At 70.2% G+C, this 53,693-nt stretch carries 74 protein-coding genes, 1 tRNA gene and 1 pseudogene (2 of these 76 running past the window's edge); 66 read left to right on the forward strand and 10 right to left on the reverse strand.

Translation table 11 applies throughout. The annotated features are described in order from the left end of the window. The 3 genes from NLX86_RS06390 to NLX86_RS06400 all read left to right on the forward strand — a co-directional run. Positions 1-899, forward strand: partial view of a protein phosphatase 2C domain-containing protein gene (locus NLX86_RS06390; RefSeq protein ID WP_254370596.1) — the 3' portion only. Its footprint begins 466 nt before the window's first position; only the last 899 of its 1,365 coding nucleotides appear in the window; its start codon lies off the left edge, out of view; it ends in the stop codon at positions 897-899. Positions 900-1,004: 105 nt separating this feature from the next. After that, positions 1,005-2,366 (forward strand): VWA domain-containing protein, encoded by a 1,362-nt coding sequence (locus tag NLX86_RS06395; RefSeq protein WP_254370597.1) that lies wholly within the window; start codon positions 1,005-1,007, stop codon positions 2,364-2,366. A 48-nt stretch (positions 2,367-2,414) separates the two neighbouring features. Continuing rightward, a complete protein-coding gene (locus NLX86_RS06400) occupies positions 2,415-3,449 on the forward strand; it encodes an FHA domain-containing protein (RefSeq protein WP_254370598.1) in 1,035 nt (344 codons plus the stop codon). On the opposite strand, the gene NLX86_RS06405 is transcribed toward NLX86_RS06400, so the two are convergent. Further along, complete coding sequence (locus NLX86_RS06405) at positions 3,430-4,434, reverse strand: methyltransferase domain-containing protein (protein WP_254370599.1); 1,005 nt, start codon at positions 4,432-4,434, stop codon at positions 3,430-3,432. The genes NLX86_RS06400 and NLX86_RS06405 overlap by 20 nt on opposite strands. Before the next feature lie 149 nt (positions 4,435-4,583). Between NLX86_RS06405 and NLX86_RS06410 the strand changes: the two genes are divergently transcribed. Next, positions 4,584-4,988 carry a globin gene (locus NLX86_RS06410; protein WP_254370600.1) on the forward strand — a complete coding sequence of 135 codons (405 nt, stop codon included), beginning with the start codon at positions 4,584-4,586 and terminating at the stop codon, positions 4,986-4,988. A 28-nt stretch (positions 4,989-5,016) separates the two neighbouring features. On the opposite strand, the gene NLX86_RS06415 is transcribed toward NLX86_RS06410, so the two are convergent. From NLX86_RS06415 to NLX86_RS06445, 7 genes are all read right to left on the reverse strand, one after another. Next, on the reverse strand, positions 5,017-5,745 hold the full coding sequence (locus NLX86_RS06415; protein WP_254370601.1) for a hypothetical protein: 729 nt from the start codon (positions 5,743-5,745) through the stop codon (positions 5,017-5,019). Beyond that, positions 5,742-6,176, reverse strand: coding sequence for a thioesterase family protein (locus NLX86_RS06420; RefSeq protein WP_254370602.1), 435 nt, complete (start codon positions 6,174-6,176; stop codon positions 5,742-5,744). Before NLX86_RS06420 ends, NLX86_RS06415 begins: the two co-directional genes overlap by 4 nt. Position 6,177: 1 nt before the next feature. Next, a complete protein-coding gene (ettA, locus tag NLX86_RS06425) occupies positions 6,178-7,842 on the reverse strand; it encodes an energy-dependent translational throttle protein EttA (protein WP_254370603.1) in 1,665 nt (554 codons plus the stop codon). A gap of 163 nt (positions 7,843-8,005) precedes the next feature. Further along, positions 8,006-9,220, reverse strand: a complete 1,215-nt coding sequence (locus NLX86_RS06430) for a Cys-Gln thioester bond-forming surface protein (RefSeq protein WP_374213840.1) — start codon at positions 9,218-9,220, stop codon at positions 8,006-8,008. 462 nt (positions 9,221-9,682) lie between these two features. After that, positions 9,683-10,087: a single-stranded DNA-binding protein gene (locus NLX86_RS06435; RefSeq protein ID WP_254370605.1), complete on the reverse strand. Its 405-nt coding sequence runs from the start codon at positions 10,085-10,087 to the stop codon at positions 9,683-9,685. 100 nt (positions 10,088-10,187) lie between these two features. Continuing rightward, entirely contained in the window at positions 10,188-11,975 is a 1,788-nt protein-coding gene (locus NLX86_RS06440; RefSeq protein WP_308409548.1) for a GTP-binding protein, read from the reverse strand. A 5-nt stretch (positions 11,976-11,980) separates the two neighbouring features. Beyond that, the gene (locus tag NLX86_RS06445) at positions 11,981-13,546 is read right to left on the reverse strand and encodes a dynamin family protein (protein ID WP_254370606.1); all 1,566 of its coding nucleotides are present in this window, start codon (positions 13,544-13,546) and stop codon (positions 11,981-11,983) included. A gap of 320 nt (positions 13,547-13,866) precedes the next feature. Here NLX86_RS06445 and NLX86_RS06450 point away from each other — a divergent pair. Beyond that, a tRNA-Arg gene (locus NLX86_RS06450) sits at positions 13,867-13,939 on the forward strand. A gap of 113 nt (positions 13,940-14,052) precedes the next feature. Next, complete coding sequence (locus tag NLX86_RS06455; protein ID WP_254370607.1) at positions 14,053-15,018, forward strand: tyrosine-type recombinase/integrase; 966 nt, start codon at positions 14,053-14,055, stop codon at positions 15,016-15,018. Positions 15,019-15,035: 17 nt separating this feature from the next. On the opposite strand, the gene NLX86_RS06460 is transcribed toward NLX86_RS06455, so the two are convergent. Next, a complete protein-coding gene (locus NLX86_RS06460) occupies positions 15,036-15,209 on the reverse strand; it encodes a hypothetical protein (RefSeq protein WP_254370608.1) in 174 nt (57 codons plus the stop codon). Between the two features lie 200 nt (positions 15,210-15,409). After that, the gene (locus NLX86_RS06465; protein ID WP_254370609.1) at positions 15,410-15,784 is read right to left on the reverse strand and encodes a hypothetical protein; all 375 of its coding nucleotides are present in this window, start codon (positions 15,782-15,784) and stop codon (positions 15,410-15,412) included. Positions 15,785-16,085: 301 nt separating this feature from the next. Between NLX86_RS06465 and NLX86_RS34980 the strand changes: the two genes are divergently transcribed. The 60 genes and pseudogenes from NLX86_RS34980 to NLX86_RS06750 form a co-directional block, all read left to right on the forward strand. Further along, the gene (locus NLX86_RS34980; protein WP_374213843.1) at positions 16,086-16,418 is read left to right on the forward strand and encodes a helix-turn-helix domain-containing protein; all 333 of its coding nucleotides are present in this window, start codon (positions 16,086-16,088) and stop codon (positions 16,416-16,418) included. Continuing rightward, the gene (locus NLX86_RS06470) at positions 16,315-16,650 is read left to right on the forward strand and encodes a hypothetical protein (RefSeq protein WP_254370610.1); all 336 of its coding nucleotides are present in this window, start codon (positions 16,315-16,317) and stop codon (positions 16,648-16,650) included. The genes NLX86_RS34980 and NLX86_RS06470 overlap by 104 nt, the downstream gene beginning before the upstream one ends. Positions 16,651-16,741: 91 nt before the next feature. Then, positions 16,742-17,155, forward strand: a complete 414-nt coding sequence (locus tag NLX86_RS06475) for a hypothetical protein (RefSeq protein WP_254370611.1) — start codon at positions 16,742-16,744, stop codon at positions 17,153-17,155. Then, positions 17,152-17,583 (forward strand): hypothetical protein, encoded by a 432-nt coding sequence (locus NLX86_RS06480; protein ID WP_254370612.1) that lies wholly within the window; start codon positions 17,152-17,154, stop codon positions 17,581-17,583. The genes NLX86_RS06475 and NLX86_RS06480 overlap by 4 nt, the downstream gene beginning before the upstream one ends. Beyond that, complete coding sequence (locus tag NLX86_RS06485; RefSeq protein ID WP_254370613.1) at positions 17,580-17,732, forward strand: hypothetical protein; 153 nt, start codon at positions 17,580-17,582, stop codon at positions 17,730-17,732. The genes NLX86_RS06480 and NLX86_RS06485 overlap by 4 nt, the downstream gene beginning before the upstream one ends. Next, positions 17,729-18,346, forward strand: a complete 618-nt coding sequence (locus NLX86_RS06490) for a phiSA1p31-related protein (protein ID WP_254370614.1) — start codon at positions 17,729-17,731, stop codon at positions 18,344-18,346. The genes NLX86_RS06485 and NLX86_RS06490 overlap by 4 nt, the downstream gene beginning before the upstream one ends. Further along, on the forward strand, positions 18,339-18,464 hold the full coding sequence (locus NLX86_RS34340) for a hypothetical protein (protein WP_302060995.1): 126 nt from the start codon (positions 18,339-18,341) through the stop codon (positions 18,462-18,464). Before NLX86_RS06490 ends, NLX86_RS34340 begins: the two co-directional genes overlap by 8 nt. Beyond that, positions 18,461-18,649 carry a hypothetical protein gene (locus NLX86_RS06495; protein ID WP_254370615.1) on the forward strand — a complete coding sequence of 63 codons (189 nt, stop codon included), beginning with the start codon at positions 18,461-18,463 and terminating at the stop codon, positions 18,647-18,649. Before NLX86_RS34340 ends, NLX86_RS06495 begins: the two co-directional genes overlap by 4 nt. Beyond that, complete coding sequence (locus NLX86_RS06500; RefSeq protein WP_254370616.1) at positions 18,642-18,902, forward strand: hypothetical protein; 261 nt, start codon at positions 18,642-18,644, stop codon at positions 18,900-18,902. The genes NLX86_RS06495 and NLX86_RS06500 overlap by 8 nt, the downstream gene beginning before the upstream one ends. After that, positions 18,899-19,810 carry a hypothetical protein gene (locus tag NLX86_RS06505; RefSeq protein WP_254370617.1) on the forward strand — a complete coding sequence of 304 codons (912 nt, stop codon included), beginning with the start codon at positions 18,899-18,901 and terminating at the stop codon, positions 19,808-19,810. The genes NLX86_RS06500 and NLX86_RS06505 overlap by 4 nt, the downstream gene beginning before the upstream one ends. Further along, entirely contained in the window at positions 19,810-20,937 is a 1,128-nt protein-coding gene (locus tag NLX86_RS06510; protein WP_254370618.1) for a hypothetical protein, read from the forward strand. Before NLX86_RS06505 ends, NLX86_RS06510 begins: the two co-directional genes overlap by 1 nt. After that, the gene (locus tag NLX86_RS06515; protein ID WP_254370619.1) at positions 20,934-21,653 is read left to right on the forward strand and encodes an exonuclease domain-containing protein; all 720 of its coding nucleotides are present in this window, start codon (positions 20,934-20,936) and stop codon (positions 21,651-21,653) included. Before NLX86_RS06510 ends, NLX86_RS06515 begins: the two co-directional genes overlap by 4 nt. Then, entirely contained in the window at positions 21,653-22,000 is a 348-nt protein-coding gene (locus tag NLX86_RS06520; protein ID WP_254370620.1) for a hypothetical protein, read from the forward strand. The genes NLX86_RS06515 and NLX86_RS06520 overlap by 1 nt, the downstream gene beginning before the upstream one ends. Beyond that, the gene (locus NLX86_RS06525; protein WP_254370621.1) at positions 21,997-22,221 is read left to right on the forward strand and encodes a hypothetical protein; all 225 of its coding nucleotides are present in this window, start codon (positions 21,997-21,999) and stop codon (positions 22,219-22,221) included. Before NLX86_RS06520 ends, NLX86_RS06525 begins: the two co-directional genes overlap by 4 nt. Next, positions 22,218-22,841, forward strand: coding sequence for a hypothetical protein (locus NLX86_RS06530; RefSeq protein ID WP_254370622.1), 624 nt, complete (start codon positions 22,218-22,220; stop codon positions 22,839-22,841). Before NLX86_RS06525 ends, NLX86_RS06530 begins: the two co-directional genes overlap by 4 nt. Continuing rightward, positions 22,838-23,278: a helix-turn-helix domain-containing protein gene (locus tag NLX86_RS06535; protein WP_254370623.1), complete on the forward strand. Its 441-nt coding sequence runs from the start codon at positions 22,838-22,840 to the stop codon at positions 23,276-23,278. The genes NLX86_RS06530 and NLX86_RS06535 overlap by 4 nt, the downstream gene beginning before the upstream one ends. Beyond that, the gene (locus NLX86_RS06540; RefSeq protein ID WP_254370624.1) at positions 23,275-23,856 is read left to right on the forward strand and encodes a WhiB family transcriptional regulator; all 582 of its coding nucleotides are present in this window, start codon (positions 23,275-23,277) and stop codon (positions 23,854-23,856) included. The genes NLX86_RS06535 and NLX86_RS06540 overlap by 4 nt, the downstream gene beginning before the upstream one ends. Beyond that, on the forward strand, positions 23,853-24,080 hold the full coding sequence (locus NLX86_RS06545) for a hypothetical protein (protein ID WP_254370625.1): 228 nt from the start codon (positions 23,853-23,855) through the stop codon (positions 24,078-24,080). The genes NLX86_RS06540 and NLX86_RS06545 overlap by 4 nt, the downstream gene beginning before the upstream one ends. Beyond that, positions 24,077-24,523: a hypothetical protein gene (locus NLX86_RS06550; RefSeq protein ID WP_254370626.1), complete on the forward strand. Its 447-nt coding sequence runs from the start codon at positions 24,077-24,079 to the stop codon at positions 24,521-24,523. The genes NLX86_RS06545 and NLX86_RS06550 overlap by 4 nt, the downstream gene beginning before the upstream one ends. A 38-nt stretch (positions 24,524-24,561) precedes the next feature. Continuing rightward, positions 24,562-24,933: a hypothetical protein gene (locus tag NLX86_RS06555; RefSeq protein ID WP_254370627.1), complete on the forward strand. Its 372-nt coding sequence runs from the start codon at positions 24,562-24,564 to the stop codon at positions 24,931-24,933. Further along, positions 24,933-25,181, forward strand: coding sequence for a hypothetical protein (locus tag NLX86_RS06560; protein WP_254370628.1), 249 nt, complete (start codon positions 24,933-24,935; stop codon positions 25,179-25,181). Before NLX86_RS06555 ends, NLX86_RS06560 begins: the two co-directional genes overlap by 1 nt. Further along, a complete protein-coding gene (locus NLX86_RS06565; protein WP_254370629.1) occupies positions 25,181-25,489 on the forward strand; it encodes a hypothetical protein in 309 nt (102 codons plus the stop codon). Before NLX86_RS06560 ends, NLX86_RS06565 begins: the two co-directional genes overlap by 1 nt. Positions 25,490-25,498: 9 nt before the next feature. Then, a complete protein-coding gene (locus NLX86_RS06570; RefSeq protein ID WP_254370630.1) occupies positions 25,499-27,262 on the forward strand; it encodes an AAA family ATPase in 1,764 nt (587 codons plus the stop codon). 47 nt (positions 27,263-27,309) lie between these two features. Continuing rightward, complete coding sequence (locus NLX86_RS06575) at positions 27,310-27,615, forward strand: hypothetical protein (RefSeq protein WP_254370631.1); 306 nt, start codon at positions 27,310-27,312, stop codon at positions 27,613-27,615. Positions 27,616-27,700: 85 nt separating this feature from the next. Beyond that, complete coding sequence (locus tag NLX86_RS06580; protein ID WP_254370632.1) at positions 27,701-27,919, forward strand: hypothetical protein; 219 nt, start codon at positions 27,701-27,703, stop codon at positions 27,917-27,919. Continuing rightward, positions 27,916-28,248, forward strand: coding sequence for a hypothetical protein (locus NLX86_RS06585; protein WP_254370633.1), 333 nt, complete (start codon positions 27,916-27,918; stop codon positions 28,246-28,248). Before NLX86_RS06580 ends, NLX86_RS06585 begins: the two co-directional genes overlap by 4 nt. A 103-nt stretch (positions 28,249-28,351) precedes the next feature. Further along, a complete protein-coding gene (locus NLX86_RS06590; RefSeq protein WP_254370634.1) occupies positions 28,352-28,717 on the forward strand; it encodes a hypothetical protein in 366 nt (121 codons plus the stop codon). A gap of 96 nt (positions 28,718-28,813) precedes the next feature. Continuing rightward, on the forward strand, positions 28,814-29,194 hold the full coding sequence (locus tag NLX86_RS06595; RefSeq protein ID WP_254370635.1) for a hypothetical protein: 381 nt from the start codon (positions 28,814-28,816) through the stop codon (positions 29,192-29,194). A gap of 95 nt (positions 29,195-29,289) precedes the next feature. Further along, complete coding sequence (locus NLX86_RS06600; RefSeq protein WP_254370636.1) at positions 29,290-30,015, forward strand: hypothetical protein; 726 nt, start codon at positions 29,290-29,292, stop codon at positions 30,013-30,015. A gap of 179 nt (positions 30,016-30,194) precedes the next feature. After that, on the forward strand, positions 30,195-30,962 hold the full coding sequence (locus tag NLX86_RS06605) for a hypothetical protein (protein ID WP_254370637.1): 768 nt from the start codon (positions 30,195-30,197) through the stop codon (positions 30,960-30,962). A gap of 20 nt (positions 30,963-30,982) precedes the next feature. Further along, complete coding sequence (locus NLX86_RS06610) at positions 30,983-31,132, forward strand: hypothetical protein (RefSeq protein ID WP_254370638.1); 150 nt, start codon at positions 30,983-30,985, stop codon at positions 31,130-31,132. A gap of 8 nt (positions 31,133-31,140) precedes the next feature. Further along, on the forward strand, positions 31,141-31,629 hold the full coding sequence (locus tag NLX86_RS06615; protein WP_254370639.1) for a hypothetical protein: 489 nt from the start codon (positions 31,141-31,143) through the stop codon (positions 31,627-31,629). After that, the gene (locus tag NLX86_RS06620) at positions 31,626-32,018 is read left to right on the forward strand and encodes a hypothetical protein (RefSeq protein WP_254370640.1); all 393 of its coding nucleotides are present in this window, start codon (positions 31,626-31,628) and stop codon (positions 32,016-32,018) included. Before NLX86_RS06615 ends, NLX86_RS06620 begins: the two co-directional genes overlap by 4 nt. Positions 32,019-32,109: 91 nt before the next feature. Next, a complete protein-coding gene (locus NLX86_RS06625) occupies positions 32,110-32,247 on the forward strand; it encodes a hypothetical protein (protein WP_254370641.1) in 138 nt (45 codons plus the stop codon). A gap of 393 nt (positions 32,248-32,640) precedes the next feature. Continuing rightward, on the forward strand, positions 32,641-32,928 hold the full coding sequence (locus NLX86_RS06630) for an HNH endonuclease (RefSeq protein ID WP_254370642.1): 288 nt from the start codon (positions 32,641-32,643) through the stop codon (positions 32,926-32,928). Between the two features lie 110 nt (positions 32,929-33,038). Beyond that, positions 33,039-33,284: a hypothetical protein gene (locus NLX86_RS06635; RefSeq protein ID WP_254370643.1), complete on the forward strand. Its 246-nt coding sequence runs from the start codon at positions 33,039-33,041 to the stop codon at positions 33,282-33,284. Further along, positions 33,241-34,791, forward strand: coding sequence for a terminase (locus NLX86_RS06640; RefSeq protein WP_254370644.1), 1,551 nt, complete (start codon positions 33,241-33,243; stop codon positions 34,789-34,791). The genes NLX86_RS06635 and NLX86_RS06640 overlap by 44 nt, the downstream gene beginning before the upstream one ends. A gap of 70 nt (positions 34,792-34,861) precedes the next feature. After that, positions 34,862-35,332, forward strand: a complete 471-nt coding sequence (locus NLX86_RS34985; RefSeq protein WP_374213841.1) for an HNH endonuclease signature motif containing protein — start codon at positions 34,862-34,864, stop codon at positions 35,330-35,332. A 119-nt stretch (positions 35,333-35,451) separates the two neighbouring features. Beyond that, positions 35,452-36,609, forward strand: a complete 1,158-nt coding sequence (locus tag NLX86_RS06645) for a phage portal protein (protein ID WP_254370645.1) — start codon at positions 35,452-35,454, stop codon at positions 36,607-36,609. Between the two features lie 11 nt (positions 36,610-36,620). Continuing rightward, positions 36,621-37,280, forward strand: a complete 660-nt coding sequence (locus NLX86_RS06650) for an HK97 family phage prohead protease (protein WP_254370646.1) — start codon at positions 36,621-36,623, stop codon at positions 37,278-37,280. A gap of 128 nt (positions 37,281-37,408) precedes the next feature. Then, positions 37,409-38,632 carry a phage major capsid protein gene (locus NLX86_RS06655; protein ID WP_254370647.1) on the forward strand — a complete coding sequence of 408 codons (1,224 nt, stop codon included), beginning with the start codon at positions 37,409-37,411 and terminating at the stop codon, positions 38,630-38,632. A 63-nt stretch (positions 38,633-38,695) separates the two neighbouring features. Beyond that, positions 38,696-38,872 (forward strand): hypothetical protein, encoded by a 177-nt coding sequence (locus tag NLX86_RS06660; protein WP_254370648.1) that lies wholly within the window; start codon positions 38,696-38,698, stop codon positions 38,870-38,872. A gap of 13 nt (positions 38,873-38,885) precedes the next feature. After that, a complete protein-coding gene (locus NLX86_RS06665; RefSeq protein WP_254370649.1) occupies positions 38,886-39,140 on the forward strand; it encodes a hypothetical protein in 255 nt (84 codons plus the stop codon). A 6-nt stretch (positions 39,141-39,146) separates the two neighbouring features. After that, positions 39,147-39,743 carry a phage gp6-like head-tail connector protein gene (locus NLX86_RS06670; protein WP_254370650.1) on the forward strand — a complete coding sequence of 199 codons (597 nt, stop codon included), beginning with the start codon at positions 39,147-39,149 and terminating at the stop codon, positions 39,741-39,743. Between the two features lie 8 nt (positions 39,744-39,751). Continuing rightward, positions 39,752-40,201 carry a hypothetical protein gene (locus NLX86_RS06675; protein ID WP_254370651.1) on the forward strand — a complete coding sequence of 150 codons (450 nt, stop codon included), beginning with the start codon at positions 39,752-39,754 and terminating at the stop codon, positions 40,199-40,201. A gap of 1 nt (position 40,202) precedes the next feature. After that, positions 40,203-40,937, forward strand: coding sequence for a hypothetical protein (locus NLX86_RS06680; protein WP_254370652.1), 735 nt, complete (start codon positions 40,203-40,205; stop codon positions 40,935-40,937). 76 nt (positions 40,938-41,013) lie between these two features. Beyond that, positions 41,014-41,424, forward strand: a complete 411-nt coding sequence (locus tag NLX86_RS06685) for a hypothetical protein (RefSeq protein WP_254370653.1) — start codon at positions 41,014-41,016, stop codon at positions 41,422-41,424. Further along, positions 41,424-41,930, forward strand: coding sequence for a hypothetical protein (locus tag NLX86_RS06690; protein WP_254370654.1), 507 nt, complete (start codon positions 41,424-41,426; stop codon positions 41,928-41,930). The genes NLX86_RS06685 and NLX86_RS06690 overlap by 1 nt, the downstream gene beginning before the upstream one ends. 8 nt (positions 41,931-41,938) lie before the next feature. Then, positions 41,939-42,346 (forward strand): hypothetical protein, encoded by a 408-nt coding sequence (locus NLX86_RS06695; RefSeq protein ID WP_254370655.1) that lies wholly within the window; start codon positions 41,939-41,941, stop codon positions 42,344-42,346. Positions 42,347-42,747: 401 nt separating this feature from the next. Next, a complete protein-coding gene (locus tag NLX86_RS06700) occupies positions 42,748-44,712 on the forward strand; it encodes a hypothetical protein (RefSeq protein ID WP_254370656.1) in 1,965 nt (654 codons plus the stop codon). Between the two features lie 13 nt (positions 44,713-44,725). Continuing rightward, on the forward strand, positions 44,726-48,100 hold the full coding sequence (locus NLX86_RS06705) for a hypothetical protein (protein ID WP_254370657.1): 3,375 nt from the start codon (positions 44,726-44,728) through the stop codon (positions 48,098-48,100). A gap of 12 nt (positions 48,101-48,112) precedes the next feature. Then, positions 48,113-48,574 carry a hypothetical protein gene (locus NLX86_RS06710; RefSeq protein WP_254370658.1) on the forward strand — a complete coding sequence of 154 codons (462 nt, stop codon included), beginning with the start codon at positions 48,113-48,115 and terminating at the stop codon, positions 48,572-48,574. Then, positions 48,571-49,086, forward strand: a complete 516-nt coding sequence (locus tag NLX86_RS06715; RefSeq protein ID WP_254370659.1) for a hypothetical protein — start codon at positions 48,571-48,573, stop codon at positions 49,084-49,086. Before NLX86_RS06710 ends, NLX86_RS06715 begins: the two co-directional genes overlap by 4 nt. Positions 49,087-49,139: 53 nt before the next feature. Then, a pseudogene (locus tag NLX86_RS06720) lies at positions 49,140-49,868 on the forward strand (N-acetylmuramoyl-L-alanine amidase); the annotation flags it as partial. Next, positions 49,868-50,098 carry a holin gene (locus tag NLX86_RS06725; RefSeq protein WP_254370661.1) on the forward strand — a complete coding sequence of 77 codons (231 nt, stop codon included), beginning with the start codon at positions 49,868-49,870 and terminating at the stop codon, positions 50,096-50,098. The pseudogene NLX86_RS06720 and the gene NLX86_RS06725, both read left to right, overlap by 1 nt. Next, positions 50,095-50,379: a hypothetical protein gene (locus NLX86_RS06730; RefSeq protein WP_254370662.1), complete on the forward strand. Its 285-nt coding sequence runs from the start codon at positions 50,095-50,097 to the stop codon at positions 50,377-50,379. Before NLX86_RS06725 ends, NLX86_RS06730 begins: the two co-directional genes overlap by 4 nt. A gap of 12 nt (positions 50,380-50,391) precedes the next feature. Then, positions 50,392-51,213 (forward strand): hypothetical protein, encoded by an 822-nt coding sequence (locus tag NLX86_RS06735; RefSeq protein WP_254370663.1) that lies wholly within the window; start codon positions 50,392-50,394, stop codon positions 51,211-51,213. 123 nt (positions 51,214-51,336) lie between these two features. Then, positions 51,337-52,572 (forward strand): helix-turn-helix transcriptional regulator, encoded by a 1,236-nt coding sequence (locus NLX86_RS06740; protein WP_254370664.1) that lies wholly within the window; start codon positions 51,337-51,339, stop codon positions 52,570-52,572. A gap of 178 nt (positions 52,573-52,750) precedes the next feature. Then, positions 52,751-52,891 (forward strand): hypothetical protein, encoded by a 141-nt coding sequence (locus NLX86_RS06745; protein ID WP_254370665.1) that lies wholly within the window; start codon positions 52,751-52,753, stop codon positions 52,889-52,891. Positions 52,892-53,308: 417 nt separating this feature from the next. Beyond that, on the forward strand, positions 53,309-53,693 hold the 5' portion of the coding sequence (locus tag NLX86_RS06750; protein WP_254370666.1) for a hypothetical protein. Its footprint extends 101 nt past the window's final position; 385 of the gene's 486 nt are visible here — the first part of the coding sequence; the start codon lies at positions 53,309-53,311; its stop codon lies beyond the right edge, outside the window.

Genomic DNA, 53,693 nt, shown 5'->3' on the forward strand with positions numbered 1-53,693 from the left:
GCGCGGGCCGCGTCGACGACGACGGGTACTGCGAGAACTGCGGGCACGCCCAGCCGCGCGAGCGCGACCACATGGAGCAGGAGCTCGGCGCGGTCGCGGCGGTCAGCGACCGCGGCCTGCGCCACCACCGCAACGAGGATTCCTTCGCGGTGTCCGCCACCGCGCTGCCGGACGGCTCCCCTGCCGTCGTGGCGATCGTCTGCGACGGTGTGTCGTCGGCAAGCCGTCCCGACGAGGCCTCGGCCGCCGCGGCGAGCGCGGCGAACGAGTCCCTGCTGGCCGCGCTGCCGCGCGGTACGCACCCGCAGCAGGCCATGCACGAGGCGATCGTCGCCGCCTCGGAATCGGTCAACTCCCTTGCCCAGGCGCAGTCCGACGCGCTGGAGCACGACCCGCACCGCCACCAGAACGCCCCGGCCTGCACGCTCGTCGGCGCCATCGTGGCCGGCGGCCTGCTGATCGTCGGCTGGGTCGGCGACAGCCGCGTGTACTGGGTGCCCGTCGACCGTACGACCCCGCCGGCCCGGCTCACGGAGGACGACTCGTGGGCCGCGCAAATGGTCGCGGCGGGCCTGATGAACGAGGCCGAGGCGTACGCCGACGAGCGCGCCCACGCCATCACCGGCTGGCTGGGCGCCGACGCGTACGAACTGGAGCCGCACACCGCGTCCTTCAAGCCGGACCGGCCGGGTGTGGTGGTGGTGTGCACGGATGGCCTGTGGAACTACGCGGAGGCGGCCGAGGAGATGGCGCGGGTGCTGCCCGCCGATTCCCACCACAGGCCGCTGCACAGCGCGCAGGTGCTGGTCGGCCACGCCCTGGACGGCGGCGGCCACGACAACGTAACAGTGGCCGTGCTGCCGTTCCCCGTGCCGCCGCAAGGGGCAGGATCGGCCTGAACGAACCGTCCCCCGCCGGACGGTGACCCGTCGCCGAACGTCACAGTTCCCGGGATCCATTTGTCTACTTGTCACTAGCCTGCGGAGCCTCAAGGAGTCGATTCGATGGCCAACTTCTCCAAGTCCCACGTGCCGCAGTTCTCCGTCGAGGTGTACCAGAACGAATACCTGCCGGAGGGCGGCCGCGAGGTCAACGCGATCGTCACCGTCACGTCCACCGGCGGCGGCACCAGCGGTGGCGTGCCGCTGACCGGCGTCGGGGCGTCGCCGTCGTCCATACCGGGGCAGGCACCCGGCGCGGCCGTGGTGATCATGGTGGACTGTTCCGGTTCGATGGACTACCCGCCGACCAAGATGCGCAACGCCCGCGATGCGACGGCCGCGGCGATCGACACCCTGCGTGACGGCGTCGCCTTCGCCGTCGTCGGCGGCACGCATGTGGCCAAGGAGGTCTACCCCGGCAACGGGCGGCCGGCCTCGGCCGACGACCAGACCCGCGCCCAGGCCAAGGAGGCGCTGCGCAAGCTCAGCGCGGGCGGCGGCACCGCCATCGGGACCTGGCTGCGGCTGGCCGACCGGCTGCTCGGGTCGGCCGATGTCGCGATACGGCACGGCATCCTGCTCACCGACGGCCGTAACGAGCACGAGTCCCCCGAGGACCTGCGGGCCGCCCTCGACGCCTGCGCGGGCCGCTTCACCTGCGACGCACGCGGTGTCGGCACGGACTGGGAGGTCAAAGAGGTCACCGGCATCGCCTCGGCGCTGCTGGGCACGGCAGACATCGTCGCCGACCCGTCGGGCCTGGCCGCGGACTTCACGCAGATGATGGAGAACGCGATGGGCAAGGAGGTCGCCGATGTCGCACTGCGGCTGTGGACCCCGGTGGACACGGAGATCAAGTTCGTCAAGCAGGTGGCGCCCACGGTCGAGGAGTTGACCGACCGCCGTACGGAGGTGGGCCCACGGGCCGGCGACTACCCGACGGGCTCGTGGGGCGACGAGTCCCGCGATTACCACGTGTGCGTGCAGGTGCCCGAGGCCGGGATCGGCCGGGAGATGCTCGCCGCCCGCGTCTCGCTCGTGCTGCCCGATCCGTCCGGTGGCGCGCCGCAGACCTTGTCGCAGGGTCTCGTACGGGCCGTGTGGACCGACGACATGGCGGCCTCCACCTCCATCAACCCGCAGGTCGCCCACTACACAGGTCAGGCCGAACTGGCGCAGGTCATCCAACAGGGCCTGGATGCCCGCAAGTCGGGCGACTTCGACGGCGCGACGGCCAAACTCGGCCGGGCCGTGCAGCTCGCCGGCGCCTCCGGGAACGAGGACACCGCGAAGTTGCTGGCGAAGGTGGTGGACGTCGTCGATGCGGCGACAGGTACTGTGCGGCTGAAGGCGAAGGTCGCGGACGCGGACGAGATGACCCTCGAAACGCGCTCCACCAAGACAGTTCGCGTGAAGAAGTCCTGATTTGCGGTCCCGGTGAGGGGCCGGACATGGAGAGGGGGAAGTGCCGACATGCCGACCTGCCCGAACGGACACCAGTCGGGTTCCGACGACTGGTGCGAGGTCTGCGGCCATCGCATGGCCGGTGCGGGCGCGCCCCCCGGCGCCATGCCGCCCCCGCCGCCCCCGCCGCCCGCTCCCGGATACGACGGCTACGGCTTCCCGCCGGCCGGCGGCGAGCCCACCGCCCAGGCGGAGCTGTGCCCGCAGTGCCGCACCCCGCGCGAGGCCATGGCCCCGTACTGCGAGGAGTGCCGGTACAACTTCCTGACGCACACGGCGACCTCCTACACCCCGGTCGCGCCGCCGCAGGCGCCCAGCCTCAACCTGCCCCCGGGCTTCCAGTCCCAGCCGCAGCAGCCGCCGCGTCCGCAGGACCCGTACGAGTACCAGAGCTCGCGTCCCTCACAGATGAACCGCCCGGCCGAACCGCTGGCGCCGGAGCACCCGGCGCCGTACCAGCCCATGCCGGGCCCCCCGCCGCCGCCCGGGTACCAGCAGCAGCCACCGCCGCAGCAGCACCAGCACCAGCACCAGCACCAGCACCAGCCGCAGAACGGCGGCGACGACTGGATGCTGCCGCCGCCGGTGCAGCAGACGCCCCAGCCTCAGCCTCCGCAGCAGCAGCAGTACCAGACGCCCGCGGGCTGGACGGCGACGATAGCGCCGGACCGCGAGTACTTCATGGCGATGATGCAGCGCAGCGGACCCGACGCGGCCGGCCTCAACCTGCCCGCCTACTCTCCGGAACAGCACCTTCCGCTGTCCGGCAACCAGATCACCATCGGCCGCCGCCGGCACTCCACGGGCGAGTCCCCCGACATCGACCTGTCCGTGCCGCCGGAGGACCCGGGCGTCTCCCACCAGCACGCCGTCCTGGTCCAGCAGCCGGACGGCACCTGGGCCGTGGTCGACCAGAACTCCACCAACGGCACCACGATCAACGGCGCCGAGGACTCGATCCAGCCCTATGTCCCGGTCGCGCTGAAGGACGGCGACCGGGTACACGTGGGCGCCTGGACGACGATCACGGTCCGCCGGGGCTGACCCCCACACTCCCCGGGTCAGCCCGCCGGGGGCCCAGCGGCCAGGCGTACGGGCCCTGCGGGTCGTCCAGCCAGGCCCACTGGCTGGTCGCCGTCACGGTCACCCCGAACCGTTCCCGCCCGGGGCGGTTCTCGCGTCGCCAGAGCGAGAGCGCCTCGTGCGGGTCCAGCGTGCCCGCGGTCAGCGTGAGCAGGAAGCGGAACAGCTCGTTCTCCAGCGCCTGCCGCGGCAGCCCGCCCACGTACGGCGGCACCAGCCCGGCCGCGCCCCCGCGCAACGGGACGAAGTACGCCGAGGTGCGCAGGAAGCACCCCTCCGCAGAAGTCGCGTCGCGGACCCGGAGTGCGATCAGGCCGGTGGACAGCGGCGCCAGGATGCGCGCTCCGGGCCGGCACTGGCCGAGCCAGGCGTGCGGTACGGCGGGCAGCGTGCAGGTCGCGACGATGCGGTCGAAGGGGGCGCGCGACGGACAGCCACGGGCGCCGTCGCCGGTGACCACCTTCGGGTGGTAGCCCGCAGCGGCGAGGTGACGACGAGCCGACTCCGTGATCTCCGGGTCGAGGTCGACCGTGGTGACCAGCGAGTCCCCGAGCCGGTGGCAGAGCAGCGCCGCGTTGTATCCGGTGCCGGCGCCGATCTCCAGTACCGCGTCCCCGTCCCGTACTTCCAGCGCCGCGAGCATCCGGGCCATCAGCGACGGCTGGCTGCTGGACGAGACCATCTCGCCGTCCCGGACCAGGGTGGCGATGGGGCTGTCCGCGTACGCCCCCGTCAGCCAGCGGGCCCGCTGCTCCGGGTCGGGGTCCTCGGCCCACAGCCGCTCGTAGCCGCCGGGCCGGCCGACGTAGTAGTACGGGACGAACAGATGCCGCGGCACCGCCGCGAACGCCGCCCGCCAGGCGGGGTCCGACAAGGCCCCGGTGGCGTCGATCTCCCGTACCAGCGCGGCATGCGCCGCTTCCTGCGCGTCCAGGTGTGCACCCATGCCTCCACTTTCCTGCGCGGGGGGCGGCGGGGCGAGTACCTGGGCGAGTAGTCCTAGGGGGTGTCCGGCGGATCTTGGCCGGGGCCGAGATCCGCCGGACACCCCCTAGGGCCGGAGTCCTCGGCCGAAGCGTCTGAGACGATGGAGGCGTGAAAGAGATTCCGCGCGGCACGCTTCAGGAGCAGACCTTCTACGAGCAGGTCGGCGGCGAGGAGACCTTCCGGCGCCTGGTACACCACTTCTACCAGGGAGTCGCGTCTGACCCGCTGCTCCGGCCCATGTACCCGGAGGAGGATCTGGGCCCGGCCGAGGAGCGGCTCGTCCTCTTCCTGATCCAGTACTGGGGCGGCCCCCGCACGTACAGCGACAACCGGGGCCACCCCCGCCTGCGTATGCGGCATGCGCCGTTCACCGTGGACAAGGCGGCGCACGACGCGTGGCTGAGGCACATGCGTGCGGCGGTCGACGAGCTGGGCCTGTCCGCGGACCACGAGCGGCAGCTGTGGGACTACCTCACCTACGCGGCCGCCTCGATGGTGAACGCCGACGGCTGACGGGCCGCGATGCTTCCTTCCGCGCCGCTCAGGCCGGAGTGACCGTCAGGGGGCCGAGGCCGGTCCGCCGACGGGTGGCGATGGAACCGTACGGCGTCCGCAGCCGTAGCCAGCTGCCCGCCGCCAGCAGGGCGACCGGCTCCGCGGCCGGGCCCGTGGCGGGCTGCTGAGGCACCGCGGTCCGTATCAGACGCAGGAAGCCCAGCGACTGCGCTGCGTGCACCGCGCGCAGCGGCAGTTCGGTGTCGCCGAGCGTCCGGGACCAGATCTCGCTGCCGATCCGGTCGCGCTCGGACCGGGTCCGGTGCTGCGGCGGCAGGGCCTCGTCCCGGGCCCGGAACTCGGCGACGGCCGCGCCCACGGCGGCCCGCATGGCGTCCAGTCCTGGCAGACCGGGCACCTGGCGCCAGCCGCTGCGCGGTGGCAGCACACCCGCCCACGGCGGACCGGTGACGGCGGTCGGCACCACCGCGGTGCCCGCCGGCTCGTCGAGGGACTCGAGCAGCTCACCCGCGGAGACGGTGACGTCGAGGACTCCGGAGACGAGGAGGCCACTGGGGGCGGCGAGACGCGCCGTACGGATGGCCAGTACGTCGAACGACGGCGGCCGCCCGAAGACGGCCAGAGCGTCGCCGCCGGCCTGCAACCGCACCGCGGCGGCGCGGTCGTAGTGCACCAGACGGCCCAGGAAGGCGGCGAGGTCCGCCGCCTCCCCGGAGTCCGCGAAGTGGAGCAGCTGGGGCCGAGGTGCCGTCATGCGGCGACGGCCTCGTCCTGCCGGCCGTCGTCCAGGTACTCCTCGAGGAAGGCCTTCTCCTCGGGCGTGATGCGACGGGGCCGCGACTCGGCGAGGTTGAACGGGACGACGACCGTCGAGGCCCGCACATACACCGTGTCCTGGTCCTTGATCTCGTACGCGATCGTCAGCGACGCCGCGCCGATCTTCGTCACCCAGGACTCGACGGTCACCGGTTCGTGCCGGTGGACCAGCGGCCGCACGTAGTCGATCTCGTGCCGGGCCACGACGGACCCGCCGGTGAACGAGGCGCTGCCCTCCCCCGGCGCCAGCCGGAACATGAAGTCGATCCGCGCCTCTTCCAGGTACCGCAGGAAGACGACGTTGTTGACGTGCCCGAAGGCATCCATGTCCGACCAGCGCAGGGGGCAGGGGTAGATATGCCGGGTCACATCAGCCCCGGGTCAGCTTCTTGTACGTGGCGCGGTGCGGACGGGCCGCGTCCGGGCCGAGCCGCTCGATCTTGTTCTTCTCGTACGACTCGAAGTTGCCCTCGAACCAGTACCACTTCGACTCGCCCTCGTACGCGAGGATGTGCGTCGCGACGCGGTCCAGGAACCAGCGGTCGTGGGAGATGACCACGGCCGCACCGGGGAACTCCAGCAGCGCGTTCTCGAGCGAGGACAGCGTCTCGACGTCGAGGTCGTTGGTCGGCTCGTCGAGGAGCAGCAGGTTGCCGCCCTCCTTGAGGGTCAGCGCCAGGTTCAGGCGGTTGCGCTCTCCACCGGAGAGCACCCCGGCCGGCTTCTGCTGGTCCGGGCCCTTGAAGCCGAAGGCGGAGACGTACGCCCGCGAGGGCATCTCGACGTGGCCGACGTTGATGTAGTCCAGCTCGTCCGACACGACCGCCCAGAGGGTCTTCTTGGGGTCGATGTTGGCGCGGCTCTGGTCGACGTAGCTGATCTTGACGGTGTCGCCGACCTTGATCGCGCCGGAGTCCGCGGTCTCCAGCCCCTGGATCATCTTGAACAGCGTGGTCTTGCCGGCGCCGTTCGGGCCGATGACACCGACGATGCCGTTACGCGGCAGCGTGAACGACAGGTCGTCGATCAGGACCTTGTCGCCGAAGGCCTTCGAGAGGTTGTTGACCTCGACGACGATGGAACCGAGGCGCGGGCCCGGCGGGATCTGGATCTCCTCGAAGTCCAGCTTCCGCATCTTGTCCGCCTCGGCGGCCATCTCCTCGTACCGGGCGAGACGCGCCTTCGACTTGGTCTGGCGGCCCTTGGCGTTGGAGCGGACCCACTCCAGCTCTTCCTTGAGCCGCTTCTGACGCTTCTCGTCCTTGCGGCCCTCGACCTTGAGGCGGGCCTGCTTCTTCTCCAGGTACGTGGAGTAGTTGCCCTCGTACGGGTGCGCGCGGCCGCGGTCGAGCTCGAGGATCCACTCCGCGACGTTGTTGAGGAAGTACCGGTCGTGCGTGACGGCGACGACGGCGCCCGCGTACTTCGAGAGGTGCTGCTCCAGCCAGTTCACCGACTCGGCGTCGAGGTGGTTGGTGGGCTCGTCGAGGAGCAGCAGGTCGGGCGCCTCGATGAGCAGCTTGCAGAGCGCGACACGGCGCTTCTCGCCACCGGAAAGGTTGGTGACAGGCCAGTCGCCGGGCGGGCAGCCCAGCGCGTCCATGGCCTGCTCGAGCTGCGCGTCGAGGTCCCAGGCGTTGGCGTGGTCGAGGTCCTCCTGGAGCTTGCCCATCTCATCCAGCAGCGCGTCGGAGTAGTCGGTCGCCATGAGCTCGGCGACCTCGTTGAAGCGAGCCAGCTTGCCCATGATCTCGGCGGCGCCGTCCTGGACGTTCTCCAGGACCGTCTTGGACTCGTCGAGCTTCGGCTCCTGCATGAGGATGCCGACGGTGTACCCGGGCGAGATGAACGCATCGCCGTTTGAGGGCTGCTCCAGACCAGCCATGATCTTGAGAACGGTGGACTTGCCGGCACCGTTCGGGCCGACCACACCGATCTTCGCGCCGGGCAGGAAGTTCAAGGTGACGTCGTCAAGGATCACCTTGTCGCCGTGCGCCTTGCGCGTCTTGCGCATGGTGTAGATGAACTCAGCCAAGAGAAACCGTCCGGCAGGTCGAGAAGGGCCAATGTGCGGCTCCGCCGCGTGAGGGCAGATACACCCCATCTTGCCTGACGTCCACCCCCGCGTGGAAACGGGCTCCTCCCCGGCCCGGGCCCGGCCGTACGGGACGACCGCCCGGGCCCCTGTCCTCCTCTGGCTACTCGTCGGTACCGGTCGGCTTCTTCTTGCGGAACAGGAAGACCGCGACGCCGCCGACCAGCACCAGGATCAGTGCGATGCCCGCGATCACCGGGGTGGCCTCGGAGCTGCCGGTTTCGGCGAGATCGAGGCCGTCGTCGTCGGCGACGCCGCCGGCCGGGCTCGGCAGGGAGGACGGCTGCTCGGGCGCGCCGACGGTGCTGCCGGCGGTCTTGCAGTCGAGGACACCTTTGAACTGCTTCGTGAAGCCGCCGGGACCCGTGAGGGTGAAGTCGTACGTCTGGTCTTCGCGCACCGGGAGGGTGACGGTCTGCGACTGTCCGGCCGCGATCGTGTGCTTGAAGCCCTTCAGCTCGAAGGTGAACGCCTCGTCGCCCTCATTGGCGGCCGTGATGTCCACGCCGTCCTTGGCGCAGTTCTTCCTGGCCGAGAGGGCCGGTATCGGTCCCTTCTTCGCCCAATTCGCCGTGGCCGTGGCGGAGACCGTCGACTCGCTGGAGCCGGCCAGGATCTGGGTCTGGCTCCTGGACTCGCCTGCGAAGGCCCGGCCGACCGGGACCTTGGTGGTGGCCTGCACGCTCAGTGAGGTCGAGCCGTCCGGGGTGCCCGCGGGGACGTCGAGGAACAGCTGCGCGCCGTCGGCCGCGGCGGTGACCGGCTTGCCGTCCTTTCCGACGATCCTGACGCCGGGGTGGGCGAGATCGGTGGCAGCGGCCACGGTCACGTACTGAGCGTCGGTACGGACGGTGACCGGGCCCAGCATTTCGCCCGCCTTCCCGGATACCGCACTGGTGTCCAGGGTCAGCGAGGCCTTGGGCTCCGCGAGGTTCTTCGCCTTCCTCTGGAGGTAGTCGGCGAGCTTCTCGGCCTGCGGGTCGAGCGCCTCCACCTCCGCGCCGTCCGAGAAGCGCCAGATCGCGACCTGCGTGCCGGCCGCTGCGGTCTCCCTGCTGAGTACGGTGGCACCGGCGGCCCTGGCCAGCCCGGCGAGGTCGTTCACCTGCGGGTAGGAGTGCTGAAGGATCCAGCGGATCCGGCCGGCATCGGGATTGCTGCCCAGCGAGGTGCCGTTCCAGGGCGTCTCGACGTACTTCGCTTCCTTCTGCGTCGGGTTGTGGATGTCGACGCAGTAGGTCTGGAGCGTGCCTCCGTCGTCGACCCTCATCTCGAAGAGCCCGGCTGGTATCTGCCGCTGCGTACCGTCCATGGTCACGACGGCGCGGTCGAAGGCCTTCAGACCGTCCAGGGTGGCGCTGGCGCCCCCCTGGTGCTGCGGCGCTTCATCGGCTGCCGCCGCACCGGCGGCGGCAATCGTCCCGGACGCGAGGAGTCCGGATACCAGGAGTGCCGCGGCAACGCGGGCGGGACCTCGCCCCCGTCCTGAGAACGAAACGAACGCAGAGAACGCAGAAAACACAGAATTCCCCTCCGGGCGAGAAGCGTTCGCGCTGGTGCGCGTGTGGGGGGAGCCGCCTCGCCTGAGACTCAAGTGCCCCGTGAGTACCACGGAATCCTAGAGAGGGAGCTGAACAGGCTCCCCGGTCATGCGCTCCCATAACCATTCCGAATCGGAATCGTTATGGCGTCCGCCCTCTCCACCCTGACACTGTCGACAAATCGCCGTGCGCCGGGTCCGAGCCGGCTTCGCCCGGGCTCTGCCCGCCGCCCCGAACATCTATATCACCGGGGCCTTCTGAGGTTCAGTCAGGGATGGCTCCCCCTTGACCACCCGCCGGAACGCCGACGTACCGCGCGTCAGGTCGTGCCCCACCGCCAGTGCCTCGATGTCGGCCGAGAACCACCGCTTCCCGTCCCCGTGCTCCTCGTCGCGCACCTTCAACCGACCGTGTACGACCAGTGGTTCACCCACGGACACCGACCCGGCCAGATTCGCCGCGAGCATGCGCCGGGCCCACACCGTGTAGAAGCTGGTGGCTCCGTCCGTCCACACGTCCTTCCCCCGGTCCCAGCGCCGCGCGGTCACCGCGAGCCGGAAGCGCGCCACCGTACCCGTCGCCGCCTCCTTGTACTCGACCCGCGTGGCGACATTGCCCACCAACGTGACCATCGTGTCATTCATGTGCGGTCCCCTCCCCGTCCCCGTCTCTGCTGCCCCTGCGGCCCTTCCCGTCTGCCCCCCATAGTGCGCCGACCGGCCAGAACTCGCTCCGGGCTGTGGACTACTGACCGGTTGTGGACAACCCGGCCACCGTCACGTACTGCTGCCGCACCTCCTGGTAGCGCAGCAACTCCGCCGCCACCGGCTCCAGCACGCGCGCACGCCCACACCCGGCCGCCGCCTGCCGCAACCGCCGTTCGGCGTCCTGCCCGTACCGCCGGGCCGGCCCACGGGCCGCCATCGAGCACGTCCACTCCACCAGCGGGCCGCCCACGATCCCGGCCAGCATCAGCAGCACAGGCGGCAGCAGGCCCGGCTCGAACACGCCGATGATCTGTCCCAGCAGCCACAGCCCGCCGTAGATCTGCAGCAGCGTCATCGAGGCCTGGGCGAGCACCGCCGCCGGCCACCAGGCGGGCCGCGGCGGCCGGCCGCGTGGCACGCCGGCCGTCACCGACAGCTCGTCCAGCGTCTCCGGCAGCCCCTCCGCCCCCCGTACCGCCGCCTCGCGCACCGCCTGCGCCCACGGGGTGGGCAGCCCGGTGGCCGCGTCGTCCGCGACCGTACGCACGGCCTGCTCCACCCGCTGGCGCGCGGTGATCCCCTCCTCGGCGGGGGCGGACGGGATCAGCGAACGCGCCACGGCGCGCGGGGAGCGCTGCGTCTCGTACCACCGCCACAGCCGCAGCCACGGCGTACCGCACGCCCGCCCCGCGTTCCGCCGCCAGGCGCGCTCCGCCGCCTGCCCGGCGGCCAGCGCGCCCACCGCCTCCGCGAGGTGGTTCTCGAACTCCTCGCGCGCCACCGCACCGATTTCCGGCCGCCCGTCGGCCATGTACACCGGACGCAGCCGCCAGGCCGCCCCGTCCACATCGGCGGAGAGCCGCCGTGTCGCGGCGCCCCGTTCCTGGGTGAACTGGCCGAGCAGTTCCCGCAGTTCCCCGACGCCCTCACCGGTGAGCGCGGAGAGCGCCAGTACGGTCGCCCCCGGCTCGCCGTGTTCGCCGAGCGCCATACCGTCCTCGTCGAGCAGCCTGCGCAGATCGTCCAGTACCTGGTCCGCGGCTTCGCCGGGCAGCCGGTCCACCTGGTTCAGTACGACGAAAGTGACCTCGGCGTGCCCGGCCAGCGGCCGCAGATAACGCTCATGCAGTACGGCGTCGGCGTACTTCTCCGGATCGACGACCCAGATCACCGCGTCCACCAGGGCCAGCACCCGCTCGACATGCTCGCGGTGGGCGACCATGGCCGAGTCGTGGTCGGGCAGATCGACCAGGACGAGCCCGCGCATCGCCTCGTCCCCCTCGCCGCCGTGCATCGGCCTGCGGCGCAGCCGGCCCGGGATGCTGAGCCGGTCGAGCAGTCCGGCGGCGCCGTCGGTCCAGCTGCAGGCGATGGGCGCGGCGGTGGTGGGCCTGCGCAGCCCGGTCTCCGAGATCTGCACTCCGGCCAGGGCGTTGAAGAGGGTCGACTTACCGCTCCCGGTCGCCCCGGCGATGGCGACGACGGTGTGCTGCGGGGAGAGTCCGCGCCGGGCGGCGGCCTCGTCGAGCACCCGCCCCGCCTCGATGAGGGTCTTGCCGTCGAGGCGGGTCTGGGAGAGCCCGATCAGCTCCCGCAGGGCGTCCAGCCGTACGCGCAGGGGCCCGCCCGACGCCACCGCGAAGTGGTGCGTGGCCTCCTCGCGCGCGCTGCTCCCGTCCAGCCCGAGATCGACGAGCAGGCGGCCGTCCTCGTCGATCTCCGAGTCCGCATCCGCGTCCCCGTCCGCATCCGGCACGCGCCGGGCGATCAGTCCGTCGTCCCAGCGTGTCTCGTTGTGTTCGGGCTGGTCGGTCACGGCAGTCACCGCGGTCACCTCTCCTTCTGCAGTACGGACAGTGCGGCGATCAGCTCGGCCTGCGGCTCCGGTGTCACTTCCAGTGCGTCGAGCGGCGCGAGCCGGCGGTCCCGCTCGGCGCGCAGCGCCTGGTCCAGGTGCGTGGTGAGCAGCTCGCCGCCGCGGTCGCGCAGCCGCAGCGCTCCCTGGGCGCCGATCCGCTCGGCCAGCCGCTCCCCGGCGGTACGGGCCCGCCGGCCGCCGAGCAGGGCCGCCGCGAGGAGCGCCGCGACGGCCTCGGAATCCGGCGCGGCCGAGCGCTCCATCAGCCGTACCTCCTCCTCGGCCAGCTCCTCCAGCACCCGCCGCCAGCGCCGTACGGTCATGCCGATACGTTCTCCCGCCTCCCGGTCCGGGCCGTCCCGCCGCACCCCGTCCGCCGCGGGCTCCCGGCGCCAGGCCTCGGCGATGCGCTCGTCGGCACCGGCCACAGCGCACTGCAGGAGGGCGGTAAGGCTCTCCACCAGGGAGTCGAGAAGCTCACCGGCCGTGCTGTCCAGCGGGAATCCGCGCCACCGCGTGAGCGCGTCCCCGGCGAGCACGGCGCCCGCCTTCAGCCGCCCGAGCACCCGCCGGCCCTCGCGCTGGTACGCCTCGTCGACGGCCCCCGTCAGCCGTACCGCGGCGGCGTGCTGAGCGGCCACCGCGGAGGCGAGCCCGGGCATCCGGGCGTTCAGCGAGGCGATGACCCCGGCCGCGGTACGTCCCACCGCCTGCTGCCGGGCCGCCGGATCCTGCGCGCGGTGCGCGAGCCAGGCGGCGAGCGGCGCGACGGCGGTACCGGGCAGCAGCCCGCCGCCGCCCGTCGATTCGGGCAGCTCGGGGATGGTGAAGCGGGGGACGTCCCCGAGCCCCGCCCTGGTCAGCAGCGCGCCGTACTGCCGCGACACCTCGTTGATCACCTGATGCGGCACCCGGTCCAGCACGGTGACCAGCGTGGCGTTGTACTCCTTGGCCGTACGCAGCAGATGCCAGGGGACGGCGTCCGCGTACCGGGAGGCGGTCGTCACCATGACCCACACGTCGGCGGCGCAGATCAACTCGGCGGCCAGTGTGCGGTTCTCGACGACGAGCGAATCGATGTCGGGCGCGTCGAGCAGCGCGAGCCCGCGCGGCAGGCTGCCCACGGTCTCGACCCGCAGCTCCCGCCCGGTGCCGCGTTCCTCCTGGTGAGGCCGCCATACGCGGGTCAGCTGCGGAAGTACGCGCATATCGGCGAACCAGTGGCGATCCTCGGGATGGCACACCAGCACCGGCGTACGGGTAGTGGGGCGCAGCACCCCGGCCTCACTGACCTGCCGTCCGACGAGGGAGTTGACCAGCGTGGACTTCCCGGCTCCGGTGGACCCGCCGACCACGGCGAGCATCGGAGCTTCGGGTGCCGTCAGGCGGGGCACCAAGTAGTCATCGAGCTGCGCGAGCAGCTCGGCCCGGGCCTGCCGTGCTCGTGGCGCCCCCGGAAGGGGGAGCGGAAGACGCACGGCAGCGACTCGGTCGCGCAGGGCGGAGAGTGCTTCAAGCAGCTGAGGCCGTACATCCATGGTCACCACATGCGAAGAATGCCCAACTTTGGCGTCTTTTTGAAGCGTATGGAGACCCCTGCGCGCCGATCGGGCGCCAGGGACAGAAGGGACGACTGGGGCGCAGGCATAACGAGTGCACAACACCCGGGGCGTGGGACGCCAAAAGCGCTGCAGGATTCGTACCTGCCTGCGATTATCGGGACCGCTTCACCGAACCTCCACATCGTGCCACGCGGGTGAAGCAGCCGGGGCAAGGCAACCGGAGCCCTATCCTTGACCCGGCAAGGTCACGGTCCCACCCCCACTCCGGGGCTCCAGGTCACCACGGCCACCTTCCGGCCCCCGTAGCTCAGTGGATAGAGCAGGCGCCTTCTAAGCGCTTGGCCGCAGGTTCGAGTCCTGCCGGGGGCACACACATAGCCTCACCTGCGAAAACGCCGGTGAGACTCTTTCTTGGCCGGATGCACATCGCTAATGCACCAAGCGCCTTGACTGTCCACGATAGTGGACGCCATGGTGGCCCCATGGCAACCGAGCGGTACAACATCGCCCCCATGTCCGCCTCCTGGATTCGCTCCCTGCGATCACGGAACCTGTCGGACAACACGATCCGCATCTACTCGCAGGCCGCGCGATCCTTCGCCGAGTTCCTCCTCGACGAAGAGAACGGCTACCGACCGCCCACCGACGGCAACGAGGGCCGCCCGGCGCCGACCGAACTCGACGAGATCCACCGCGAGCACGTCGAGGCGTACATCACCGCCACCACGAAGCGGACCTCGGCGAGCAACTCGCACCAGCACTTCCGCTCACTGAAGACCATGTTCAACTGGATGGTCGACGAGGAAGAGTTGGACCGGTCCCCCATGCGGACCATGAAGCCGCCGACGCTCCCCGAGGTCGAGGTCCCCGTGATCGGCGAGGCGGATCTCGCGAAGCTCTTCAAGGCGTGCGCGGGCAAGACGTACGCGGCCCGGCGCGACACAGCACTCCTGATGCTCTTCCTCGACACCGGTGTTCGACTGTCCGAGCTGACCGACCGGAGGGTCGCCGATCTCGACCTGGACCTGATGGTGCTCCAGGTGGTCGGCAAGATGAACAAGGTCCGCAGCGTGCCCTTCGGCCGGGCGTGCGCGACCGCCCTGGACAGGTACCTCCGCGCGGCCGCAAAGCACAAGGGCAAGCCGCTGGAGGATGACATGTGGCTGTGGTGGGGGGACCGCAACAAGATGCAGCGGCTGACCATCTGGGGCGTGGGAACCATGCTCAAGCGGCGCTGCGCAGACGCAGGGATCGGAGCCCTCCACCCGCACCAGTTCCGGCACACGTTCGCGCACCTGTGGAAGACCGGCGGCGGGAACGAAGACGATCTCATGCGGATCACGGGGTGGAAGTCCCGGCAGATGCTCTCGCGGTACGCGGCGTCGGCCGGCGCGGAGCGGGCCCGGGCCGCGCACAAGAGGCTGAGCCCCGGCGACCGGCTGAAGTAGCCGGCCGCCGTTGGGGGTCAGCGTCCTGGGCGGATGAGTTCGAGTTGGCCGACGAGCCGCGGTACGCGCACGCAGAGGAGTGCGAGTGCAGCGGCCTCGCCGATCTGCTCGGGGTCGTAGGCCATACGGACACGGTCGCCGTAGTCCCGGTACATCACTGGAATGCCGCTGTCGAGCGAAGCACGCTCCATCTGGACATCCGTCACATGACCCCCTATCCAGCAGGCTCCGGCCATGCCGGATCGCACACGCTTTCGAACCGCGCGAGGTCAAGTAACCATACGACTACAGCAGTCCTTGGTGCAGGTGGTGTGAATGAATATGCCAAGGTTCTTGCGTATCGTGACCGTACAGAAACAAACCGTTGCTGAGCGGCAACGGTGGGGCCGCGTCACCCCTCCGAGGCCCAACGCTCCGCGACGGCACGGGACTTGGGCGCATCCGGCGGCCGCTGACCGATCCGGTGGAGCACGGTCGCGGGCGCGCCGCCGGCCAGCTCGGACTCGGTGTACCCGATCACCTGGAAGTGGGCCGCCGCAGCGACGACTTCGCGCGGCAGACCGAGGCCGGCAGCGACTGCGGACACGAGCTGCGGGGTGACGGAGTACCCCTGACCGGCGATGATCTTTCCAATCAGCGACTTGCTCGGCGCCCATCCGGTGTCCGGATCCACGGCGACCTCCGAGAACTCGCGGGTGGACCAGCGCTTCCCAGCGCCGACATGCTGCTGCACCAGCTCGGTCAGCGCGTCACGCTGCTCTGGCACCACAACCGCCTCTCTCGGCCTCACAGTCCACACCTTTCGGCCCGGGTTGACCCGGAAATCCCAGGTCAAGGCGCACAACCATTTCGCTCTAGCGAGTCATTGTCCACGATTGGGGGCACATTAGGCGTGGCATGGCCGACCGAGACCGAATATTGACTCTTGGTAAACGTGCCCACGATCGTGGACAGCGCATAAGCGATGTGCTTAAGTGGAGGTGTCCACGAACGTGGGCAGCTCCACGGAGGCACCAATGACCCCTGCCAGACTCCACCTCACCGACCCCGAACTCCTGCGGAAGCTCATGAAATGGGCACCCCAGGGACGGGTGATCAGCGGGACCGAGCTGGCCGAACTCGTCGGGATCTCCAAGAGCAAGGTCTCCGCACTGCTCTGCGGGGAGCGCACAACGGTGACACCCGAGACCGCACGGCGCATCGCCGAAGCGCTCGGAGTCCACCAAGGCGCTCTCTTTTTTGAGCCACTGTCCACGCCCATGGGCGTGGACAGTCCTACTCGGAAGGACACCCCCCATGGACACGAGCGAGCGCTCCATGCGAATGCGCCTCGCCGCGCACAAGAGCTGGTCCAGCACCCCCGACAGGGCGAGCCGTACCGCAGCCGCCCGCCGCGCTAGCCACCACACCCGCTTCGTGGAGAAGGCCCGCGAAATGCACCCGGACGCGTCCGAGGCGCAGATCGCGAAGGCCGCCGAATCGCTCCGCAAGGCCCACTACACCGAGCTCGCGCTGAAGAGCGCACAGGCCCGCCGCATCAAGGGCCAGCTCGCGAAGGACGCGAAGCGGAAGCAGAAGGACGCGGAGATCGCCGCCCTTGAGGCCGGCAACTCCGACGCTGACGCCGCCTGACCCCCCACACGAAAAACGGGGCCGCCCCGGACCTTGCCCGTCCGTACGCGACCCCTCGGCACACCTCATCCACACGAGAAACGAGGACACCGTGACCAACCACAGTACCGGCGACGCGATCGCCGAAGTCTTCCGCAGGGCCGCGGAGGTCGTCCAGACCAACGGCCTGAACCAGGGCGGGTTCTGCGACATCTCCGTCCCCTTCTTCTCCGGCGCCGCGTTCGCCGGTGGGCGCCCGGTGTGCACGGTCGGCGCGATGCGCGTCGCGGTCGGCCTGTCGCCGATCCCCGTCAACTGGGACGAGCCGCTCGGTGACGCCGACCCGCTCAGCGACGCTCATCCGCTGGTGAGCGAGGCGGTCGCCTTCCTGTCCGAGCGCGTCCACTCGCCGATCGTCGACGAGGACATCGTCGAGCGCGTCGCGGACTGGAACGACCGAGAGGGCCGCACGGCGGACGAGGTCGCGGCGGAGCTGCTGTCTGCGGCCGAGGCGGTGGCGGCGTGAACACGAAGCGTGTGAATGCGGCGGCGGGCGTGATCCTCGCCGCGATGAAGCGGGGCAAGACGCTGCCGACGTCGTTCGCGTACGACCTTGAAGCGGCCTGCCTGATCAACTCCCCGGAGATCGCCGTCGAGCTGGCCCGACTGCGGGCCGAGCGGCAGACGCTGCTGGAGCTGCTGCCCGCGCCGCTTCCCAAGGTGGTGCTCGCCGAGGGCGTCCCGGCCCGCGCGGCGTACGCGGTGTGGGAGCAGGTGGCCGCGGTGCTCGGTGTCGACATGCCGCAGGCGGCGGCCCGGGCAGAGGGCGACGTGACGCCGCAAGTGCAGAAGCTGCGCGGCATCCTCGCCCGCCAGCGCGCCGCCGAAGACCCGCACGACAGCCCGCTGCACCACGAGTACCGCATCGCCCGGGACCTGGAGGCACGACCGTGACCGTCCTCCTCTGCATCTCCATCTCCCTCGTCCTGTACAGCCTCGGCGTCGCGCTGGTGTTCCGCATCATCCCGACCGCCGTCAGCCTCTCGCGTCGGCCGCTGGGCCGCATGTCCGCCTACCTGCGCATGTCCTGGAGCGCCCGATGACCGGACCCGAGCACTACCGCGAGGCCGAACGCCTCGTGACGGGCAGCAAGACCCGCCACGGCGCACTGATCGTGGAGGAGGGGACTGCCGAAGTCCTCGCCGCCGCGCAGGTTCACGCGACCCTCGCCCTCACCGCCGCGACCGCCATGCAGGCCGCGGTCGACGGATCCGAGCCGGGCATGGCCCCGTACGAGTTCGACGCCTGGTACAAGGCCGCCGGAGTCAAGGTCCCGATGCGTAGCCCCGCCGAGGCTGACCCGATCGTCTACGGACGCCTCGACCCGGACCGCAAGACCTGGACCCACGACAACGGCACCGTCATGGACCTCTCCCACGGCTGGAAGGACTGCGAAGGCCGCCACTGGCACTGGGACAGCGACGCCGCCCCCGACCCGGTAAACGGACCGTGGATGCGGGCCGCCGCGTACGGGCTGCGTGAGCCGCTGGACCTGGTGCTCACCGCGTGGGGGCCGATCAAGGCGCTACCCCGCTTCTGCGCCGAGTGCAACGAGACGTTCGCGCAGGGCGCCGGGGTCGGCGCGTACTGCTCGCCCCGCTGCCGCAACGCGGCCGACCGGCACGACACCCCGGATGGGGGTGCTGGTGATGAGTGACGAGTTCGAGCCCGAGGGCGACGAGATCGACCCCGCCGAACAGGCGATGCACGAGGACGGGTTCACCAGCCCGCGCCTGTGGATGCCGACGCAGCAGGACCGGAGGTGGTCTGCGTGAGCGCCCGCGACCAGCTGGAGAACTACCCCGGCGAGCTGGCCATGCTCCGCGGCGTACTCGGCGTAGTCCGCACCATCGCCCAACACGGCGACCTCACCGAACTGCGCCGCATCATCGCCGAGCACTACGCCGACGAACGCGCCGCGTACGAGCAGGCCGGACGAAGGACGGTGCGTGATGTCTGAGCTGATCACCCGCCGCGGCTGGCTCCTCTCCGAGATCCGCCGCAGCCCCGGCCCGTGGATGACCCTCCGCGCCGAGGCCGCCCTCCGCCGCAGCCCGTGGCCGGCGTCCGGCCGGAACACGGCGCGGAAGGACCTGCGGGCGCTGGCCGCGCGGGGCGAGCTGACCGTGTGGAACGACCACGCGACCGGCCGCCGCTCCTACACCGCCAACACCACCGACAGCACCAAGAGCGCTTTTGGGAGGGCTGCATGACGACGACCGCGCAGGCCGGGGCACTCGCCCCGGCCGCCGGCCGCAGGCGCAAAGCCTCGGCCCCGACCGGCGCCGACCGCATCCCCCAGCCCTCCCAGGGCTGGTACCGCGACAAGGTCACCGGCGACAAGCTCCGCCGCGTAACGACGATCCTCTCCCAGGGATCCACCAAGGGCGACGTCCTGTCCATCTGGGCCGCCAACCTGGTCGCCGAGACGGCAATGGCGAACCTGCCCGCCCTCGTCTCCGCTTCGCTCCGCCCCGAGCAGCGCGCCGACATGTACGACTGGCTGCGCCGCGCGCCGCTCCGCAAGAAGGACGAACGCGCGGACATCGGCTCGGCCGTCCACCGGATCATCGAAGCGGACGTCCTCGGCCAGCCCGTACCGGCTGAGCTACTGGACGACCCCGAGATGGCCCCGTACCTCCATCACTTCGGCCGGTTCGTCCGGCAGTGGGACGTCACATTCGAGGCGTCAGAGATGGTCGTCGGCAACCGCACCGCGGGCTACGCCGGGACCCTCGATTACCTCCTCCGATCCCCGCTGATCGCCGCCGAGTTCAACATCCCGGCGAGCACCGTCCTGATGGGCGACACGAAGACCGGCGGCGAGCTGGACGTCAAGGGCGTCTACCCCGAGGCCGCGTTGCAGATGTCCGCCTACCGGAAGGCCGAGGTGGCGTGGCTGCGGGACGGCTCCACCGTCCCCATGCCCGCCACGCACTCCACGGGCGTCGTTCTGCACCTGCGCCCCGAGGGATACCGGGTCATCCCCGTCGTCTGCGACGACCAGGTGTTCGCCGCGTTCCGCATCGTCCAGCAGGCCGCGGACTGGGTGTCCGGCCTGTCGAAGACCGTCGTCGGCAGTGCCCTCGCCCTGTCCACCACCGAAGAGAGGGCTGCCTGATGCCCATCATCGACCTTCAGCGCCGTATGCGGCAGCTCGGAGAGATCCGGATCGGCCACGTCGTCGCCGGCGTCAGCAAGACCGGCAAGGAATACACCCGCCCAGCCAAGCTGAACAACTTCCGCTTCACCTCCCCCTCGCAGGAGATCCTCACCGAGGTCGCCAACCTGTACGGCGGCGAGGTCAAGCCCTGGACCCCGGCGAACGGCGGCCCTGCCGAGTTCGAGGTGTACTCCACCACGAACCGGCTCCCCGTCCTGATCCCCCCGCGCGACGCCGTGTCCCAGTGGTACGAGCTGTACGCCGGTTCGAAGTGTCAGCGCCGCTGCGACGGCGTCACCGAGCACAAGCGGGACAAGCCCTGCATGTGCGACCCGGATAACCGCGAATGCAAGATCACCACTCGGGTCAATGTGATGTTGCGCGACGTGCCCGCCCTCGGTCAGTGGCTCCTGATCTCCAAGGGTTTCTACGCCGCCGTCACTCTGCCGCCCGCGGCCGAACTGCTGGCGCAGGCCGGCGGCTACGTCGCCGGATGGCTCGGCATGGAAGAGAAGCTCGTCCAGCGCGACGAGGGCCCGGCCCGCTTCATGGTCCCGACGCTGGACGTCGAAATCACCCCGGCCGCGCTGATGGCGGGGCAGATCACCGGCGCTCCGGAGGCTGTTGCCACCGGCCCGGAGCGTGTCGCCATCACCGGTGGCCGGCCGGACTACGCGGCTCTCGCCGCGAAGGCCAAGACCGGTGCCGAGGTCGGCAAGCTGTGGACGCAGGCGAACCAGGCCGGGCACCTTGACGACGCGCTCGCCGCGACCCTGAAGGCCCGCGCTGCCTCGCTCAAGCAGGCCGAGGACGTGTCGGATGCTGCGGGCGAGTCGGGTTGGCGTGACGAGCCGCACCAGGACGGGCCCGACGAGGAGGGCGCGTACGTCGCCGAGGTCGTCGCAGACGACGACCCCGCCGAGGTGTGGTTCCAGATCATCGCGGCGGCTGGCACGAAGGGCTGGACGACCGAGCAGGTCGAGGCCAAGTTCGCCGAAGCCAACGGCGGGTTGATGCCCGGCCACGCCTCGGCCGAGCAGCTCCGCGTTTTCCTCGGCGCGGTCAAGGCCGGTGACATCGCATGAGCTGGCACCTGAAGCGCATGGCAGCGTTCGACCTGGAGACCACGTCGGTCGACCCGGAGACCGCTCGCATCGTCACCGCGTGCATCGTCCAGGTCGGCGGCGGCCAGCCCCCGCAGCCCGCCAACTGGGTCGCGGACCCCGGCGTCGAGATCCCCGAAGAGGCCGCGAAAATCCACGGCTACACCACCGAGCGGGCCCGCACGGAGGGCCGCCCGGCCATCGAGGTGATCGAGGAGATCACCGCCGCGCTCGGCTGGATCCTGGCACACGGCATTCCGATCGTCGCGATGAACGCCCGCTACGACCTGACTGTCCTCGACCGGGAGTGCCGCCGGCGCGGGCTGCCCACTCTGTCGGACCGGTACGTGGATGACGTGCTCTGGCCGGTGATCGACCCGTTCGTCATCGACAAGCAGGTCGACCGCTACCGGCGCGGCAAGCGCAACCTCACCGCGCTGTGCGAGCACTACAAGGTGAAGCTGGACGGCGCCCACGACTCGGCGGCCGACGCGATCGCAGCGGCCCGAGTGGCGTGGCGGCTCGGGGCCACACGGCCGGAGCTGGCCGCGATGGACATCGAGGCCCTTCACCACGCGCAGATCAAGTGGGCTGCTGAGCAGGCCGCTTCGCTCCAGGCCCACTTCCGCAAGACGGACCCGCAGGCGTACTGCGCGCCCGAGTGGCCGCTCATCCCGCACCAGCGCAGGGAGTCGTGATGTTCCCCTTCAAGTCCCCGAGGAAGGCCGCCCAGCAGGCCCGTGAGGAGCAGCTGCGGCAGGCCGCGTCCGATGCCTGGAAGACCGAGCGGGTCGTCCTCGACAACAGTGCCCGCCTCGCCGAGAAGTACGACGACGTGGCCAACAGCCTCGCTGCCGTCGAGCTGCGCCTTGAACGCGCGCTCAAGGCATGCAAGGGGTACCGCGTCGAACTCGCTCGCCGCGACCGGCTGATCCGGTCCCAGCAGGGCAAGCTCGACGACCTCCTCGGCTTCAACGCGCCTGCGGTCCGTGACGGCGCCCGGTGGCAGCAGCGCCGCCCTGACAAGCCGGGGGTGTCGGCATGAAGCTCCGCTTCCCGTCCGTGATCCGGCCCCGCGGCCGCCACCGCGCCGTACCGGCACCCGTCGACATGACGCCGCTCGCCGACCTCCTCGCCGCGGGCGAGGCCGAGCCCGGCGAGTTCCGGTACTGCCCCGAAGAGCTCCGCTCCACCTACCACGCCATCCACGTCAACGGCGGCCGCCGCTGCTTCACCTGCAACACCGAGACGGAGGCAGGACAGTGACCACTCTGTTCGACGTCACTCCCGCCACCCCGGCCACCCGGCCGGCGGCGGGTCCCCGCCCCCTAGTCATCGGCCTCGACCCCTCGCTCACGTCCTGCGGCATCGCAGGCGCCGACTGGGCCGACGCCCTCCGCCCCAAGAAGCTCACCGGCCACGAGCGCCTCGGCTGGATCCTCGGCGAGGTCGTCGACCGCACCAAGGCCGCGGACCTCGTCGTCATCGAGGGGCCCGCGTACGGGCAGCAGCTCCAGGCCGGGCACCACGAACGGGCTGGACTGTGGTGGCTGATCACGCACGCGATGCACCGCCGCAACATCCCGTACGCCGTGTGCAACCCCCACAACCGCACCATCTACGCCACCGGCAAGGCAAATCCGGCGCAGGACCAACCGCGGGAGAAGCGGGCCCGCATCGCCAAGGGCATGGTCCACAGCTTTGTGGTGGAGCAGCTCGGCATCTGGTGTGAGGGCTCCGGCCGGTACGACGCTGCCGACGCCGCGGTGTTCGCGGCGATGGGCCTGGACTGGCTCGGCTACCCGCTGCTCGCGGTGCCGCCGGAGCAGCGGCGGGCGCTGGACACCGTCCACTGGCCCAAGACGACCGTGGCAGTGGCCCGATGAAGATCCGCGCCGACATCGCCGAACGTCTCCGCCAGGGCCTCACCGTCCACCAGGTCGCCGCCGAGTGCCACGCCAGCCACCACACCGTCACCAAGGCACGCAACGCCCTCCGCCTGCCGCCGTGCAAGCAAGGCCGACGCCCGGCTGCCGGAACGATCGAAGACGCCTTCCACGCGCGCACCGAGCCCGTCGACGGCGGCCACCTCAAGTGGACCGGACACGTCGACCGAAGCGGTACGCCGATCGTCTCCCACCGGCGTGTCTACCAGACCGCTAACCGGGTCGCGTTCCGCATCCGCCACGGCCGCGAGCCGATCGGCAAGGCACTCCCGAGCTGCGACTACCCCGGATGTGTCGCCCCGGACCACATCGACGACCAGCCCATGCGCGAACACAACCGCGCCACCTACCACGCCCTGTTCGGAGGCGACCAGTGAAGCTCTACACCCACCGCGCACCCGAAACTCTCGGCCACCCCGACGACTGGCGCACCCTCGCCGCCTGCGCAGGCATGGCCGAACTGTTCATCCCCCGCGACGAACGCAACGCCGACAGCAGCGAACCCAAGCGGATCTGCCGCGGATGCCCCGTCAAAACCACCTGCCTCACCGAAGCCATGAAGGAAGAGAAGGGCGCCGACCAGCACCGCCGGGCCGGCGTCCGCGGCGGCCTCAACCCCGCCGAACGCGCCGCCCTCCACCGCCGCCGTGCGGCCGGACGCGGGACAACGGTCGAAGAGGCGATGGCCACGGCACTCTCCTCCGGGCCGACACTCCGCGAGTTCTACGACAAGCGCACCGCCCCGGCCGCCGACGGCCACAAGAAGTGGACCGTCAGCAGCACCACCCACACGTTCAAGGGCCGCATCTACACGCCGATGAAGATCGCGTTCATCGTCGGCCACGGCCGCGAACCCACGGGAATCGTCCGAGCGGCTTGCGGCATGACGGGCTGCGTAGCGCCCGAGCACCTGACCGACGACGAGATGCGCCGAGCCCGCAAGGCCGCAGCGTGACCGGGCGCGTGGAGGTGACCGGCGCCCTGTTCGTCGACCTCGGCCACCAGCTCAAGGACGGCACCTGGGCCCGCCCTCCACGCGCCCGCTACGAGTGCCTGCGCTGCCACACCCGCGAAGGCCCCGTCACCGGCGCCGTCCAGGTCGCCGGATTCGTCGCCACCGCCCGCACAGATCACCGGGCCAACTGCCCGGCCAACGTCCAAGGAGCACAAGCCGCATGACCGACCTGCCCTACACCGAAGACGACCTCCGCGCCGAGGCCACCAGCCAGCTCGCCACCCTCGGCGAGGACCCCGACTTCATGGGCGTCGGCGAGCAGATGGAAGACGACGTCGTCACCTCCACCGAGGCCGACGGCGGCAAGACCTGGGGCGAACTGCTGCCCTTCGAGGCCGACCGCGGCGAGGCGTTCAACGCCGCGCAGCGGAGGATCCACGACCTCATCAACGGCGCTGCCGACGTCTCCGACTGGGCTGTGAACCTCGGCGCCGACGGCCTGGAGCCCGACGAGCACCAGCTCGGCTTCAGCGCGGGTGACCGACCGATCGTCCGCATCCATTTCGCGTTCGCCCCCGAGCTGACCGACGACGCCCGCGAGGCCCTCGTACGCGGCATCGGCGAGGCCGCCGCCCGCGAGATGTACCTCGCCCGCAGCGACCGCTGACCCACCGCCCCGCACCACCAACCCGAAAGGCACCACCCATGGCTGACATCAAGTTCGACAGCAAAGTCCTCGAAGACGTCAAAGAGGCCCTGGAGCCGTACAGCGGCGACATGTTCCGCCAGCGCAAGGGCCGCTGGATGGCCGTGGTCGAGCTGGCCCACGTCGAACGCGTCGAGCCCGGCCCCGACGAGGACAAGTTCCCGTCCGTGAAGCTGCGGATTGTCGGCGTTGAGGTGGCTGGCGACGACTTCTCTGACGAGCGCCTCCGCGAACTGCTCCGCGGCCTGTACCGGCTGCGCACCAAGGGCGGCACCCTCGACGGCGAACTCGACCCGGACGTCCAGCAGGCCCGCGACGTCCTGCGGCACGGCTCCGGGCTCCTCGTCGGCGCGAGCAGCGAGCAGCACTGATGGCCCGCTCCATCGGCATGGCCGCCAACGCCACCGTGTTCCGCGCCGTGATCGTCTTCACCGACCGCGACGGCAGCGAGCGCACCGAGTACGAGGGCCCGTACGGCTCGATCGGTGCCGCCCGCGCCCGCGTCAGCTTCTGGAACAACCACCTCGCCATCCGTGACGAGGAAACCCAGGAGCCGACCGGCAAGAGCCGCGCGAACGGCTACGTCGAGCGCGGCACCGTCACCTGGCAGCGCGCCTGATGGCCGGGCGCGCGAGCAGGCAGACCAGCAGCAGCCCCCAGCCCTGCCCTGCCTGCTCCGCGCCCACCCTCACCCAACTCGTCGGCCGCACCGCCGCCCTCAACATCACCGCGGACCTCACCCCCCTCACACCCGAGCAGCAGGCCGAAGCCCGCACCCCCAACCGGCTCATCTGGTGCCTCTACCAAGCAGGCCCCCACAACCCGCCACGCCTCCGCTGGACCGGCCACCACCACCCACCGAACTGCCCACACCCCCACGTCACCGAACACCACTGCCGCCCCGCCGAGCAGTCCGCACTCTTCTGAAGGAGCCCCGTGGAGAACGTCCACCCCTTCCCACGCGACCAGCAAGGGGACCACGACGGCCTCACACGACGCGTCCCCTACGACGCCGACGCCGAAAACCTGGTGGCCGGCGTCATCATGCACGACGCCGCCGCCTACCTCGAGTGCGCCCAGATCATCAAGCGGGACGACATCTACCTTCGCCCGCTGCGCCTCATCTGGGACGTCGTGGGCGGCATGGTCGCCGAGGGCAAACCACTTCACCCCGTCCTCGTCAAAGCCGAAATCGCCAAGCTCGACGACAACCGGCTCCGCGAAGTCGACGGCGGCCAGCTCATCGACCGCATCGGCATCGACGTCATCCCCGGCGTCATGGCCGCCAGCTTCGCCGAACAGATCCGCGACAAAGCCCGCCTCCGCCGCCACCTCGAACTCGCCACCGCCGTAGAGGCCGCTGTCCTCTCCGGCATCGCCGACCCCGACCATCTCGACCAACTCGCCGCCAAGCACCGCGACTACGAAGACACCCGCAGCAGCGCCACCGGCGGTCCCGCCCACCTCACCGGCGCCCTCCTCGACTGGGACCCGTTCTTCGCCACCGACTTCGGCGCCGTTCAACTCCTCCTCGGCAAACTCCTCGCCCCCGGCCAACAGATCACCGTCGTCGGCGACGGCAAGGCCGGCAAGAGCCTGTTCTGCCAAGAGTGGCTGTGGCGCATGGCCACCGGGCAGCCGTTCCTCGCCGACCGCGCCCACGACCCCGTGTCAATCCTCTACATCGACGCCGAGAACGGCCACCAGGACATCCAAGACCGGTTCGCCTCGTACGGCGGAGGCCCCGGGCGCATGGGCCTCCTCTCGTACGCCTCGTTCCCGCCCATCCGGCCCCTCGACACCGCGGGCGGCGGGCAAGACCTCCTCGCCATGGTCCGGGAATGCGAGGCCCAACTCGTCTGCCTCGACACCGTGAGCCGGTTCATCTCCGGCCCCGAAAACGACGCCGACACCTGGCTGTCCCTCTACCGGCACACCCTGCTCCCCCTCAAGCGGGCCGGCATCGCCTCCGTCCGTCTCGACCACATGGGCAAGGACGGCGAACGCGGCGCCCGCGGCTCCTCCGCCAAGACCCAGGACGTCGACCACGTCTGGGAGTTGCGTGTCCAGGGCGGCGGGAACCTCCTGCTGCGCCGCACCCACACCCGCACCGGCATCGGCCCCGAGGTGTTCCACATCGTCCGCCAGGCCCGCAAGGAAGGCGACCGCTACCTCCCGGGCTGCACCCGCCACGTCATGGCCGCGTACGAGCACCTTGAGCAGAACATCGAGGGCTCCATCGAGTGGCTGATCATGAAAATCGACGGTCTCGGACTTCCCGGCGACGCAGGCAACCCGCAAACGATCAGAGCCCTCGCGAGCGCCCGCATCCCCGCCTCGAAAGCCAAGATCGAGGCCGCCGTACGGGCACGGAAGAACCGGACAAATCAGGTTCCCGGAAGCCTTCCCCCGCCCCTTCCCGGAACAGGTTCCCCGGGGGAATCCCCGAGCGATCTTGAGGGAACCGCAAAACCCCAGGTCAACCATTCCCCGGGAACCCCGCGGGAACCCGCCGGGAACCCAGGTTCCCCCCCTTCCCCACCACCGAAGGTGGGGGAAGGGGAGGGAACGCCCGCCCCACACACCCCCCTCTGCACCATCTGCCGACACGAACTCCACGGCTTCCGCCTCGACCGCGGATACACCACCTGCCTCGCATGCGACCCCGAAACCGGCAGCCACCCAGACACCGCCGCCTGACCGGGCGCACCCGGTTCAACCCGACCCGCGCACAAAGGAGAACGACCATGCCCGTCCGCCACTTCACCCGCGACCAGCTCGACGCCTGGGACCTGCCCGGCGCGTGGGCCGACGACAGCCCGGAGATTCTGCACCGTGAGCAGGTCGACGCCCGCCGCTGGGTGTCCGTGCATCAGCTGATCTTCCGCGCCCCCGACGACGGTCTGACGTACCGCGTCCACTACGAGCAGGGCCTCACTGAAAACCAGGACGACACCGACCCCTGGAACTACGACGACGAGATCAAGGCCGTCGAGATGGAGCAGCGCGAGGTCACCGTCACCCGCTGGATGCCTGTGGGGGAGCAGCCGTGATCGACGTGTTCGCGTTCGTCGGCCTGGTCGTCGTGCTCGCCGGACTGCCCCTCGCCCACTGGATGCACCCCACCTGGAGGACCCGGTGATCGCCCGCGTGCTGCCGACGCTGCTGCTCACCGCCGCGTTCCTCACCCTCGCCCTCCTGGTCGCCGCGGTGTGCGCCGCCCACGACGCCTGGCAGCGCCGCCGCGACGCCCGGCGCACCGAACGCGCCGTACGCCCCCACAGCGCCCACATAGGCACCGCGCAGCAGGACGCAGCCGCCATCACCCACGCCGCACTCCAGGAGCAGCACCGATGACCGAGACCCGTCACACCGTCGACACGATCACCAGCGACGAACTCGACGCCTTGTACGACGAACGCGAGGAGTACGCCCGCGGCTGGCTCAACATCCAGGCCAAGTACCGCGACGTCAGGCAGCGCGCTACGGCCGCCGAACGCGAGGCGTATGACGCCGGGCAGCGCGCCCGCCGCGCCGAGGCCGCCATCGCCCGCGCACGCGAGTACGTGGGGCGCGCCGCCAACACGCCGCTGCCCACCGGCTACGACGAGACCGATCGGGCGACACGCGACTACGCCCGCGAGATCCTCGCCGCCCTCGACACCCCCAAGGAGCCCACCTCGTGAACGGCTACGAACTCGGCGCAGTCATCACGATCTGCGTCACCGCCCTGCTGATCGCCCTCATCTGGGCCGGCGTCCGCAGCAACCAGACCAAGGAGAAATGACCATGGCTGAGCGCACCGAGTGGAACGGAGAGCCGTGCACCGCCATGCGCGTAACCGTCACCATCGCCGACAGCGGCCAGTTCCCCGCGTATTGGGCCCGCCACCTCGTCGGCACGCGCCGCAAGGCAGTACGCGTCCACTACGGCCGCGACGTGTTCCACCTGGACGACCACGACGGTTCCGGCTGGGACAAGGTCACCCACGGCGGCAGCCCCCGATGGGCACATCGCAGCCTCGACATCCAGCCCGGCACCGAAGAGCCCCGCTTCGAGGAGCAGCCCGACACCAGCACCCCCGGCATGAACGAGCCCAGCCCGCCTCGCCTGAACCGAGCAGCGCGCCGAGCCGCCGCCCGTCGCAAGCGCTGAGACACGACGAAGGGGCGCGCCACGTCCACCACGACAACCGGCACGCCCCTACTCGGTGCGATCACCGTACCCATCAACCACGGGAGACCACCGCACATGACCGCCACCCAACACAAAGGCCACAGCGTCATCCACGACGACCCCGTCACCGGCATCCGCCAAGAGATCCGCAAACTACTGCTGGACAACGGCAGCGAGGTCTACGGCTGCCAGCAGTGCGCCTTCACCTCCGAAACCGCCGGACCGGTGCAGCACCACCTCAAGACCTGCGGCAAGCCCACCAACAAGCCCGCAGCCAAGACGGCCCCCAACCTGGCCAACAGCGCCATGGCTGAGCTGACCTTGGGCAAGATCATGACAGCCGCGGCCAACTACGACGACGTAGTGGAAGAGCGGGACTACTGGAAGAGCCGCGCACGGACCGCAGAGACCAAGCTCGACGCTCTCAATAAGGCTGTGAAGGACGCTCTCAGCTGAGACGCAAGGCTGGGGCGCGCCCACATGTCTGACCAGGACGGGCGCGCCCCCAGGTGCTGATCATTGTACCGCCCTATGTACCACGGGAGCCCACAGTGACCACCACCACCACACACCACCTGCGCACCATCGCAACCCGCTGGACCGATTTGCGCGACGCCCTCGGCGCCCCCGCCCAGATCGGCGCCTTCGGCCTCGGACTCCGCGGCTACCTCGCCGCCCTCGAAGAGCCCGACCTCGAAGAAGCCGCCGCCCGCCGCGCCCTCGAACGCGACCCCGCGCAAATCGGCGAACGCCCCGTCCCCATCCGCCTCGCCGTATACGACACCATGCGGCTCGTTGAGGCCGGCCTAGTGGAGTGCGCCGACCAGATCGCCCACTCCAGCCAGCACCCCGTCATGCAGCCGATGGCGCCGCATATCGGCTTCCACGCCACCGAACGCGCCCGGAAGATTGCCGAAGCTGATCGGCAGCGCCGCAATGCGTTGGCCGCAGCCGACGCCACCGACCCTCAACGCTGGCGCTTCACCGGCTACCGCACCGCGACCCTTGCCGCACTGTGGCTCTGCGCGAGGGTGGAAGGCATCCGCGGACCGCAGCGCCCCCTTGACGAGCAGCAGCTGCGCTACGTCGCCCGCGTCGCGCAGGGTGCGGCCGAGCGGGTTGAGCGGGCCCTCGACATCGCCGCGAGCAAGGCCGGCCTGGAACGCCCCTGCGAGTGCGGGGGCCGCATCGAGGTCCACGGAGGGGCCGGCGCTATCCCGGTGGCGCACTGCACGAGCTGCGGCCGCATCTGGACCGAGCAGGGTCTCGCAGCCTGAGAGGCCCGTGCGAGTGGGGTGAGCAGCCCAGCATGCTCGCCCCACTCAGCACTCTCACAAACCATGACGGATCATCAACTACCGTGCTAAAGTCCAGCGTTACAACAAAAAAGCGGCCCCACCGTGAGACTGGAACTCTCCCGGCAGGGCCTGACCACCAAGAGATCTGGAGTCTCCTGATGGATGCCCGTGATCGTATCTCGCGCATTGTGCGCTCCGTCACCCCCACCAGCCCGCGCCCTGCTCACCCCAGCCCGCGCCCGCCCTGGTGGATCCGCGCCTTCACCACCGCCGGCCGCCCCGTGATCGCCGTCGTCGTCCTCGGCATGTGCGCCCCCGGTGAGCACCATCTCGCTGTGCTCGCCGGGTGGGATGACACCCTCGCGTGGGGCATGGCGGGGGTGCTCGCCGCATACGCAGGCATCGCCGCCGCCGTGGCCAGCAGCCGCCCCGCAGGCGCGCCCGGCAAGCGCTCCGCCGTGGCCGGGGCGTTCCTGTCGCTCGGCGCCGCGATGGCCGCGCAGCCCGTGTCCCACATGTTCGTGACCGGGCATCTCAGCAGTGAGCCGCGCACCCCCCTCGCCCTGGTCATCGCCGTCTCATGCGTCCCGCCCCTGGTCCTCGGCCACCTCCTGCACCTTGCCGCGACCCCAGTGCGCGCCGCCGAGCCCGCGCCCGTCGAGCAGGCCGAGCAGACCCCCGTGCCCGAGATCGAGCCGAGCGAGCAGGCCCCCGAGCAGCCGCAGACCGAGACCGAGCCGCGCGAGCTGCTCGCCGAGCCTCCCCGGTTTCTCACCACCCGCGAAGTCGCCCAGCGGTACGGCGTCGAAATGAGCACCGTCGCCACATGGAAGTCCCGAGGGAAGATCGCGCCCGCGCTCGTCGACCCCAGCATGGGCAACCTCTACGACCCCGAGACGCTGCCACCGCTCGCCTCCGCCGGCTGAGCAGCCCACCCCATCTCGCCATGCCCTTGCTGGGCCTGCTCTTCGCGCTCGCAGCGCTCGGCGCGCTGCTCGGTCTCGCCGCTGTTGCGGCTCACGACGTCCCACCCATCGCCGGGACCGTCGCCCTGATCTTGACTCTCGCGGCGCTCGGCGTCGCCATCCTCAACTGAGGCCCCTCGTGAACGTCGTCTCGCTCGGCGGTGTCACCGTCGGCACCGGAATCCTCGTCCTCACCGGCATCCGCTGGTGGCACCGCGACAAACGCCGCACGGCCGCCCTCGTGCCGTTCCTGCTGTCCGCCGCGTACGGCATGCTTCTCATCCTGTCCGCCGGCGGACTCCTCGGCGCAATCGCCGGGATCACCCTGTGGGGCTCCAACGGCCTCGGCGACCTCGCCCTCGTCTGGGGCGTCGGCGGCGGCACCCCCGACGTCACCCGCTCCAAGCAGATGGCGCTGTCCGACGGCGGGCACGCGGTTGTCGTCCTCCTCACCCTCGCCCTGTACGGCCTGTGGAGGTGGGCCAACAAGGTCCCGAACGCAGCCCTCGGCACGGGCGCCGTGGCCGGCATCAGCCTCGGCCTATCCGGCTCCGTCGCCGGGATCGCCGCGGTGCCCCTCGCCTCGGCCGCGAACCTCCTCGGCCTCGGTCTGACGGCGCTCCTGTGAGGCTGGTCCGCGCCGCGGCCAGCCACCTCGCGCGCGGCACAGGCGTGCTGGGGCGGCAGTTCGGCGCGTGGCTGCTGCCGGGCTCGGTGAGGGGCGCGGCGAAGCGGCTGGCCGCGGTGCTCGCCCTCGGCTGGCTGCTCGGCGGGATCGCCCTCGCCGCGCCCGCGTTGATGTGGCTGCTCGCGGCCGGCTGGTGCGCCGCGGCGTATCGGGTGTCCGTTTCGTCGGCCACTCCCCCACCGGAGGCCCCGGCCCCCTCTCGACGCGAAGAGGCTGGCCAGAGCGCTGCGCCCGCGATCGTGGTCGAGGACCGAGAGGGGATGTTGATCTACCGCGTTCCGTCCGAGGCCCGGCGCTACAAGGTCCGCGAGGAAACCAACCAGCCCTGACGCAGGGCCCACTAGACCCCGGGGCGGCCGCACAGCTGCCAGGCATCCGGCCGCCCCGGTCCCATCCCGATCAAGAGACAGGACCAGCATCATGACACTCAAGCAGCCGAAGCCCGCGCCCGACGACCCGAGGCTGAAGGGGCACGAGACGACCTACTCGGCCAGCCGCGGCGGGCATTACCCGACCGAGCAGAAGCCCACCCCGGGCAAGCCGAAGACGAGGGGCTGACTTTCGGCCACACCGGGCGTAGCGTGTGGCCACCTGCGAGGGGGGCTACCCGCCGCGAGTCCCTGCCGCACCTGTCCGCGGCAGGGACTCCAGGGCCCGCGCTGGCCCGGCCGTGCCTCCACCCACGGCCGGGCCTTTCTGTACCTAGTTGCAAAAGATCCGATCAGGCCTGATGATGGGCCGCAGTTCCGGCATGCCCGGACACCAATGCCCCGCCACCGCGCGGGGCATCGTCATGTCACAGCACCGTCACACGCCTTCACACAGCCCTCCACCCCGGCCCGGCCGGCGCCACCGCGCTCAGCCGGGCCCACGCACGTCCGGGGGTGAGCCAGTTGTGGGCGCGGTGCCCATGACTGCCCAGGCCGGGCCGACGCACGCCCGGAGGTGAGCATGGCCGGCCGTACCGACCTCACCAGCCACGCCTACCGCAAGATCCGCGCGCGCATCCTCGCCGAGTCCGACGTGTGCATCCTCTGCGGCCACGGCGCGGCGGACGCTGTCGACCACATCACGCCCGTCAGCAAGGGCGGGGCCCCGCTCGACCCCGACAACCTCGCCCCCATCCACGGGGTCGGCAAATGCCCGACGTGCTTGAGGAGCTGCAACTCCGAGAAGAGCAACAAGCCATTGGCCCAGGTCACCAGGCTTGTCACCTCACGCGATTGGTACGCAGAGTAGACCGAATCGGACATTTGGTTTTTAGGGGGGCATTACCGCAGCCCCGCGCCCAGCTTTTATTTTTCTCCCCCCGCGGCCGTGGGCCTGGGAATGATCTTGAAGGGGGCGCCATGGGGCCCGTCGAGACGGCCGCTCGCGAGGACATCGAGCAGCTCGGCGACCTGGTGAGCATCGAGCCCACGCTGTCCGCGATGGCGTACACGCTGGCCCGCGAGATCGACGCCGGTGGCGGGGAGGAAGGCCGGCAGCTGGCCCAGCTCAACCGCGAACTGCGGGCGACGCTCGCCCAGCTGCTGGAGGGGCGGGCCACGGATGACGACGATGACGGACTCGGCGATCTGGGTTCCCCCGACTGAGTTCGCCGTCCAGTGCCGCGAGTTGTACGGTCTGGAGTGCCCGCCGTACTGGGGTACGCCGCGCCGGCCGGACTTCCCCACGCTGGGTGGCAAGGCCGCGAAAGTGATGGAGGCGCTCGGCTACCCGCCGATGCCGTGGCAGCGGTACGTCCTGGATGTGGCGCTGGAAATCGACCCCGAGACGGGCCTGTTCGCGCATCGCGAGGTGGGTCTGTCGGTGCCGCGGCAGCAGGGGAAGACGCAGCAGATCCTTGGGCTGATGGTGCATCGGTGCATGGCGCTGGAGCGGCAGAACGTGGTGTACGCGGCGCAGACCCGCAACGACGCGCGCAAGCGGTGGGAGGACGAGTTCCTCGTCACCCTCGACGACTCCAGCCTGTCCGGGCGATACAGGACCCGGAAGAGCAATGGCAACGAGGCGATCCTGTTCACCGCGAAGCGGTCCCGGCTGGGCATCACGTCGAACACCGAGAAGGCCGGCCACGGCCCGCCGCTCGATTTGGGCGTCATCGATGAGGCGTTCGCGCACGAGGACGACCGTTTGGAGCAGGCGTTCTCCCCGGCGATGCTGACCCGGCCGATGGCGCAGCTGGTGTGGGCGTCGGCGGGCGGTACCGAGAAGTCGGTGTGGCTGAACAAGAAGCGGCGGGCCGGTCGCGAGATCGTCGAGCGGCTGTGGGAGACGGGCGAGCGCACAAGCGTCGCGTACTTCGAGTGGTTCGCTCCGGACCATCTGCCGCGCGATCAGCCGTCGACGTGGCGGACGTGTCTGCCTGCGCTCGGGCACACGGTGACCGAGGCGGTCATCCGGTCCGAGCTGGAGAAGATGGCCGACGACCCGTCCGGGTTCGACCGGGCGTATCTGAACCGGACACGGAAGGCCGCGCCGCCCGAGGACCCGAACGTGCCGAAGAAGATGTGGCCGGGCCTGGTCGATAAGGCGTCGAAGCCCGGCGCGGAGCTGGCGTTCGCTGTCGATGTGTCCGCGGCGCGGGATTACGCCTCGATCGGTGTCGCCTCGGTGCGCGAGGACGGGCGCATGCACCTGGAGGTCGTCGACCGGCGGCCGGGTACGGACTGGGTGGTGCCCGCGGTGCTGCGGCTGCGCGCCCTGTGGAATCCGATCGCGGTCGCGGTCGCGTCGCGGTCGCCCGCGGCGTCTCTTGTTGATGACTTGGTCGCGGCCGGTGTGAGGGCTCCGGAGTCCAGCGACCAGCCGGCCCGCGGTGATCTGGTGATCCTGCGGGCCGGCGATGTTCTCGAAGCGTGTGGGCAGATCGCCGACGCGATGAATCAGGGCACGGCCGTGCACATCGATCAGGCCGAGTTGACGGCCGCGGTGAACGGGGCCCGGACCCGTCCGTCAAACGATGCGTGGACGTTGGACCGCCGGTCGTCGCCGGTGGACATTGCTCCGCTGGTGACGGTGACGCTCGCCCGGTGGGCGCTGCTGACCCGCGGGCCGATCGTGCTCGACGACTACAACGTGCTGGATTCGGTGCTTTAGCGCCGAATCAAAAGGCTCGGCGGTGCGTGAACACCCCGAGCCGTGGACGACACCGTGAAGGGGTGCCGACATGGAGAAGGTTACTGTCCGAGTCTGCTGTGCAGTCTGTGGCGTGGATGCGGAACGCGAAGTCACCTGGGTGCACAAGCACCGCGTGAAGTTCTGCTCCACCCGTTGTTGCAACATCGACCGTGGAAGGCGTGCCCGCTCTCGGAGCCGTAAGCCGAAGGCGACCCTGGAGGAGCGCCTCCGCAGCCGCTTGGCGCGTAATTCCGAGACCGGGTGCCTTGAGTGGACCGGGGCAACCCGACCCGGCGGCTACGGGGCAATACGTCTGGGTGCGCCGCAACGTAGCTCTGCGCCCACGCATCGGGTCGCCTATGAACTCTGGGTGGGCGGCATCCCCGTCGGTCTGGAACTGGACCATCTCTGCTTCAACCCAGCCTGCTGCGAGCCGAGTCACCTCGAGCCCGTGACTCATGCAGAGAACATGCGCCGAATGCGTGAACGACAGAAGCAACTTGCCGAACTCGCCCTGTGAGGAGGTCTGTGGTGGGCCCGACTCTTGGCCCCGATGGGGTGTGGTACCCGGGCGGCCCGCCGCCATCTGTGGGCGGGTGGCGGCGGATCGGCCGGGCGATGGCGGCGCCGTTGCGTTGGATGGCGGGTGTCAGCAAGCGGGCGATCACGTCGCTTCCGTGGATCGCGGGCGGTCCCCGCTCGGGCGCGGTGTCACCGGAGCGTGCGCTGGCCCTGATTCCGCTGTTCGCGTCGGTGCGGATCCTCGCCGACTCGATCGCGTCACTGCCGCTGCAGACGTACCGGCGTAACGGGGCGGCGCGGGAGCCGATCACGTTCGTGCCGTCGCTGCTGTTCCAGCCGGCCGCGCGGGACAACCTCTTCGAGTGGCTGCACAAGCTGGTTGTGTCGCTCACGCTGCGCGGCAATGCCTACGGTCTCGTCACGCAGTGGGATGACTTCGGTTTCCCCACCTCGATTGAGTGGCTGAACCCGGACGAGATGTGGGTGGATGAGCTGCGGCCGACGCTGCCGGTGTTCTACTGGCAGGGCGTCGAGGTGCCGCGCGAGCAGATCGTGCACATTCCGTGGGTGGTGATGCCCGGCAGGGTGGTCGGGCTGACGCCGGTGCAGTTGTTTGCGCGGACGATCGGCGTGGGCCTGTCGGCGACCGAGTACGGGCTGTCCTGGTTCGACAACGGGGGCACTCCGCCGTGGACGATGAAGAACTCATCGAAGACGCTGAACCCTGACGAGGCCGACGAGATCAGTGATCACCTGTCCGCGCGGGTGCGTGCCCGGAAGCCGCTGGTGTACGGCTCGGACTGGGACTTTGCCGCGCTGCAGGTGAACCCGGAGGAGTCGCAGTTCATCGAGACCATGCGGCTCAATGCGTCGCAGATCGCAGCGATCTACGGTGTGCCGCCGGAGAAGGTTGGTGGCGACACCGGCGGCTCGATGACCTACTCCACCGTCGAGTTGAACCAGCTGGACTTCGCGAACACGACCCTGCGGCCGTGGCTGGTGCGGATCGAGACCAAGCTGTCGCAGTTGATGCCCGGCCGTGAGTTCGTCCGCTTCAACGTGGACGCGATGATCCGCACCGACACGCTCACCCGCTACCAGGCGCATCAGCTGGCCCTCAACGACGGCTGGCGCAACCGGGACGAGGTGCGCGCCCTGGAGGACCTTTCGCCGCTGCCCGACGGGCAGGGGCAGCCGTACCTGCCCGTCGCGATGCTCGCGGCGCCCCCACCGGACTCCGGCACCCCGCCGGACGACCCCAACCCCATTCAGTGAGGAGGCCGACCGTGGCCGACCTGGAGAGGCGCTACACCGCGGTGCCCGTCGAGCTGCGGGCAGCCCAGGAGCAGCGCACCATCAACGGATACGCGTCCGTCTTCAACCGCGAATCGTCCAACCTCGGCGGGTTCGTCGAGGTCGTCGACGCCCGCGCCTTCAACAAGAGCAGGGGCGACGGCTGGCCGGACGTCATTGCCCGCTACAACCACGACGACAACATGCTCCTGGGGACCGTGGCCGGCGGCACGCTCCGGCTCCAGGTCGACGACACGGGCCTGATGTACGACGTGGATCCGCCGCAGGCCCGGGCGGACATCCTCGAACTCGTATCCCGCGGCGACGTCCGCAAGTCCAGCTTCGCGTTCCGCACGGTCGAAGACGACTGGGGTATGACCGACCAGGGGTTCCCCAAGCGGACGCTCCTCGCGGCGCAGCTGGTCGACGTCGCCCCGGTCAACATCCCCGCCTACCCCGACAGCACGGCCGGCCTGCGGTCCCTCGCGGCCCACGTCGGTGTCGAGTTCGAGGAAGTACGCGCGCTGGCGCAGCAGGACGAGCTGCGGAAGCTGTTCCGCCGCACAGACGGCCCCGGCCCGGCGAAGCCCAAGACGCTGGGTGCAGCCGCGCGTATGGCACTGCTGGCACGGCGGGAGTCCCCGCACCTCTGATCCACCGGGGCAGGCCGACAGCCACCCCTACATCCCCGCAGGCCCGCCATCGTGCGGGCCTTTCGCATGCGAGGCAGGCCGACAGCCACCTCGGACCCCACCCACACCACAGTGAGGAGATCGGACCCATGTCCGAGGTAGCAAAGACCCTTTCCGAGCGTAGGGCTCGCGTTTGGGAGCAGGCCAAGGCGCTCGCTGACGCGGCGGCCGACGAGAACCGCACCTTCTCCGGCGAGGAGGAGTCGACGTGGCAGTCCCTGAACGCGGAGCTCGACGCACTGGACAAGCGCATCAAGGCCGTCATCGACGGTGAGCAGCGCGCGAAGGACGCCGAGGACTCGATGGCCAAGCTGCGCGGCGAGCAGCGTAAGCAGGACGGGGGCGGGCAGCGTCCGGGGCTCGGTTCGGAGGAGCTGCGGGCGTTCGTCCGCGGTGAGGGCGGACGTCACTTCGACGTCATGCCGTCCGGCCCGGTCAACTACCGTGATCTGACCAAGGGTTCGGCGACTGCTGGCGGCAACACGGTGCCCACCTCGTTCTACGAGCGGCTGATGGCGCATCTGATTGAGTCGTCCGCGATCCTGCAGACCGGGCCGACGGTGCTGAACACCAGCTCGGGCGAGCAGATCCAGATCCCGAAGACGACCGCGCACTCGACTGCGGCGATCACTACCGAGGGCAGCACGATCACCGAGTCGGATCCGGCGTTCGGTCAGGTCACTCTCGGCGCGTTCAAGTACGGCACGATCATCCAGGTGTCCCGTGAGCTCCTCACCGACACCGGTGTGGACCTGGAGGGCTACCTGTCCATGCAGGCCGGCCGTGCGATCGGCAACGCGTTCGGCGCGCACATGGTCACGGGCACCGGCACCGGCCAGCCGCGCGGCATCGTGACGGACGCGACCGTCGGCAAGACCGGCGCTACCGCGGGCGGCCTGATCACGGCGGACGATCTGATCGATCTGCAGTACTCGGTCATCGCCCCGTACCGGGCGTCGTCCTCGTGCTTCTGGGTGGTCAAGGACGCGACGCTGGGCGCGATTCGCAAGCTGAAGGGTTCGGACGGTCAGTACATCTGGCAGCCGTCGCTTGTGGCGAGCGCGCCGGACCTGCTGCTCGGAAAGCCGATCGTCACTGACCCGAACGTCGCGGGCGTCGCCACCACCGCCAAGTCGGTCGTCTTCGGCGACATGTCGCAGTACTTCGTGCGCATGGCCGGCGGCGTCCGTTTCGAGCGGTCGGACGACTTTGCGTTCAACTCGGACCTGGTGACCTTCCGGGCGCTGCTGCGCGCGGATGCTGCCCTGGTCGACCTGACCGGCGCGGTGAAGGTCTTCCAGGGCGCCGTGTAACCCGTTCCCAGCCCGGCCGCAGTGGAGGGCTGCTGCGGCCGGGCCTACCCACAGGAGGAACTCATGCCCGAACCGAAGGTGTTCGACGAGGACACCAACGCGTGGACCCACGGTGCGGCGATCGCCGACCCCGCCTCGCCAGGTGCCGCCTACGCGCAGGCCGAGGCGGTTGCCGTTCGAAATGCGGTCGTCGCGATCTTGGCCGCGATGCGCAGCGCCGGACTCATCGCTCAGGACTGACCAGGAGGGTCACATGAAGATCCGCATGCTGGTCGCGATGTCCGGCACCCGCAACGGCCAGGAGTGGCCCGCGCGCGGCGAGGTCGCCGACCTGCCGACCGCCGAGGCCGCTCACCTCGTGGCCTCCGGCGTCGCCGAGGAAGTTGTCGGCGAGGGCGATGTGGAAACCGCGACCGCGCCACCGGCCGAGACCGCGGCGCCCACGGAGAAGCGGCGCGGCCGCCCCAAGCTGCCGCGTGACGCCGACGGCAACGTCATCAGGGAGTGAGCCGAGGTGGCCAACGAGTACGCCGATCTGGCCACGCTGAAGCTGTCACTCGGCGTCGAGCCCGGCGACATCACCCGGGACACGCTGCTGAACAAGGCGCTCACGGCCGCGTCCCGCAGCATCGACGCGAGCACCGGCCGCCGCTTCTACCTCGACGCCACCGGCACCGCGCGCACGTACAACCCCAACGGGCGGGTGGTGTGCGACGAGGCGGGTGTGCGGCTGCTGGTGGACGACATCGGTACTGCGGCCGGCCTTGTTGTGGAAACCGGGTCCGCCGGGGCGTTCACCGCGGTCACCGACTACGAGACGACGCCGGACAACGCGCTGGTGCGTGGACGGCCCGTCACCGGCCTGCTGCGCACCGCCGTGGGCTGGGGCGCGGGAGCCACGCGCGTGAGGATCACCGCCCGCTGGGGCTGGCCTGTGGTGCCCACCGAGGTTGAGCAGGCCACCGTGATTCAGGCCAGTCGGCTGTACAAGCGCAAGGACAGCCCGGAGGGCGTCACCGGCTCCGCTGAGTGGGGCGTGGTGCGGCTGTCCCGCCGGGACCCGGACGTGTGGGCGCTCATCGAGCACTTCGTACTACCTGGCTTCGGATAGGAGGCGACGTGCAGATCTCGGCGGTACGTGACGCGATTGCGACAGCGGCCCGGGCAGTGGTCCTGCCGGTCGGAATCCCCAAGCTGACGTGCACCGGCTATGCGCCGGACGCCGTCACCGTGCCCCACTTCTACGTCGGGGACTACTCGGTGAACTTCGACAAGGCGATGCGCCGCTCGCTGGACGAGGTGGAGTTCACGTGCGCCGTGCTGGTCAGCCGGTCGGACGACCTCTCGGGACAGAAGGTGCTGGACGGCCTGCTGTCCGGAGGCGGAACGGGCTCGCTGAAAGCCGCGGTCGAGGCGGCCCGCGGGGCGCCCGGGCAGTTCGCGCTCGGCGGCGCAGCCCACGACCTGCACGTCATGCGAGTGCAGAGCTACCGGTGGTACGAGCACGCCGGAACTCAATACCTGGGCGCGGAACTCGTCATCAAGGTCATCGGAGAGGGGAGCACCTGACATGGCCAAGTTCATCCTGCTCAATGTGCGTCTGTTCGCCGTCGGCGCGGACCTCACCGGCGCCTCCAACAAGATCGAACTGTCGGCGGAGATCGAAGACAAGGACGCCACCAACTACCTCTCGAACGGCTGGAAGGAAGTCCTCGGCGGCCTCGGCTCGGCGGAGATCGCAGGCGAGGGCCAGTGGGAGGCCGGCGACCCGGGCCTGGTCGACAACGCATCGTGGTCGCAGCTCGGCGGGGTCGGCCCGTGGACGGTGTGCCCGGCGAACGCCGCGGTGGCCGACCTGGCGTACTTCACGTCCGCGCTGCGCTCCGACTACAAGCAGGGTGACGCGGTCGGCGAGGTCGCGCCCTGGTCCGGTACCGCGAAGTCCGCGTGGCCGCTGGTGCGCGGGCAGGTCGGGCACCCGCCCGGTACGGCCCGTACTGCGTCGGGTACGGGCACCGCGGTGAACCTCGGCGTCGTGCCGACGGGCAAGCGGCTGTATGCCGCGCTGCACGTCCTGTCGGTGGCCGGCACAACGCCGTCCATCACGGCCCGCGTCGAGTCTGACACGGACTCCGGCTTCGCCTCGCCGACCACGCAGCTCACGTTCGCTGCGGCGTCCGCGGCCGGCGGGGAGATCCTCCGCACGTCCGGCACGGCAATCGCCGACAGCTGGTTCCGCACGGCCTGGACGATCACCGGCACCACACCCTCGTTCATGTTCGCGAGCGCCCTCGGCGTGCGGTAGTCGCGCCCACCGTTCCGCGCAGCCCGAGGTCTTCCGACGCCGGGCCGATCCTCATGCCCAGAAAGGGGTATCCCCCATGGCCAAGATGATTCTGTTGGCCCAATTCCTCAGCCTCAACGGCGTCGACATGTCGGAGTACACCCGCAAGGCCGAGTTCTCGGTCGAGGTCGAAGACAAGGACATCACCACCTACAGCTCGCTGGGTTGGAAGGCCGTCCTCGGCGCCCTCAAGTCCGGAGAGCTCGGACTCGAGTTTCTCCAGGACGTGGCCGCAACCAAGATCGACAGCATTATGTGGCCGCTGCTCGGCACCGTCGTCCCCTTCGAGATCCGAGCGGACCAGGCCGCGGTCGGTGCCTCGAACCCCAAGTACACCGGTAGCGTGCTCATCAAGGGCTGGAACCCGATCGAGGGCGGCATCGGTGACGAGGCGTCGGTGTCGGTTAGCTACCCCACCTCCGGGGCCGTAGTGAGGGCAACAGCCTGATGGCCGGCGGCCCGCCGTTCGATCTGCAGGTCACGCATGAAGGCCTCGACGCACTGGTCCGCGCCATCCGCGCCGAGGAGGACGGCAAGGCCCTGCGCAAGGACCTCGCGAAGAACATGCGTGACGCCCTGCGCCCCGGCGCAGCCGCCGCCAAGTCCTCGATCATGGCCATGGGGTCAGCCGGCACCGGCACGGGGCCCGGGCTCCGGAGCAGCATCGCGAAGAAGATCCGGCCCGAGGTCAAACTCGGCGGCCGCTGGAGCGGAGCGAGGGTCAAGGCCTTCAAGACGCCCGGGCTCCGCGGTTTCGCCAACGCGGCCAAGCGGACCAACAGGCGCAGCGGCGGGTGGCGAACCCTCTCCTACGGCAAAGAGCCGTGGCGTACCCAGCACGGCAAGCAGAACTGGTTCGACGAGAGCTTCACCAACGACGCGGACCAATACCGCCAGGCCGTCCATGAAGCAATGGAAACGATGGCCGCGCGCATCGCGTCGCGGGCCGAGTAGGGAGCGCAATGTACCTGGTCTACAAGCCCGGTGAGGGCGACGCGCAGCGGTGGCTTTACGACCCGAAGAAGCTGATGTCCGTCGAGCGGGAGATGCTCGAGCGCCGGACGGAGCGCAACTTCAGCGAGTTCACTACCGACGTGCTGAAGGGCAACAGTCGGTGCCGCAGGGCACTGCTGTTCATGTACCTCAAGCGTGAACACCCCACGACGCGGTACGAGGACGTCGACTTCGCCTGGGGCGAGCTGGAGTTGGAGTACACGCGGGGTGAGTTGCTGCAGCTGCGGGAGATGGTCTCCGAGAACATGACCGGCGACCAGCTGGCCGGCGCGCTGGAGCAGTTGGACGCGCAGATCGCCGAGGCCTACGACGACACCGAGACCGAGGGAAAAGCGGAGCTGCCGATCGCCGGCTGAGACGGCTCGGCGATGCGGCGCACCTCCTGGGCATCCGCCCCTGGGAGTGGGACCTGATGACCGTCGAGCAGGCCGAGTTCATCCATGCCTGGCTCGACGCGTATGAGAAGGCCCAGCAAGAGGCCAACGAGCGCATGAAGCGCGGAAGCTGAGAGCTGGGTGGTGAACACCCCCAGTAAAGGGGGTGGTTAGAGGTGGCTGACACCTCGCTTTAGCTCGTCTTCAACCTGATCGCGCGTGACCGGGCGTCCGAGGAACTGGACGCCATCGCGGAGAAGTTCGCCAACCTCACCTCGGTCGTCGGAAAACTTGCTGGGGCTGGTGTTGCTCTGCCGGGTATCGCCGCGGCCGCTGTGGGAGTTGCGGGGCTGGCTGCGAGTGCGGCGGCCGCCGGTTTGGCGGTGAAGGCGTTCACGGTGGCCGCCGGGCCGCAGATGGATTCCGTCACCGAGTCGTGGGCGTTGTACAGCGCTGCTCAGGACGCGGCGAAGGAGGGCGGTGAGGCTGCCGTCGCCGCGCAGAAGGCTTACATGGCCTCGCTGGAGGACATGACGCCGGCGACCCGGGACACCGCAACGGCGTTCATCGGCTTGAAGTCCGATTTCGCGTCCTGGTCGGATGAGATGTCGGCATCGACGATGCCCGTGTTCACGCAGGGCATCGAGATCCTGCGGGATCTGCTTCCCACGCTGACGCCGTTCGTCCAGGCCGCGGCAACGGCCCTGGGCGGGTTCCTCGACGACGTGGGCGCCGGGGTGAAGTCGGCGGGGTTCAAGACGTTCGCTGCCGATCTGTCGGGCATGGCCGGGCCGGCGCTGACGGACTTCCTGGCGGTCGTGAAGAATCTCGGTCTCGGCTTCGGCGGGCTGCTGTCTGCGTTCCTGCCCGTATCTGCTGGCATGACCGGTGGGCTGGCGGACATGACCGCAGGGTTCGCGGAATGGGGCCAGGGCCTGAAGGGCTCCGAAGGGTTCGCCCAGTTCCTCGACATGGCGGCCACCGGTGGGGACACGCTGGGCACCCTCGGGAGTGCGGCGGTGAATCTTCTCGTCGCGCTTGCCCCCCTGATCGGTACGACAGCGATGCTCGCCAACGGGCTGGCGAAAATCATCAACAGCGTGCCCACGCCGGTCTTGACGGTGCTCGCCGGGGTGCTCGTCGCGGTGAAGGTTGCGATGTTGGCGAACGCCGCGGCGACAGCGGTCGTGGCGGCGAAGAACCGGGTCATGGCCCTGTCGCAGACGCCTGTGATCCTGGGCTGGCTGCGTATGCAGGCCGTGGGTGTCGGAGCCATGCTGAAGATTGCGGCTACGTCGACCGTGTCCGCCGCGCGGACGGCCGCGGCCTGGCTCGGTTCGGCGCTGGTGTCGATCGGCACCTGGGTCGCGGCGGTCGTCCGGGCGGCCGTCACGGCGGCGGCGCAGTTCTTGCTGATGGCGGGCCGTGCGGTGGTGTGGGCGGCGACGATGGCCGCGCAGTGGCTGATCGCGATGGGCCCAATCGGCTGGATCATCCTGGCCGTCGCCGGGCTGGTCACGCTGATCATCGTCTACTGGGACGAGATCAAGGCCTGGACGATCGCCGCCTGGGACGTGGTGTGGGCGAAGATCAAGTGGTTCGTGGACCTCGTGGTCCAGCTGTTCCTGAACTTCACCCTGGTCGGCCTGATCATCAAACACTGGGACACCATCACGAAGGCGACGTCGACGGCCTGGGACGCCATCGTCGACTTCATCAAGGGCATCCCCGGCGCGATCTACAACGCCTTCCTCAACTTCACCCCAATCGGGCTGATGATCAAGCACTGGTCGACCATCAAGGACGGCTCGATCCGCAAAGCCAAGGAACTGGTCGGCTGGGTGCGGGGCCTGCCCGGAATGATCGCCAACGGAATCGGAAACCTCGGCAACCTCCTGTACGGCAAGGGCCAGTCCGTCGTTTCGGGCCTGTGGAACGGCATCAAGTCGATGGGCGGCTGGCTCCGCTCCACCCTGATGGGCTGGGCGCGGAACTTGGTGCCCGGCCCGATCGCCAAGGCCCTCGGGATCGCGTCGCCTTCGAAGTACATGGCCGACCACATCGGTAAGTGGATCCCCGCGGGTGTCGTCCTCGGCATCGAGGCGGGGCAGGCCGAGGTTGACCGCACCATGGCCGGCCTGGTCCAGGCGCCGGCCGCGGCGGGCTCCATGTCCGCCGGGCAGCGACTGGCGGGCGGGTCCGCGCCCCTGACCCGGCCCGGGTTCATGCCGCAAGTCGTGATCGTGCGGTTCGACTTCGGGCACGGTGACAGCGCCTTCAAGACCGCCATTCAGAAGATCGTCCGCGTGGACGGGCAGGGCAACGTCCAGACCGCGTTCGGCCGGTAGAGAGGAGCCCCCTGTGGCGTTCCCGCAGGATCCGTTGGACGTCAGGGCCGAGATGAAGATCGGCGGGGTGTGGACCAACACCACGGCCTACACCTACATCCGGAACCCGATCAGCATCGAGCGGGGCCGGAAGGACGAAGGGCAGAGGACCGACCCGTCCAAGTGCGGCTTCACGCTCAACAACCGGGACGGCCGCTTCTCGCCGCTCAACCCGATGAGCCCGTACTACGGGCTCATCGGCAGGAACACCCCGCTCAGGTTCTCCGTGCCCGGGACCGAGTCGTACCTTGCACTAACGGGCCAGAGCGCCGACATTGCCTCGACCCCGGACCATGCCACCCTCGACATTGTTGGCGACATCGACCTGCGGGTCGAGGCGGCTGTCGACTGGTACACCGCGCGCGTCCAGACCCTGATCGGCAAGTGGGACTCATCGATCAATCAGCGCTCCTTCATGCTGCTCCTGGTCGGCGGGGCCCTGGAGTTGCGGTTCTCTCCCGACGGGGTGGGTTCCTTTTTCGCGGGCAGGAGCCTGCCCGCGCTGCCCAGGCGCGCCGCTGTGCGGGCGACGGTGGATGTCGACAACGGGGCAGGCGGCTGGACCGCCCGACTGTACTGGGCGGAGTCCCTGGACGGCCCCTGGACGCAGTTCGGTACTGACGCCGTCGTCGCCACACCCACCAGCATCTTCGCCAGTACGGCACCGCTGCAGATCGCTCCGTCCTCCTTCACGATCACCCCGAACTGGCTGCCCGTAGAGGGCGGCATCCACCGCGCGGAAGTACGCAACGGCATCAACGGCCCCGTTGTGGCGTCCCCCGACCACCGGGCCCTCGCCCCGGGAACCACTTCGTTCGCCGATTCAGCCGGCCGGACGTGGACCGTCAACGGGCAGGCGGAAATCAGCAACCGGCGCTTCCGCATCCAGCCCGAAGCGTCCAGCTTCCCGAACCGCTGGGACGTGTCCGGCCAGGACGTGTACATGCCCATCGAGGCGGCCGGGATCCTGCGGCGCCTCGGACAGGGCGCGAAAGCGCTGCAGTCGACGCTGCGGCGCCGCATCCCGTCCGATCCGAACCTGGTCGCGTACTGGCCGTTGGAGGAGGCCCGCGACGCGAAGCAGGCCTACTCCCCGATTCCAGGCATTGCACCGATGGCCGTGTCCGGGCTGGACTTCGCGGCGGACGACACTCTCGCCGGATCGTCCGCGCTGCCCAAGCTCAAGAACCCGTCCACGCTGCGGGCCAGCGTGCCCCAGAGCAGCAAGGCCGGCTGGCAGTGCGAGTTCGTGTACTACCTGGCGGCGCTGCCCGCCGCGCAGACCGAGGTCATGCGGGTCACGGTGGCCGGCTCGGTCATGCGTACCGCGGTCGTCTACGCCAGCACGGCAGGTATCCGTATCGAGGCCCGCGACGCGGACGACGCGGTGATCGTATTCGTCGTCTACAGCGACGCCACGGCGCTCGCGTCGTTCGTCGGGGTGTGGAACCGTCTCTCGATCTACACCGGGGATGCGGGCGGCGGGCAGACCCGGCTCCAGGCGTCGTGGCGCGACGTCGTCACCAACACCCGCTGGTACGCCTCCACCATTTTCACTGGCGCGCAGGGCGCGGTCACGGGGCTCCGGGGCACCTGGGGCAGCGGCCTTGCCGGCATGGCGTTCGGGCACCTCTCGGTCTTCGACATCGCGGGCACCGGCGCGTCCGGCTCACCGCCGCCATCCACGATCTACGACCTGGCAGACACCGGGTTCGCGGGCGAGACCGCACTGAGCCGGATCAACCGGCTGGCCACCGAGGAATCCGCGTCGGTAGCGCTGTCGTGGATCGACGGAGACAACTCCTTCGACTCCGAACGCATGGGACCGCAGCGTCCCGCGCCGCTCCTGACGCTGCTGGAGGAGTGTGCGGAGGCCGACGGCGGCATCCTGTACGAGAGCCGGGACAAGATCGGCCTCATTTACCGGGACCGGTCCAGCCTCTACAACCAGGAACCCGCCCTGACCCTCAACTACGCGGCCAACGGGGAGGTCGCGCCACCGCTGGATCCCGTCGATGACGACCAGCGCGTCCGCAACGACATCACCGTCACCAGGGTGGGCGGCAGTTCGGGGCGCGCGGTCCTCGAGGCAGGGCCGCTGTCAATCCAGGCCCCGCCGGGCGGGGTGGGCATCTACGACGAGAGCGTGACCGTCAACCTGTACAACGACGCCCAGCCGGAGCAGCATGCCGGCTGGCGGCTGCACCTGGGGACATGGAACGAGGCCCGCTACCCACAGGTGCACGTCGACCTGGCGGCCGCCCCGCACCTCGTCCAGACTGTGCTCGCCCTGGACATCGGCGACAAGCTCCGCATCATCAACCCGCCGCCGTGGCTGCCGCCCGGCCCGATCGACCTGATCGTCGAGGGCTACGCGGAGACGATCGGCCACCCCAACGACTGGGACATCGTCTTCAACTGCAGCCCGGCCGGGCCGTGGGAGGTCGGTGTTCGTGACGATGCGACGCTGGGCCGGCGGGACACGGCGGGTAGCAGCCTTGCGGCCGCCATCGATGCGGCCGCCACGGCGCTGACTGTGGCCACCACGGTGGGCCCGGTGTGGACCGAGGACCCGGCGCACATGCCGATCACCGTCCGCGCGGGCGGTGAGGAGATGACCGTCTCGGCGATCACCGGGGCGGTTGTGGATGCTTTCGGCCGGACCGTATCCAGCGGATGGGGCTCGGCTGACGTCGGAGGTGCGTGGACGACCGGCGGGGGCAGCGCCTCCGACTATGCGGTCGGCAGCGGCATCGGAACCCACACCATGACCACCGTCAACGTCTCCCGACGCTGCCTCGTGGCCGCGCCGGCCGCTGATGTGGACCTGATCACGGACATTGCGACGAGTGTCCTGTCGACGGGCGACAGCCAGACGGCGGGCCTGGTCGCCCGGGTCGTGGACGCCAGCAACCTGTACCAGGCCCGAGTGGCGTTCACGACCGCGGCGGGCGTGGTGCTGTCGCTACGCAAACGCATCGCGGCCGCGGAGACGGAACTCGCCACGTTCACCACCACGCTCACCCACGTGGCGGGCACGTTCGTGCGGCTGCGGATGCAGGTGGCCGGCTCGGAACTGCGGGCGAAGATTTGGGCGGTCACCGACGCGGAGCCGTCGGGGTGGCAGGTGACGGCCACGGACACGGACCTGCCCGCCGCGGGCAGTGTCGGGGTGCGGTCGATCCTCGGGGCCGCGAACACCAACGTCAACCCGGTCGCCCGCTACGACAATCTCGCCTGCCTCAACCCGCAGCGCTTCACGGCCGTGCGGAGCGTCAACGCAATCGTCAAGAGCCACGCCGCCGGGACCGCACTGTCTCTGCGGCGGCCCGCGGTGCGGGCCCTGTGAGAAGGGAGTCTCATGCCTGACCTGCTGGCCGGAACAACCGTCAAGGCGCTGGACACGCCGTCTACTCAGTCCGACGTCGAGGGGTCGTCCTACGATTTCACGATCACCACGTTCGGCACCGCGTCGACTACGGGCACGTATGCGGACTGCGCGGTGACCTTCACCGCGCCGACGTCCGGGCGGGTGGAGATCTGCACCACCGCCCGAATGATCAACTCAACGACTGCGGGGACACTCGTGTCGCCGGAGACCCGTACCGGCAGCACCATCGGCTCCGGCACCATCGTCGAAGGGGCCTCGGACGGTATCGGCACCTCCCACTACGGGGCGAGCTTCGCCCGTACCGGGGTGACGCACGTCCTGTCCGGGCTCACCCCCGGCTCCGCGTACAACACCCGCCTGCTGCACCGCGTGTCGGGCGCGAGCACGGGCACGGTGGCGCTGCGCGAGCTGTCCGTGAAGCCGCTCTCGTGACCGGCCTGGTGGAACTCCCGCCCGTCACCACGACGGAGATCGTGCCCACCACGCTGCCCGTGGACGGTGTGGTGGACACGTGGCGCACGATCATGCGCCTCGTCCTGCCCGTGCGTGCTGGGGACCGGCTCGACATCAGCAGCCAGTTCGACGTCACCAACGACGTCGGCAAGAACCGCGGCGACGCCGGCTACACCGTCGGCGTCGGCACGCACCTGTGGTGGTACGACGTCGACCTGCCCGCCGAGGAACGGGTGTGGCGCCGCGTCCACGACTCGACCGGCGACAACGTCGACCGCGGCCGCCACCACATGCCGATCGTCCTGGACGACATCCTCGACGTGCCGCCGGACTGGCCGGAAGGGCACCGCATCACGATCGCCCTGCGCGCCGATGCCCACTCGACCGCGTGGCAGGCCGGCGACGTACTGACCGTGGAGTCGACCGGCCGGCTGACCGTGCGCCGCTGGACAGCGGCGCCTCCGCCGGAACCAGCGCCCAGCGCTACCTGACCGGCAACCAACGGCCCCGCATCGTCGGGGCCTTCTTCATCCCTGGAGGACCGATGGCCAATCCCCTGCCCGCGTCCACGTTCCTCGCCGCTCTGCGCGCCGAGGGCGTGAAGGTTGTCGAGGTCGGCAACTGGCGCACCCACAACCGCAACCACAAGGGCCCATGGGCCCCGGTGCACGGGGTGATGGTGCACCACACCGTCACCCGCGGCACCGCGAACACGGTGCGGATCTGTCGCGACGGGTACGCAGGCCTGCCCGGACCGCTGTGCCACGGCGTCATCGCCAAAGACGGCACCGTGCACCTCGTCGGCTACGGCCGCACGAACCACGCCGGATCCGGTGACGGCGACGTCCTGGCCGCGGTCATCGCGGAGCGCGCCCTGCCCGCCGACAACGAGGCGGACACCGACGGCAACCGCCACTTCTACGGGTGGGAGTGCGAGAACCTCGGCGACGGCAAAGACCCCTGGCCCGCCGAGCAGGTCGAGGCGATAGTCCGCGCATCCGCCGCGGTGCTGCGTGCCCACAACTGGGGCCGGGACGGCGACACGTCGGTCATCGGCCACTCGGAGTGGCAGCCCGGAAAGGTCGACCCCCGCGGGCCCGGCGTGTCCATGGCCGACATCCGCAAGCGCGTCGCCGAACGGCTCAAGCACCCCGCCAACTGGTCGCCGAGCGCACCGCCCGTACCGCCGGTACCCCCGAAGCCGCCGACCGTCGAGGACCGGCTCACCGCCATTGAGAAGCGCGTCACCGCGCTCGAGAAGAGGACGACCTCATGATGACCGCAGCTTTCTGGAAGGCCACGACCGAGCGCGTCGTCCGCACCTTCGCACAGGCCCTCGCCGCGGTCCTCACCGCAGGCGCCACAGACCTCCTCGACGTGGCCTGGCCCGGCGCGCTCGGTACCGCCGGCCTCGCCGCGGTCCTCGCGCTCCTCACCGCGGTCGCCACATCCGGCGGGACGGAGGGCCCCGGCATCACCGAGACCGTGCGGGGTCGCGGGTGACCCCGTCGGAGTCGACGCAAGTCGCCGTGGAGCTGGAGCGGCTCCGCGGCGCCGTCGACACCGGGTTCGCCGAAGTGAAGGGGAGCCTCGCGCTGCTGGTGCAACGCTCGGACCGCACCGAGGCCGACGTGAAGCAGCTCCGGCAGGACACCGAGGACGGTCTCCGCGACGTCCGCGCGGAAGTCGAGGACCTCAAGGGCCGCAAGTGGCCCCTGCCGACCATCGGCCTCCTCATCGCAGGAGCCGCCGCGGCGCCCGGCCTGATCGCCCTACTACGCTGAACGGAGGAACACATGCCGATCCCCGCCGGGGTGGAGAAGGTCACCGTGTCGAACGGCGAGCCGCTCACCCTGCCCGACGGCACGCTCCTGCGCGGCCGACTCACCTTCACCGCCCCGGACCTGGTCACGCTCGGATCGGACGACTTCACCTTCGGCGGCGCCACGCCCGTGGACCTGGTCGACGGCACGTTCAGCGTCGCCCTGGTCGCCACAGACGCCACCGGGATGAGCCCGACCGGCTGGACGTACAAGGTCACCGCCGCGTTCTCCAACGCACCCGGCTGGACCCGATACATCAGCCTGCCCAAGGCCACACCGACCGTCGTCCTCGCCGACGTCCTGGTCCCCGACCCGGTGGCCGGCACGTTCTCCACGCTCGTCCTCGCCTCCAGCATCACCCCGGCCTCGATCGGCGCCTACACCCAGGCCGCAGGCGAGGCCCTGGAGACCGGGAAGCTCGACAAGGTCGGCGGCACCCTCACCGGGGCCGTCACCGTCAACCGGGCCCTGGCCACCGACGTCTTGCTCGGCGGACTGGTCGGTGCCGAGGGTTTCGACCGGATGCGGGTCCTGCCCGACCGCATCGAGTTCGGCCCCGGCACCGCCACCCGGGACACCAACTGGCGGCGGTCCGCAGCGAACGAGTGGACGACGGACGATGCGGTCATCGTGTCCCTGATGCTCCGGCACCTCGGTACGACGCTCGGCTTCTATGGGGCGGCGGCCGCGGCGAAGCCCGCCGTGACCGGGTCCCGCGGCGGCAACGCGGCTGTGGCATCCCTGCTGTCCGCCCTGGCCACGCTCGGTCTGATCACCGACAACAGCACCGCCTGACCCTGCACGAAAGGCCCCCTGTTCCGGCTTCGGCCGGGGCAGGGGGCGATTTCGTGCGTCTGGGCTAGGGCAGGGGCCCGGCCGTACCCTGGGCAGCACTTGCGCGCAGAGAAGGGGCACAGCATGGACATCCCCAACGACCTCCACACCGGCGAGCGGATCCGTCTCCTGCGGGAGTCACGAGGCATGTCCCGCCAGATGCTCGCCGGACTGTGCGGCCGCGGCCCCGACTGGCTCAAGAAAATCGAGTCCGGGGAACGCGACCTGCGCTCGCACGCGCTGCTCCTCCGCCTCGCTGCCGCGCTCCAGCTGACGGACGTGTCCGTCATCACCGGCCGCGCGCCCGAGGTTGCGCAGCCTGTACCGCAGGGCCGGCTGAACCACCCCGGCATGCCCGCGATCTGGGACGCGGTGATGAACCGGCGCCTCACCATCGCGTTCCCCACCACTCCGATTGACGTGACCGCGCTCCAAGGCCGCATTGACCAGACGTGGCGCCTGTGGCACACCTCCGGCCACAACCGGACCGAGGTCGCCGCCCTGCTGCCGGACCTGATCCGCCAGGCGGAGACCGCGACCCGCACCCTCGACGGGGCCGCTCGCCGCGCCGCGCTCGCCGCGGCCTCCGACGTGTACCGGCTGACCGGACAAGCAACCGCCTACGTGGCGCCGGCCGAGCTTGCGTGGGTGGTCGCAGACCGCGCCCTGGCGGCGGCGCAGGCCGCGGACAATCCGGCCGCCATAGCTGCCGCGGCGTGGAACATGGGCAACATCCTGCGCGAGACCAGCTACCCGGAGGAAGCGCTGCGGGTGGTGACCGATGCGGCGGACCTGATCCGGCCGCAACTCGAGGACGCCCCGGACGACTGGCGCGGCATCTACGGCGCGCTCCAGCTGCACGCTGCGGTCACCGCGGCGCGGGACGGCCGGGACGGGGACGCGTGGCGGTACTGGGACGCGGGGGACCAGGTCGCGAAGAGCCTGCCCGCGTCGTACGTGCACCCGTCGACGGTGTTCGGCCGGGCGAACGTCGACTTCCATGCCGTGTCGGTGGCCACCGATCTGCGCACCTCCCGCAAGGCGCTGTCGCTGGCGGACGACATCGACCCGGACAGCATGCCGTCCGTGGAGCGCCGCGCCCGCCTGTGGGTGGAAGTCGCCCGCGGGCACCTTCAGCGCGGCGACCAGACCGCGGCCCTGCACGTAATGCAGCTCGCCCACCAGATCGGCGCCGAAACGGTCGCGTACACCCCGTCGGCGCGGACAGCTGTGGCGGAGCTGTGGCGGCACGTACCGCGCGCCCTGCGGTCGGAGGCCGCGAAGCTCGCCGAGCAGGTCGGGGTGACAGCCGCAGGCTAGGGGGACACCGTGGGTACCGGGTACAAACTGTCCCCCTTACCCACCGGTACCCGCCCTACGGTGACGGCCCGTTGACGGACCGACACCCCTGGGGGACCTCGTGGTCACGAACCGCTGGCACGCATCACCACACCGAGCAACCACACCCAGCATCGACAGCGGCACCCGAGAGGTTCGGGTGCCGCTGTCGCTGTTCCACGTCGACAACCCGCAGGGCGACATCGACCTCGTCCTGTCCGGCGTCGAGGCGGAGCAGCTCCACGCGCGCCTCTCCCTGCTGCTGAACTCCGTCAATCTCAGCCGGGTCGGCGCCCTGTGAACCGCAGCGCAACGGCCCCCCGTCCCTACACGGCACCGGCCTGCCGCCTCGGCGAGCACCGGGAATGCCACGGACCGGCGGCCGTGCGACTGCCCGGCGCGCGTCGCGTGGAAGCCCCGGTGGAGACGCTGCGCTGCGGCTGCACCTGCCACACCGGGAGGCACCGGTGATGCCCTGCGAGACGTGCGGAACGTCCGGAGACACACGGCTGGTGGGAGCCCACCTGGCGTCGTCAACCGGCGGGAAGCCTGCATACGCGTGCCCGGCCCATGTCCGGGCGGTGAAGGAGCTGCTGGAGCGTGAGCTGAATGCCGCGTTCGCCGTGATCGAGGCTCCGGGCCGATGACTCCCGCCCGCGGCCGCCGCCGATCGGTCGCGGACGGGCCAGCCGCCATCACATCAACAAGGAGAACAAGCATGTCCTCAGCACGCGCCTTACTGACCGACCCGCAGTTCAACGACGTCCGCGCGACCATCCTCGACAACAACCCCGGCATGGAACCGGACCTCGCCGGCCGGATCCTGGAGCAGGCGCTCGCGTTCCTGGCGACCTGCGGCCGCTACCGGACCGCATCCATCTCGCCGTCCCGCGTCGTCGACGAGGGCTGGCACGCGCTGATCCTGCACACCAAGCTGTACGCGGACCTGTGCGCCACCCTCGGCGGATTCGTCCATCATTTCCCCGAGCGCCCCGACCCCCTCCGCCAGACTCAGCAGATCATCGACCGCACCACCGCCCTCATCACCCAGGCCGGCTACACGATCGACGCCGAGCTGTGGCACATCCCCACCGAGGAACTCG

This window comes from Streptomyces sp. A3M-1-3 (assembly GCF_024213665.1).
Classification (GTDB): domain Bacteria; phylum Actinomycetota; class Actinomycetes; order Streptomycetales; family Streptomycetaceae; genus Streptomyces.

Coding starts and splice junctions, on each gene's coding strand:
- NLX86_RS06395 (WP_254370597.1), top strand. CDS start 1,005: ATGGCCAACTTCTCCAAGTCCCACGTGCCGCAGTTCTCCGTCGAGGTG.
- NLX86_RS06400 (WP_254370598.1), top strand. CDS start 2,415: ATGCCGACCTGCCCGAACGGACACCAGTCGGGTTCCGACGACTGGTGC.
- NLX86_RS06405 (WP_254370599.1), bottom strand. CDS start 4,434: ATGGGTGCACACCTGGACGCGCAGGAAGCGGCGCATGCCGCGCTGGTA.
- NLX86_RS06415 (WP_254370601.1), bottom strand. CDS start 5,745: ATGACGGCACCTCGGCCCCAGCTGCTCCACTTCGCGGACTCCGGGGAG.
- NLX86_RS06435 (WP_254370605.1), bottom strand. CDS start 10,087: ATGAATGACACGATGGTCACGTTGGTGGGCAATGTCGCCACGCGGGTC.
- NLX86_RS06445 (WP_254370606.1), bottom strand. CDS start 13,546: ATGGATGTACGGCCTCAGCTGCTTGAAGCACTCTCCGCCCTGCGCGAC.
- NLX86_RS06455 (WP_254370607.1), top strand. CDS start 14,053: ATGGCAACCGAGCGGTACAACATCGCCCCCATGTCCGCCTCCTGGATT.
- NLX86_RS06460 (WP_254370608.1), bottom strand. CDS start 15,209: ATGGAGCGTGCTTCGCTCGACAGCGGCATTCCAGTGATGTACCGGGAC.
- NLX86_RS34980 (WP_374213843.1), top strand. CDS start 16,086: ATGAAATGGGCACCCCAGGGACGGGTGATCAGCGGGACCGAGCTGGCC.
- NLX86_RS06470 (WP_254370610.1), top strand. CDS start 16,315: ATGGACACGAGCGAGCGCTCCATGCGAATGCGCCTCGCCGCGCACAAG.
- NLX86_RS06490 (WP_254370614.1), top strand. CDS start 17,729: ATGACCGGACCCGAGCACTACCGCGAGGCCGAACGCCTCGTGACGGGC.
- NLX86_RS34340 (WP_302060995.1), top strand. CDS start 18,339: ATGAGTGACGAGTTCGAGCCCGAGGGCGACGAGATCGACCCCGCCGAA.
- NLX86_RS06500 (WP_254370616.1), top strand. CDS start 18,642: ATGTCTGAGCTGATCACCCGCCGCGGCTGGCTCCTCTCCGAGATCCGC.
- NLX86_RS06505 (WP_254370617.1), top strand. CDS start 18,899: ATGACGACGACCGCGCAGGCCGGGGCACTCGCCCCGGCCGCCGGCCGC.
- NLX86_RS06510 (WP_254370618.1), top strand. CDS start 19,810: ATGCCCATCATCGACCTTCAGCGCCGTATGCGGCAGCTCGGAGAGATC.
- NLX86_RS06515 (WP_254370619.1), top strand. CDS start 20,934: ATGAGCTGGCACCTGAAGCGCATGGCAGCGTTCGACCTGGAGACCACG.
- NLX86_RS06520 (WP_254370620.1), top strand. CDS start 21,653: ATGTTCCCCTTCAAGTCCCCGAGGAAGGCCGCCCAGCAGGCCCGTGAG.
- NLX86_RS06525 (WP_254370621.1), top strand. CDS start 21,997: ATGAAGCTCCGCTTCCCGTCCGTGATCCGGCCCCGCGGCCGCCACCGC.
- NLX86_RS06535 (WP_254370623.1), top strand. CDS start 22,838: ATGAAGATCCGCGCCGACATCGCCGAACGTCTCCGCCAGGGCCTCACC.
- NLX86_RS06550 (WP_254370626.1), top strand. CDS start 24,077: ATGACCGACCTGCCCTACACCGAAGACGACCTCCGCGCCGAGGCCACC.
- NLX86_RS06555 (WP_254370627.1), top strand. CDS start 24,562: ATGGCTGACATCAAGTTCGACAGCAAAGTCCTCGAAGACGTCAAAGAG.
- NLX86_RS06560 (WP_254370628.1), top strand. CDS start 24,933: ATGGCCCGCTCCATCGGCATGGCCGCCAACGCCACCGTGTTCCGCGCC.
- NLX86_RS06565 (WP_254370629.1), top strand. CDS start 25,181: ATGGCCGGGCGCGCGAGCAGGCAGACCAGCAGCAGCCCCCAGCCCTGC.
- NLX86_RS06575 (WP_254370631.1), top strand. CDS start 27,310: ATGCCCGTCCGCCACTTCACCCGCGACCAGCTCGACGCCTGGGACCTG.
- NLX86_RS06585 (WP_254370633.1), top strand. CDS start 27,916: ATGACCGAGACCCGTCACACCGTCGACACGATCACCAGCGACGAACTC.
- NLX86_RS06590 (WP_254370634.1), top strand. CDS start 28,352: ATGGCTGAGCGCACCGAGTGGAACGGAGAGCCGTGCACCGCCATGCGC.
- NLX86_RS06595 (WP_254370635.1), top strand. CDS start 28,814: ATGACCGCCACCCAACACAAAGGCCACAGCGTCATCCACGACGACCCC.
- NLX86_RS06605 (WP_254370637.1), top strand. CDS start 30,195: ATGGATGCCCGTGATCGTATCTCGCGCATTGTGCGCTCCGTCACCCCC.
- NLX86_RS06610 (WP_254370638.1), top strand. CDS start 30,983: ATGCCCTTGCTGGGCCTGCTCTTCGCGCTCGCAGCGCTCGGCGCGCTG.
- NLX86_RS06625 (WP_254370641.1), top strand. CDS start 32,110: ATGACACTCAAGCAGCCGAAGCCCGCGCCCGACGACCCGAGGCTGAAG.
- NLX86_RS06630 (WP_254370642.1), top strand. CDS start 32,641: ATGGCCGGCCGTACCGACCTCACCAGCCACGCCTACCGCAAGATCCGC.
- NLX86_RS06635 (WP_254370643.1), top strand. CDS start 33,039: ATGGGGCCCGTCGAGACGGCCGCTCGCGAGGACATCGAGCAGCTCGGC.
- NLX86_RS06640 (WP_254370644.1), top strand. CDS start 33,241: ATGACGACGATGACGGACTCGGCGATCTGGGTTCCCCCGACTGAGTTC.
- NLX86_RS34985 (WP_374213841.1), top strand. CDS start 34,862: ATGGAGAAGGTTACTGTCCGAGTCTGCTGTGCAGTCTGTGGCGTGGAT.
- NLX86_RS06645 (WP_254370645.1), top strand. CDS start 35,452: ATGGCGGGTGTCAGCAAGCGGGCGATCACGTCGCTTCCGTGGATCGCG.
- NLX86_RS06655 (WP_254370647.1), top strand. CDS start 37,409: ATGTCCGAGGTAGCAAAGACCCTTTCCGAGCGTAGGGCTCGCGTTTGG.
- NLX86_RS06660 (WP_254370648.1), top strand. CDS start 38,696: ATGCCCGAACCGAAGGTGTTCGACGAGGACACCAACGCGTGGACCCAC.
- NLX86_RS06665 (WP_254370649.1), top strand. CDS start 38,886: ATGAAGATCCGCATGCTGGTCGCGATGTCCGGCACCCGCAACGGCCAG.
- NLX86_RS06680 (WP_254370652.1), top strand. CDS start 40,203: ATGGCCAAGTTCATCCTGCTCAATGTGCGTCTGTTCGCCGTCGGCGCG.
- NLX86_RS06685 (WP_254370653.1), top strand. CDS start 41,014: ATGGCCAAGATGATTCTGTTGGCCCAATTCCTCAGCCTCAACGGCGTC.
- NLX86_RS06690 (WP_254370654.1), top strand. CDS start 41,424: ATGGCCGGCGGCCCGCCGTTCGATCTGCAGGTCACGCATGAAGGCCTC.
- NLX86_RS06695 (WP_254370655.1), top strand. CDS start 41,939: ATGTACCTGGTCTACAAGCCCGGTGAGGGCGACGCGCAGCGGTGGCTT.
- NLX86_RS06710 (WP_254370658.1), top strand. CDS start 48,113: ATGCCTGACCTGCTGGCCGGAACAACCGTCAAGGCGCTGGACACGCCG.
- NLX86_RS06725 (WP_254370661.1), top strand. CDS start 49,868: ATGATGACCGCAGCTTTCTGGAAGGCCACGACCGAGCGCGTCGTCCGC.
- NLX86_RS06735 (WP_254370663.1), top strand. CDS start 50,392: ATGCCGATCCCCGCCGGGGTGGAGAAGGTCACCGTGTCGAACGGCGAG.
- NLX86_RS06740 (WP_254370664.1), top strand. CDS start 51,337: ATGGACATCCCCAACGACCTCCACACCGGCGAGCGGATCCGTCTCCTG.